The following is a 57228-nucleotide window of genomic DNA, read 5'->3' as shown; positions in this document are numbered from 1 at the left end:
ACGCTCGGTATCCGGCCGCAGGATCTCCGCCCGGTCGCCGAGGGCGGCATCCTGAGCGGGACGGTGAACCTCATCGAGCGGCTTGGCACGGAAACCGTAGTCGATGTCCGCCTCGCAGATGGCCACCGCGTGCTGGTGTCGCTGAACGAGGACCGGGTGTTTGAACCGGGCGAGAGCATCCAGCTCGCTTTCGACCCCGGCAAGGCACATCTCTTTGCGCCGGCGAGCGAACAGGACCTACAGGCAGTACAGAACGCAACATGACACAGAAACCCCTCCTGATTTTGGATCAGCACTTTCGCCAGCTGGAAGAGCTGTTCCGCCCCCAGACCTATGACGCGCTCAGCCGGATCTGCCGGATCGAGGGCGGCCAGAACTGGCCGATGGACCCTGCGAAAGTAGATGATCTGATCGGGGAAGCGGCCTTTTATGTCGCGGCCCTCCCGCAGCTGAGCGCCGATCAGGTCGGGCGCGCACAAAACCTGCGCGCGGTGATCGAGGTCGCGGGAGCGAATAACGAGGGCCTCGCCTATGAGGCCTGTTTCGATCGGGGCATCGAGGTGCTCTCCGCCTCGCCGGGATTCCGGCAGTCAGTGGCTGAGATGACCCTGGCGATGGCGTTGGCGGGCGGGCGCGGGCTTGTGCGGGAGCATGAGGCCTTTCGCAGGGGCGCGGAGCATTGGCTCGAAGACCGGCCAGAGACGGATTTCTCGCTTTTTGGCGCCACAGTCGGGTTTATCGGCTTCGGGCAGATCGCGCGCGAGACCGCCCGGTTGATGGCGCCGTTTGCGCCGGAGGTGCTGGCGTTTGATCCGTTCCTGACCGATGCCGGGCCGGATGTGGAGCTGTGCGATCTCGGCGCGTTGGTGGCGCGGTCGCGGATCGTCGTCTTGGCGGCGGTGCCGTCGGAAGAAACCCGTAACCTGCTGAGCGCGGATCTGATCGCGCGGCTGCAGACAGGGGCGCTGGTGATCGTGATCAGCCGTGCCTGGAGCGTCGATTTTCCTGCCTTGCTCCACGCTGCCGAAACCGGGCGGATCGTGATTGCAACCGATGTGTTCCCGACCGAGCCGCTGGGCCGGAACGACCCGCTGCGCCATGCCTCGAATGTCATCCTCTCACCTCATCGCGCGGCTGCGGTGATGGGCGGTCGGCACCTCATCGGCGATATGCTCCTGCAGGATGTGCAGGCGATATTGGACGGACGCACAGAGCGGCAATTGAAAGCCGCAGACCGAGCGCAGGTTGCGAGCCTGGTGGCAGCGCAAAGGGACCTTCAATCATGACGACGTTCCGATGGGGCATCCTGTCCACCGGCAATATCGCTAATGCGATGGCCTCTGCGCTGCAGCACCTGCCAGACGCCAAGCTGCTTGCGGTCGCTTCGCGGCAGCAGGAAACTGCTGCGGCGTTTGCGGCTCGCTGGGAGGTGCCGCGCGCTTATTCGTCGCATGCGGCGCTGCTTGCTGACCCTGATGTTGATATAGTGTACATCGGCACGCCGAACGCGGCCCATAAGCAGAATATCCTCGAGGCTCTGGCGGCGGGAAAACATGTGCTATGCGAAAAGCCGCTGACCACATCCGCCGCAGATACTGCGATTTGCATCAAAGCCGCTCGCGCCGCAGGGCTGTTCCTGATGGAGGCGATGTGGACCGCGTTTTTCCCAGCGCTGCAGAGGGCCCGCAGCCTGATCGCGGAAGGGGCCATCGGCACCCCGCGCCATCTGACCGCGCAATTTGTCAGCCAGCGCGACCCAGAGCGGTCCCCGAACCTTTTCGATCCCGCTCTCGGAGGCGGCGCGACGCTGGATCTCGGCATTTACCCGGTGACGGTGGCGCAGCTTCTCGCCGGACCTGTGGCGCATAGCAGTGCGGAAGTGGTGACAGGAAAAACAGGCGTGGACGAGATGGTTGTAGTGGCGATGCGGCATAACACCGATGTCGTCTCGCAACTGTCCTTCGGCTTTCACGCCGAGATGCCGGTATCCGTCCATGTCACGGGGGATTCGGGCAGCCTTACGATCCCGGAGGAATTCCACCACCCGAGCCGCCTGCTGCTGTTGCGATCCGGCGAGACGGAAGAGTTTCATTTGCCGTACATCGGCAACGGCTACGCACATGAGGCCAAACACTTGCAGGAATGTGTGGCTGCGGGCCTGACCGAAAGCGATGTTTACCCTCTGGCACTGAGCGCAACCTCGGCCGCGCTCTTGGAGAGGTGGGTCCGCGGCCAGTAAGGCAAAGGACCAAAAATACGGCCAGCGTTGCCTTGGTTGAGCATCGGTATTTTGGCCAGGTTTGTGCTTTATAAATTAACATAAACTTCATTATGCGTTTTTATACTTGGTGTTTCGATAGTATATTGTCGTATGTATCCTGCGCTCCTCCCACGGAGGTTTCGCAGCGGCCTTGTTGCGCAAAGGGATGAGGGTTTCACCTCGTGAATCCAGTGTAGTAGCCGGAAGGTATGAGCAGCCCTCCGAAGACGACCTGCAAGACCACCAACTGGCAAAGCTACAATGAGGCGCTGAGGCAGCGCGAATCACTGACCGTTTGCTTCGATCCCTCGATGCATTGGGAATGCCATTCCCTCGAGGCGTCGCGGCCGTCAGCAGGCCTATAGCGGCGCTCCGATCCAGGCCTGCCTCACCCTCAAGACATTCCTCGGGCTACCGCCCCGCCAAGCGACCGGTTTCGTGGCGAGCCTTCTCGAACTGTCCGGGCTCGGCTGGTCTGTGCCGGACTTTAGCACTCTGTCACGTCGTCAGAAGACCTTGAACGTGACGATCCCGTATCCGCGGCTCCAAGGGGCCGCTGCATCTGCTCGTGGACAGCACCGGCATCAAGGTGGAAGGCGAAGGCGAGTGGCACACGCGCAAGCATGGTGACGTGCTCCCCTGAAATGTCCGCGTTTTGAAGTTAGCCTGTTCTCCACATGAGGAGACAGACAATGCGGAAAAGCCGATTCAGCGAAGAGCAGATCATTGGCATCCTGAAAGAGCACCAAGCCGGGATCGGCGCCAAGGAGCTCTGCCGGAAGCATGGCATCAGTGATGGCACGTTTTACATCTATGGATGTCTCTCCCGTTGCAAGGTTTCCTCGGTCCTGGTCTGATGGCGTTTCCCTAGTTGCAAACATCTATCCGGCGTCGCCGGTTGGATGGCGCGCCCAAATGGGAATTCCGCGTGGTGAGCCTCAACAAATGGTCGGCCTCAGTGGGCCATTATAAAAGCCAGGTTCCTCACTCACCGGAGTTTGCCGGTCGGTTTATTTCCTTGGTCGTCTTGCAATCCTCTTCTTTGCTCAGGTGTGAGCGCGGAACTCTTCGTTTCTGCGCAGCATGGCCCAAATGATACGCGCATTCTTGTTGGCGACCGCGACAATGGCCCGGTTCATGCCTCGCCTTTCGCGGATCGAGTTGACCCATCTGCTGAAGGCGTCGGTTCGGCCTTGCGACACGCGGACAACAGAGCGGGCACCATGGATCAGTAACGTTCGGAGATGCTTGTCCCCGCGTTTGCTGATGCCCATCAATAGCCGTTTGTCGCCACTGGAATGCTGCCGGGGCACCAGACCCATCCAAGCCGCCATATTCCGCCCATTCTTAAACTCTTTGCCGTCACCGACTGCCGCTACGACGGCCGTGGCTGTTTTGGAACCAACCCCGCAAATCCGGGCGATCCGCTGGCACTCGGGGTTGGCCCGGAATACCTGATCAATGCGCTTATCGAAGGCTTTGATCCGCGCATCGAGTTGAAGCATGAACTCGAACAGATCGGCGATGATCTCGCGGGTCATTGCACTAAGTCCGTTTGATCGATCCTCCAGCTGCTCTGGGATGCGCTGCCGTGCGCGTCCCAAAGTCAGCGGGATTGTGACGCCCCTGTCGAGTAGGAGACCGCGCATCTGACAGACCAACGCAGTGCGGTGGTTCACCAGGCGCCGGCGTGCGCGGTGCAGAGCCTGAATGTCTTGTTGCTCTTCATTCTTGGACGGAACGAACTTCATGTTCGGTTGCATCAGTGCTGTGCAAATCGCCTCAGCATCGTTGCGGTCGTTCTTCTGGTGCTTGAGGAAAGGTTTGACATACTGCGGTGCGATCACTTTGACCGCGTGGCCTAGGGCCTCGAACTAGCGTTGCCACCAGAACGCGCCGGTGCAGGCTTCGATGCCGATCCAACAGGCGGGAACCGCTGCCAACTCTGCAAGGAGCCCTTCTCGCCGCACCCGTTTCTTGAGGACGGCATTGCCGCCCGCATCAACGCCGTGAAGCTGGAACACGTTCTTAGCCAAATCGATCCCCATAAATACTATCGTCATCTCTTCCTCCAGTTTGCTGCGATACCCTCACAGCATTACGGTTGGAGGGAGAGACATCCATCCCATTAAATGGCGTTCGAAGTATGGCGGCATGGAAGTGTCGGAGGCCAAGCGGCTGAAGGCTCTTGAGGCCGAGAATGCAAAGCTCAAGAAGATGCTTGCAGAGCAGATGCTCGATGTGGCCACGCTCAAGGAAATGCTGGGAAAAAACTTCTGAAGCCCGGTGCAAGGCGACGAGCCGTGGACTGGGCCATGACAGAGAAGAACTACAACCAGCGGCGGGCCTGTGCCCTGGCCGGGATCGACCCGCGTGTGTATCGACGTGGATCAACCAGACCTGCCGACGCCGAGCTGCGGGAGAGGCTGAAGGCGCTTTCCAGCGAACGGCGTCGCTTCGGCTATCGAAGGCTGCACCTGCTTCTTGGCTGCGAAGGCTGGAAGGTGAACTGGAAGAAGCTTTACCGGATCTACCGGGAAGAGGGCCTGACAGTGCGCAAGCGTGGCGGTCGCAAACGCGCGATCGGAACGAGGGCGCCGATGGCAATACCACAAGGGCCAAACCAGCGATGGTCGCTGGACTTCGTATCCGACAGCCTCTCAGACGGGCGCCGTTTCCGGGTTCTGTGCGTCATTGACGACTTCAGCCGGGAGTGCCTGGCCTGCGTGGTCGACACGTCCCTTTCCGGGCAACGCGTGGCGCGCGAACTGGACAACATCGCCCGGCTGCGCGGCTACCCCTGCATGGTGGTCAGCGACAACGGAACGGAACTGACGTCGAACGCCATCCTGAAATGGCAGGAGGAACGCAAGGTCGAGTGGCACTACATTGCGCCTGGAAAGCCGATGCAAAACGGCTTCGTGGAAAGCTTCAACGGCCGCCTACGGGATGAGTGTCTAAACGAGCACCTGTTCGCCAATTTGCGCCATGCCCGAGACCTGATCGCGGCTTGGCGCGAAGATTACAATCACCACCGCCCGCATTCGAGCCTCGACGGGCTCACCCCGCGGGAGTATCACCAACGGTCAGTAGAGGACCAAACCCTGAGCAGAGCGAACTAATATCCGCGGACTCTAAGGGGAGCAGGTCAATGGCGGCTCGAAACGAAGGGGGTGGCGCAAGCTCCACCTCGGGATCGATGAGGAACCGCTGGAGATTCGGGCGGTCGAGGTCACCTCCAGCACTGTCAGCGACGCGCCGATACTGCCGGACCTGTTTGCCCAGCTGCCCCCGGATCAGGAGATCGCCACCGTTACAGCAGAGGGTGCCTACGACACGCGCGCCTGCTACGACGCCATCGCTGACCGCGGTGCGGCAGCAAACATAACGCCCCGCTGCAACGCGAGACCCTGGAAGCCGGACACGGCAGCAGCCCGAGCCCGCGAGGAGATACTGCGGACGTCAAAGCATCTTGGCCGGGCGCTGTGAAGGAACTGGAGCGGCGACCACCGACGTAGCAGGGTGGAGCCAAAAATGAATTGCGTAAAGCTACTTGGACACAAGCTGACGTCCCGCGATTTCGACCGCTAGGTTGCCGAAATTCAACTCCGTGCGGCGGTGATGAACCGCTTCACTGCCCTCGGCATCCCGATCACCGTGGACCCGGGATAAGTGTGTCCGGGGAAAGGGAAACCGCAGTCATCATCTGACTCGTGCAACAGCGCCAACATTGGCGCAGACTATCGGCGAGGCGGGGCATGGCGTGCTCAGTCATATGTCAGACCTTCAAATCGGCTCTCCTGCATCGAGGCTCTCTGATTGAACTGCTCCAACCAAGCACGTAATCTCGTTGCCTTCGATGCATAGCGATCTAGTCCACGAAAGCTGAGCCAGTCCAGTGCACAGGCAAGCGCAATCGTTCCCACTGTCACGTCATTAAGCATTGGGATTTGGTCCTCCAGATATGCATAACTAGCGGACAATTTCTCAATCTGGCCATCTCTAAGACTAGGGAAGCGTAGATGTTCTGGCCGCCTTTCAGTTTCCCATCTGATCGCAATGCCAGCTTCACACATTCCACCAGCCAAAGCCTGCATTCTCAACACAGATATGCGCTCATCTAGTGAGAGGGGTAACAAAGGAGTCGGCCCTGCGACTTGGCAAAGAAAATCACAGATCACGTCAGAATCGTAGATGGCCTCGCCGTTGTCTGTAATCAGTACGGGCACCTTTCCGAGGGGATTTTGCTTTGCGACGGAACGGTTAGGATTCGTCGGACTAGTTTCATGGTGCTCGATCACGATATCGTCGCGTCCCAACTCATGGATGAGAACCACAACTTTACGGGCAAACGGTGAATGAGACTGCGAAAGAAGTCGCATAGATATTCCTTTGTCACTACCATCAAGATCACACTCGTCGATGCCGCCAAGCCCTCTTATGATCATCAGAATGCACCGTTGAAATTCGTCGGAGATGCTTTGACTAGGTGGAACCCAATAGTGGAAACGCCTTGGGGTGGTTCCCTAGCAACTTCAGATGATTACACCTGCAGCGTTGCGCATGACAACGCCGAGAAAGGAAGAGATCCACCCCCAATTTGTCTTTGCTTGTATTTGTTGAGAAACTTATCCAATCCAAAAAATCCAGATTTTACGACGTATACTCTACCAAACATCGTACGCTAGATCAAAGATCTTCGCTTTGGTCTCCCGCCGCGCAACGAAGCCCTCAACACAAACGAAAACTACTGGACCAAGAATTCCTCCAAAACATAACCATTTTCATAGGTTTTCGTATTGATCCGAGTTAGAGTGCTCGCCGGTGGGGTGCCGCCAAATAAACGTACTCCACATCCTAGAACGCAAGGCGCTCGTTTTAGAATGAGGCGGTCAATCAGTTTATGCTCAAGCATCCAACCTGCAAAGTCGCCACCGCCACACAGATAGACAGGCCCTGTAGCATCTCGAGTCAACTGCCGTATGACCTCAGGGCTTGGACGCTTTCGTACCTCTACTTCAGACCCTTGTGGCATTCGAAGGCTATCAGAGAAAATAATCGACTGCATGTGCGAGTACGGATTGCAACCGGGTTCAAGGCCGAACTCATATCCGAACTCATAGGTCTTCCGACCCATGAGAGCCATCCTGTAAGTGCCAAGCCTAGTAAAGTAGTCATCTACTACCGGTCCATCATTGGCAAATTTCGAGATATCACCAGACAAACCACAGATAAAGCCGTCCACGGAAACGGACACATCATAAATAATCGGATGCATATAGTGCTCCTGCAAAAAGATTTCCAAAGAAGCCAAATGGCTTCAACTTAGACAGGAAATCACTTGATCATCTGCAGGGCACTCCTCTACTCGGGCGATGGTTAGCAAAGGTACACTGATCGGTCAACATTAATTCGGATCACTCCCGATCTCTTTGATAGGGCCTGGCCCAATTTAAGCTACTCGTCGCACCGGCATTGCCAACCTATTTAAGCCTGGCTGAACGCGGCCTGATCCGCGCCCGTCAGGCGGTCATCTCGAGTGCGTAGCCTTTCCAAAGATCAAAGGCCTCGGATCGGGCGTGGCGAAAAGAAGATAGCGGCGGGGGGGAGTGGGCAAAAGCTGGGGGTGTTCGGTTAAGCTGCAGGAGTTTTCTTGATCACTGGAGGCTGACATGGACGTTCGGATTATCGTGGAGACCACTGCTAAAACGGGAGAGAAGCGGACGGAAGAGCTCGACCGTCTCAGTTTGACCGACCAGTTTCATAGCCAGTTGGGGCTTCAGCTCGAACAAGGGAAAGCTATTCTGGCGCAGCTCCAAGGGTCAGTTCTACAACACCAAATCGAAGAGATTTCCGCAGCAAGCCGGATTTGTCCTAGATGTGGTCGCAGCAGACCCGTTCACGATTACCGCCCCCGGGTTTTCGACACGCTCTTTGGACGGTTTCGGGGAAGGATTCTCCGGCGTCGCAAATGTTCTTGTCGGCTGGGAGAAGGCGACGCGCTTTCGCCATTTGCACAGGTTCTCCGTCATCGAGCGACGCCTGAGCTAAAGACACTTCAGGCAGAGCTGGGCGCCCGCCATTCGTTTCGGGAAGCTGCCCGGATCCTGGAGACCTTTTTGCCCTGCGCAAGGCAACACAATACTACCGTGCGCAACCGTCTCGGCAAAGTCGCGAAAGACATTGCCGACACAGAGCCGCCAGCGTGCGAAACCATCTCTTCAAATCCTCTGACCGTGTTCATCGACGGAGCTCACATCCGGTGCAGGCCGGAATACCAGAAGCGTCACCTTGATGTCGCGGTCGGCAAGATCGAAACACGCGACATGTGCCGCCGCTTTGGCCTTGCGCCACAAGCTGCGATCTCGCCTGCTGCGCAGCTTCGTCGCGATTTGGACGCCCTCGGGTGGGACGACCGGCGACCCGTTACCGTAATTTCAGACGGTGAGGCAGCGCTCCCAAACCTCATCCGCGGCGCAACCGATGGACAAGTAAAACACATCCTCGATCGGTGGCACATCTCGATGCGGGTTCAGCATGTGGAGAACGCAATCAGGGGCCTCGTTCAGAGGAAAGACTTCCCTGGAACAACGGCAATTCTCATGACCCCGGCCGAGACACTGAGATGGAACCTTTGGCACGGCAAAATTCAGGTAGCCGGCACACACCTTCAATGGATGATCGTTGATTGCGCAAGGCTTGCCAAATACGACCTCGCGGTTCGAGATCAAGCACAGAGAGCGCTGGCGCGATGCCATGATCTCCACAGCTATCTCACGAACAACATGGGGTCGTTGGTCAACTACGGTAAGCGATATCGCCGAGGTTTACCGATCTCGACCTCCCGCGCGGAAGGTTGCGTCGATGACATCGGAAACGCGCGCATGGGAAAACGCCGCCGCATGAGATGGTCACCGCGCGGAGCCCACAATGCGGCCGTCACCAGAGCCGCGGTTCTCGATGGCCGTCTGTCAGTCTCAAATCACCCAATTGCCGCATAAGACCCCCAGATTTTGCCCACTCCCTCCAGCATCAGTATCAAAACCTGCCGGGCAGGATATTGAAAGTTGGATGCGGCGTAGTTTCCACATATCTCCCTGAAAGCTGTCAAGAACTCCGGCGAGTACTGCGTTGCAAACCCTGGGTTAATGCGCTTTCTTACCGGCGTATTTGATTGCCTGCAGATATCAAGCAGCTTTGCCACCTTCTTCTTCTTAGGCTGCTTTTTCCCGAGATCGCATGAGGGAGTGAGACGTGAATAATTTGAAGCTGTCATACCGCACCTCAATAGGTCTCACCTTCTGATCTTACACGATGGCACTGGTTTATCAAAGCAACGTGATGGATTGATGGCGTAGTGCCGAACGACCGGTTCCGGGACGCCTCACCGCAGCGTTGGCCATACAGGCGAGTGGCAGCTTTGGGCTCAATTCCACATTTCGCTGCTCGCGGCACGAAGGTCGGCGAAGCGGACTTGCGTGCTCGCGGCTTTTGCAGACGCAGAAAGCCTTCGCCTATGCGACGTGGTCTTCGCTGCGAGCCGGCTCAAGTACCCGAAACGGTCGTTCAACAGGGTGACGGCCTCTTTCTCAAGCGTCAGCGCCGTATTTCCCCTCCTGCTTGTGCAACGGAAACAGCCTGCGCAATGCGGCATTGCGCAGCCACAAGCCCCCCCACATGAACAGTCCCAGATACAGGCTGAACAAGATGTGGCTAAAAAGCGGGTTTTCCGCCCTGATCTGCGTAGCCATTGCGCCACCAAGTAGAGCCATCATCAATATCGCCCCTAGAGTGCTGGTGCGCGGGACTAGGTACAGAATGAGACATGTCAGCTCTATCACACCGATCATCAGCGCATAGCCCTCCGGCCAGCCGAGATCGCGTAGGGAATTCGCAGCCACATCTGCACCGATCAATTTGGGCGATATCGATGCGACAAGCATGAAGAGTGTAAAGATGCCGGTAATAATACGGCCGGTCCATATCATGACAGTAGGACTCATTTCAAATTAACCTCCGCTCTTCTTGTCTTCGGCGAGTGTATGGGCAACCAAAGCATTGGCGTGACCGTGCCCCATGCCGTGCTCTGTTTTCAGCCAATCGACAAGCTCCATGTGTTTCCTGCCGGCACTGTCCCGGATGAGGGATTTCCACTCAGAGATTGGCCGACCGTATTTCTTTTCAATCGAAGGGAAATACGACGCCGGACCTTTGACCGGCTGCGGGGTGTCAGACGATGTCATGATGCGACCCTTTCAGTGTTTCGCGAGCGATTGCGCGTATTCTTCAAGCTGCGTGGCGACTGTCCCCCAACCATCGAAGAACCCCATATCCTCGTGGGTCTGTCGCGCCTCCGGTGAGCGGTGCCGAGCGGTCGCCGTGTAGATTGTGCCGCCGTTCTCATCGTCCTTGAACTCGACGATGGCAGTCATGAACGGGTCAGCAGCCGGCGCCCAGCCCTCGCTATAGGTATCGGTGAATACCAACCGTTCGCCGTCGACAACTTCAAGATAAACTCCCTTATTCTCTATCTGTTTGCCGTCGACATTCATTACCGTGTTGAATTTGCCGCCGACCCGCAGGTCAATCTCGCAGGAGTCGAGGCTGTGGGGGGTGGGCATGAAGAAGTTCTTGATATGCTTCGGCGTTGTCCAGCACTCCCAAAGCACTGAGCGCGGTGCATTGAGGGTGCGTGTAAAGCTGAGATCGGTTTTAGGATTAAGTTTCATTTGTGCGTTCTTTCATGAGGTTGGTGACGTAGTCATCAAGACGGTCAAGGCGCCCCTCCCAGATCGCGCTTTGCTCGCTCAACCAGTCTATGGCAGGTGTGAAAGCACCCGGGGTCAGTTTGCAAATGCGAGTTCTGCCCAACTTTCTCGACGTGACCAGTCCGGCATCTTCTAATTTCTTGAGGTGACCCATGAACGACGGAAGCGCCATATCGTGCGGCTCCGCCAATTCGCTCACGCTTGCCTCACCACGGGCAAGGCGCTGCAAGATCATTCGCCGCGTCGGGTCACCGAGTGCAGAGAAACAATGATCGAGGGTCGAATCAAACTTAGCCATACTCCTAAGTAATGGCCAGTCACTCGTGCTGTCAATAATACTTAGGACTATGCCTCACTGTCAGCAACTCCTGGGGTTGGTCACAGAGCAGGACGAAAGGACACTCCAATAGACATTCGAGCACTGATCCATGTTGCGATCTACATGAATGGCCGGTTTCTCTGCGACGCGGCGGCACTAAACTTCTCGCTCATGCCTCATTTTTCTCGCTGCGTGCGCTCGCAGCGAGAAAATCGAATTCACAGGTCGGGCTCACACCGGACTTGCGGCGATGCGGCGCCTAGATCTTGGCAAGCAGATCCTTGCATGAGCCACGGGATGACCCCAGTCAGCCCAATCACGACATTCATGCAGGGCGCGGCGATGTCTCTGCTGCAAGCGCGAAAGACTTCCCGGTAGCAGACCTTCAAGTTTGCTCAACTGGCCCTGGCGATGCCGCGCCTTGCTTGAAGGTCGGCGAAGCGCAGAAAGTGAGCTTTGCAAAGTCGGCGCGGCCAGCGAGGCCCAAGGGTTTGACGGCCCAAATCAAACATTTGGTACATCGACAGATCCCTCACTACACTTCACCGAAGCAGATTTTCGTCGCAACTCGCAGTATTGACTAGGGTCAGGATTCATAACCAATAAATGACGAGAGCCGCGAGCGCGATGGCAGAGAGAAACACCTTGGGGCAGCGGTCATAACGGGTCGCGACACGCCTCCAATCCTTAAGCCTACCGAACATGATTTCGATCCGGTTGCGACGCTTGTATCTGCGCTTGTCGTATTTGACCGGCGTTTTGCGTTTCTTCCGGCCTGGGATGCAGGCGCGTATCCCGTTGTCGTTCAATGCTTCACGGAACCAATCGGCGTCATAACCGCGATCCCCGAGCAGTCAATCGACTTTCGGCAGGCTGCTCACCAAAGCCCGTGCGCTGATGTAGTCGCTTCTGTGGTTGCCGCCCGTAGTGCAAGAAGCTTTTGACCATATTAGCGTGTGATCGAGTGCGAACTTCTGTGAGGCCTTCATGATACGGCGTTTCCAGAAGCCGCGGGCCGGGATGGTGATCAGCAGACTGGGTCCAAATCTGACTTTCGAGCTCAATGCTCGTAGCGACTAACTGGTTTTCCCAATCCAGATCTGTTCGATCATTTTGCCCATTCAGGTCGTCGTCTTCTCACACTCCCTCGGCACCGGCCCTAACGGTTCGACATGAGCATCATGCCACGACCGCCATCGCCGGATCTCTGTAATCTTCATTCTTTGTCAGCATCGCCCAGATCTGGCGGGCCATCTTGTTGGCGAGCGCGATCGCGACCAGCATCCTGGGTTTGCGCGCCAGCATGCGTAACAGCCAGCTGCCCTCCGTAATTGTGCGCTGTCCGAGCCAGTTCAGTCGCGACATTGCGCCGATGATCAACAGGCGTCGGATATCGGCTTGACCAGCCTTAGTCATGCGACCAAGGCGCTCCTTGCCTCCGGAGGAATGTTGCCGAGGAACAAGGCCCAACCAAGCCGCAAAGTTGCGCCCGGTTTTGAATTCCACCATGTCGGGACCGAACGCTTCGACTGCAACGGCTGTCAGCGGTCCAACACCCGGCATCGTCTGCAGTCGGCGTGCTCTGTTTGACTGGGTGGCCAGCGTCTTGAGCTTCTTGGTGCGCTCAATGATGCGCGCGGTTTTCTCTGCGATCTGCCCGAGCAGGTCCAGGCACTCTTCCCTGATCAGCGCGTGCAAGTCGACGGTCTCATCCTGCACAAGCGCCGTCATGCGATTGAGGTGGGACATGCCGACCGGAAACACATAGCCGTGCTCATACAGCAGAGCCCGTAAGGCGTTCACATCAGCGGTCCGCTGATGCACCAGGCGTTCCCGGCCGCGGAAGACCGCCGCGCAAGACTGCTGCTCGACTGTTTTGGGCTCCACGAAACGCATCTCAGGCTGGCGTGCCGCAATGACAAGCGCCTCAGCATCGGCCGCATCATTTTTCTGCCGCTTCACAAAAGGGCGCACATATTGCGGTGCGATCAGCTTTACCTCGTGCCCAAGAGCTTCCATCTCACGGGCCCAAAAATGTGCGCTGCCGCACGCCTCGAAAATCACCATGCTGGGCTCTTGCTGCGCCATGAACGCGGAGAATTGCTTCCGCGTCAGCTTCTTGCGGAACTGGACTTCCCCCGTTCGAAGGGCACCATGAACTTGAAAAACTGCCTTTGCCAGATCGACCCCAATCATCATATTCTTCATCTCGCCGTCCTCCTTCGCGCGTGGCGTTGAACACCACGACCTTGGCACATTGCGATGCCGTCTAGGGAGGGCGGCAACCACTCCATCTAACTTGACCTGCAGTCACGAACAGGTGCAGCGGACGGCCCTTGCTGTCACAGATAGCGTGCAGTTTGGTGTTCATGCCGCCCTTGGTTCGGCCGATCAGACGGCCACGTCCCCCTTTTTCACCGCAAGGCTGGAGGCCGTGCGATGGGCTTTGAGATATGTTGCTTCAATCATGACCGTCTTCTCCTCACCATGATTGGCAGCCAAACCAATCAACATCTCGGCGAAGATGCCCTTGTCGCTCCACCGCTTCCAGCGATTGTAGAGCGTCTTGTGCGGGCCGTATTCCTTGGGTGCATCGCGCCATCGTAACCCGTTGCGATTGATGAAAATAATCCCACTCAGAACCCGCTTGTCATCCACGCGGGGTTTGCCGTGCGACTTCGGGAAAAAGGGTTCCAGACGAGCCATCTGCTCGTTGCTTAGCCAGAAAAGGTCAGACATGTTCACCGCTCATTTTGGGGGCGATGAATCACGCCGCACGGCGGAAATCAATGGGTCCTGACCCTAGGGTACAGTGCCACGCGCGGCGGCTTGCGCTGTCGTGCGAGCCGTCTGCGACATGTGCGCAAATCTCTTCGATCATTGCCGACACGATGTAAGCCCTGCGTTCTCATGCGCGTTCTGGCTCGCGGCGTGTCCACATCTTGTGTCTGTTTGCGGGAGTCACCCGTACTAGTGGAGTTGTTTGGCCGGGGCGCGACTTCAATTTGAAAGTGCAGAGAAATAAGCTTGCTTGAGGTATCAAAGGTATGTAATCAATACGTGCAAAGGTATTTATCTCTGGGCGCCGAGGCGTCGCGGTGCAAAAATAGGAGAAAAGGCCGTGGCCGATAAGACGATCCAGGCGGGAAGTGAGATTGGCGTGCAGATCGATGCTACGCGCGATGGGGTTCTCCGTTATTTGCGCACCGGTGATGATCTGGCCATTGAGCTTAAGAATGGCGATCGGGTGTTGGTCGACGGGTTTTACACGCCAGCAGAGAACGGTTCTTTGCATAGTCTGGTCTTTTCTGATGGGACGGTTGCTGATCTCGAGCAGGAAGCAACCGGTGGCGCAGGTGTTGGTGGCGCGATGGGGGATGATGGAATCGCCGCGCTGGCCGGCCTCGGTCTTCTGGGCGCGGCTGCGCTGGCATCGGACAGTGACGATTCTGAGCCGGCTGTCAGTACCGATCCGACGGACAACACCGATAACACGGACAACACCGATAATACGGATAATACCGACACTACCGACACTACCGATAACACCGACAGCACTGACCCGACTGACAATACGGACATCACAGATAATACAGACGCCGCGCGGCAGGGAGTTCTCGATCCCGTGCTTGGCGACGAAGGGCTGTTGGGCGATTTGACCGGCAATGATGGTCTCCTTGGTGCGGTCACCGGATCCGAAGGGTTGTTGGGCGATCTTCTTGGTGCCGATGGTTTGCTTGGGGACCTTGGTGTGCCTTTGCTCGGGCAGCCGCTTCAGGGCGATGGCAGTGTTTCGAAGGATATCGGTTTGCTCGACCCGGTGACCGGCGACGATGGCCTTCTGGGCAGCGTGACTGGAAACGACGGGCTTCTCGGGGACATTACCGGGTCTGAGGGCGTGTTGGGGGATGTCGTTGGGAATGACGGTCTGTTGAGTGGTGTAACCGGTGCAGATGGTCTGGTTGGTCAGCTTACAGGTACAGGTCTTCTGGGTGAGGCTGATGGCGACAGTGGCGGTGATCTTCTTGGTGGCCTTCTGGGCGGCGAAGACAGCCCGCTTGGTGGTCTGACCGGTGGTCTCCTAGGTGGTGAAGATGGTCTGCTGTCGGGTGTCCTCGGCGACGAGGGCCTAGTTGGTGGTCTGTTGGGAGGTGACGGTGATCTCCTTGGCGGGTTGACGGGGGGGCTTCTTGCTGGCGGAGGCGATGACGACGCGATGATTTGATCCAAGGTGGCGGGCTGATCGGAGCTGCATGCTCTGAAGATTGCCGCGCCATCGTATGAAATCCGCCCCAACTCGGTGGCGGTTGCCAGAGCTGTCAACCCGACACCCCCCCAAGGTGCGGCAGTTCTGCAGAGGGGCGGGCAGAAATTCACTGCGGATCACACCGCTCTGCCCGCTCTTCTAATCTCAACATCCATAGAACGTGGAGGCAGGAGAATGAACTACCGCGTAACCTGTACGGATCCGATGATCCTTGAGGATGAGCGTGACTTTCAGGTCGAAGCTCTTGTTGCGGCATCAAAGGCGGCAAGCAGCGGTTTTGACGGGCTTGCCTCCGCGTTGGCTGCAATCGCCCACGATGACGGGGTGAATTCGAAGCCATTCTTGATTGGCCGAAAAATTTTCGCCAACCAGGATGCTCCGCCCAGGGTGCTCAGCGAGAACATCTTCTGCCTCGAGTGACGCAATCAGAAGTGCATACCGGCGCCGCGGAGGGCGATAGGAGTACATACTAAGGATTAGGTTGGATTTTCTTACATCCTTTAGTTTTGACCTCGTGCCCCGATTGTGTTAATCACCTGAAGTGACGCACTCCTGCCGCGGTGCGGCTCGAGTGGAGTTTGGGACGTTCGTGTCGTCATCGTCCGTAGATCTGGAGAGACAAAGTGGTTGCGAAAAAATCCAGTCGCGAAGATCAATATCGTTCGGAGGCGCTGGAAGTCGCGTCCGGGCTCAGCGCGTCTCTACGCGCGGACAAGGCAGCTTCTGGACCCTCGGCCGGAGGCGCCTCATCGACTGCGAGCGCAGTCGGGATTTCTCTCGCGATCCAGAGTGCTGCCGCGAATGGTGCTCTGGCGCCGCTCGTCGAAGCGCCGGTTGATAGCGATGCCCTCCTCAGTCAAGCCGCAGAACAGCAGCTGTCCTCCTCGGACCCATCTCTCTCACAGCCATCTGTGGTTTCCGCAGATGGCGATCCGGGTGCAGACAGCAATGTTGCCGTAGAAAGCGACACCACGCTGAGCGCCGGCGAGGCAAGTGACTTTGGCGTGGATGTTCAGACGAACGCCAGCGCTGATGCGTCGGACGGGTTCGGTGGTGAACCCGTGTCGGCAAGCGCTGATCTATCCGCAATCGATGGCGAAGCCAGTCCCGGCGCTGGCGCGAGCCAAGGGGCTGGCGAAGACAGTGTCCGTACCGCTGTCGTCCAGCCGTCTCCCTCTCCGAGCTGGACTGGCCCATCGAGCGACGGTTCAGAGCCGGAGGGTGTTCTGGATGCGGTGACGGGAGAGGATGGTCTTCTGGACGATGTCGTCGGCGATGGGGGATTGGTTGATGACCTGCTCGATAGCGTTGTGGGGGGGAGACGGTCTGGTCGATGGGCTCGTCGACGGCCTACTGGACGCGGTAACCGGCGAAGATGGTCTGCTGGGCGGTGTCGTTGGTGAGGACGGTCTGGTTGACGGATTGCTCGGCGACGATGGCGTTGTTGGCGGAGTTCTGGACGCGGTGACCGGCGACGATGGTCTGCTGGGCGGTGTCGTTGGTGAGGACGGTCTGGTTGACGGATTGCTCGGCGACGATGGCGTTGTTGGCGGAGTTCTGGATGCGGTAACCGGCGAAGATGGTCTGCTGGGTGGTGTCGTTGGTGAGGACGGTCTGGTTGACGGATTGCTCGGCGACGATGGCGTTGATGGCGGAGTTCTGGATGCGGTGACCGGCGATGATGGTCTGCTGGGCGGTGTCGTTGGTGAGGACGGTCTGGTTGACGGATTGCTCGGCGACGATGGCGTTGATGGCGGAGTTCTGGATGCGGTGACCGGCGACGATGGTCTGCTGGGTGGTGTCGTTGGTGAGGGCGGTCTGGTTGACGGGCTGCTCGGTGACGACGGCGTTGATGGCGGTTTGCTAGGGTCGCTTACAGGCGGTGTCGGCGGTCTGTTTGGCGGTCCCGAGTCGGATGATGGGGCCGATGACGTGGTTTCTGCCACCGAAGAGGAGGAAGGTGACTTCTTGGACACGCTTCTGGGAATCGCATCCACCGGAGAAGATGATATTCTGCAGGTTGTCTCTGGGTCTGGCAGTGATGAGGGCGAGGCGGAGGTCGATCTGTTTCAGGCGCTCCTGGGTGACGAGGACCTGTTGGGGCTTGATATCGCTGAGGGCGATAGCGAGGGTGATGTCGGCAATGATATCCTGACCGAGATTGGTGGTGTCGAGGGGTTGAGCGGTGCACTTGTCGACGGGGGCGTGCTGGAGGTGGATGGCTCCATTTCGGTTGCCGTCAACGACGATGTCGATCTTCTGCTGAATAGTATTCTGAGCAGTGGAACCGAGTCTATTCTTGGCGACGATACGGCTCTCACTTCGTTCCTCGATGTTGGCACTGATCTGAGTGAAGCGGAAGTTGCTGAAGACAACGGCGCCGAACTTGTTGGAGGGTTCAATGTTGAAAATGCTCTTGGGACTCTGCTCGGGGGCGATAGTCTCCTGGGTGGGTTGGATGATCAAAGCGCTTCAGAAGTTTGAAAGGTACCCTAGGGCACTGAATTCAGATTTTTTTGATAGTTTGTCACGCGGAGAGAAGGTTGCGAAGGTCTAAATTCGATCTTTTCTATCGTATCCCAATGCTCCAACATCCCCATAAATAGCGAGGCTTTTAGAGTTTAACTTGCTTTAATTGCTTGCCTTTCTCGCCGAAGCATTGCATCTTTAAGATGATTTTCAGTGATCAGTATCGCCACAACTTTGTTTGGATGTATGCAGGGACGGAGTGGTTTGATGGGAGCGGTGATTTCGTCCGGGTTCGAGGGCGTCGGATCAATTGAAGTTGAAGGCGGAGCTCGGAGCATTGCGTTGTCCGAGCCTATTCGCATTGCTTTGGGGCAGCGCGGTGCTGCAGTTTCAGAATTTTCAAAGAGTGGCGCAGATCTTGCTGTGCATTTTGCAGACGGGCCATCGGTTTTTGTTGAAGATTTTTTTGTCGTGGGGCCGGAAGGCACCTTCAGTACATTATTGGACCATGACGGAAGTGTTTTGGTGTCCGGTTTGCAGGTGCCAGAACCCGTACAAACGCAAGGTACTGGCGCGACCGAAGTTTTCCCCCAATTTTCGAAGGGTGATGTCGCTCCTTCTGATGCTCTCGGAGCGGATGGTGATGGACGTTTTTCCGTGTCCGAAGGCGGATCGGACTTCATGACATTGCTGACAGGTACGGGATTGGTCTCGGGGGCAGGGGTGCTGTCCGAGGGAGGTGGTCTTGCGGCTGGGGATGCGGCCACGAGCCAACCCTCGCGCATCGCAAATGCGCTTACGGAAGATGATATCTCCGCGGAACTTCTTCCTATTGACGGGGCTGACCTGGGGCTCCTGGTTGACCACGGCGAGGCAGATGCGCCGGAGGTATCTGCCGAGGGCGCTGTCGGTGTTCACGCCTCTACCGAGGCCGGTGACCTGCCCGGCGACGTCGAAGATGAAACGCTGGTGAACACTGACACAGCAGAAATCGTGGAAATTGCGGTTATGACTTCGTCGGGCGGTGACTTGCTGTGTGACCTGATGTTCGACCCAGTCATGGAGAATGCACTGTGAGTTTATCCTGGATGATTTTCTTGCGATTCTGCACCTCGCAAAATGTGCTTTTGAAATATGCCTTTTGTGCTGCTTTTGCGACGGCGGGCGCGGGCCTCGCTTCAGCGGCAGAGCTGTCGCTGAACCGTGCAGTCGTGATCGCTTCGGAGCGAGATGCTACGGTGACCTCCATGCGACAGCGGGTGGCCAGCCGTTCGATTGATGTCGAGGCGGCGCGAGATGCCTATTACCCGAGCTTCAGTCTGTCGGGGGAAAGCAGCTCGACTGCGTCCGATGGTCCGGCGATCACGCTTACCGTGTCGCAGATCCTGTTCGACTGGGGGCTGATCCGCAATGAGATCATGGCTGCAACCCAAGTGCGTACGCAGGCCGTAGCTGACCTGAAGATGGCGGTTGAAGACTTGACGCTTCAGGTTGCGTTCTACTTTCTGGATATTGAAACGATTGGTCTGAAGATCGCCCGTACCCGCAACTACCTGAGTTTTGCGGAACGCATCGCTGGACATGCACGCAATCGCGCGCAGGGTGGTCTTGGGGATCGGGCGGAGGTCGCGCGTGCGAACCTGGAAATCGCGCGCGCCCGGGACGAGCTGTCTCAGCTGACGGCCAACCGGGAGATGGCAATTGCGCAGTTGGCGTTTTTGATCGACCAGAATCCGGGTGTTCCCAAGGCGCCGCCCGAAATCGGGTTTGATCGGGTCTATAACAACGCCGCGCGGTTGCGTACGGCGGTTCGTATCGCACCGGAGTATATCGCGGCGCGTGCATTTATGGATGAAACCACTGCAGATATCGGCGTTGCCAAGGCGAAACGCTTTCCGACGATCAATCTGGAGGCTCAGGCGCGTGGAAGCCTCGATGGGGGGGATACACGCACCGCTGTGGGGATTTCAGCTGGTGTGGATCTGAGCTCGCGCGGTCTGGGAAAACGTCAAATGCAGGCGGCGATTCTCGAGAATGAGGCGGCAAAATCGTCGCTTCTCGCGGTTGAAAGAGACATGACCAATGCGGCGCAGAACGCGTTGTCCCAGTTGCGAACTTTGCGGGCCACCGAGGCTGCGCGCAAGGGGCAGCTGGTCGAGTCTCAGCGTGTGCTGGACACATATGAGGAGCAGTTCATCGGGGGGCAGCGTGAGCTGATCGACCTGCTGACGACTGGGCGTGACCTCTATGACGCGCGGATCGACGTAATCGACACATACGACGAGCGAAAACGAACTGAATATCAAAACGCTAGAGATCTTGGAGTGCTGGGCACGCTGATCCTATCTGTAAGCGGATAGGGCTCCGGTCATGATCACGCTTCCTTCGCCAATGCGAGACTTCGGGAGACTGAAATGAGAGATCTAGAACCAGCTGACCCGGTTGTTCCTGGCCTTCAGGAGTTATGTCGTGTGCACGGTGTGTCTACGTCGGCGGCGCAATTGACTGACGGGCTGCCGCGCGATGACGATGCGCTGCTGACCGAGGAGCTAATTGCTCTGGCGTTGCGGCGTGCCAACATGAGCTGCCGGATCAGCCGCGAGCCGCTCGCCAAGTTCCCGGCCAGCAGTCTCCCGGTGCTGCTGTTTCTCAAAGAAGGGCGGACGCTCGTCCTCGAGGAACTGACGGCAACCGAAGCGCGCGTTATCGATCCCGAGGCTGGCGGTGGCCGGTCAATGTGGAACCGTGCCGAGTTGGAAAAGCAGCACGACGGACGTTTGTTGGTCTCAAAGCCGATCGACCTGGTGTCCAACCGGCTGGACGGCGCGGAGCGCAAGAAGGGTCACTGGCTGTTCCGGCCAGTACTCGGCAATATCCGGATCTACCGCGATGTCCTGACTGCCTCCTTTGCCGCCAATCTGCTCGCAGTGGCGACGGCTCTTTTCTCGATGCAGGTTTATGACCGCGTGGTGCCCAACAAGGCCTTTGATACCCTCTGGATCCTGGCTAGCGGCGTGGGTATTGCCATTGTCCTGGAGTTCATGCTGCGGCTCATGCGGGCGTCTTTGGTCGATGTATCGGGCCGTGATCTGGATTTGACCTTGTCTGCGCGATTGTTTGAAAAAGTCGCGAACATGCGTCTGGCTCAGCAGCCGACATCGACTGGCGCCTTTGCGAGCCAGGTCAGGGATTTCGCCACTGTGCGAGAGTTCTTTACCTCGGGCACGGTGACGGCGCTGTGCGATCTGCCGTTTGTGCTCGTATTTGTGACGGTGATCTGGTTCATCGGCGGCGAGGTGGCGTATGTGGTGCTGGCAGGTGTTATCTTCAGTATTCTGCCTGGGATATTGATGCAGGGTCGTCTGGCGTCGGCTTCGCGAGAGAATACCCGCGAAGCAGCGGCACTGAACGGTCTGCTGCTCGAGACGATTTCGAGCTTGGAAACTGTCAAGGCAGCCCGCGCAGAAGGGCGTCTGCAGCGGGCTTATGCGCAGCTGACGGCCACGATGGCCAATACCGCTGTGCGCACGCGGCAATTGACGACCATCACCACGCAGCTTGTTTCCACCGTGCAGAAGCTGGCCTATGCAGGTGTCGTTATCGCGGGCGTCTATCTCATCAACCTCGGCGAATTGACGGTGGGTAGCCTGATTGCCTGCACGATTTTGTCCAGCCGCGCCATGTCTCCGATGGGGCAGGTGGCCGGGCTTCTGGCGCGTTGGCAGCACGTGCGGGCTGCGATGGAAGGGCTCGACGGGATCATGAACCTAAAGGTCGAGCGGCCTGATGATCGTCACTTCGTACGGGCGTCGTCGATGAAAGGCACATACAAGCTGGAAGACGTGGTGTATCGGCACGACCCTGACGCACCACCGGTTATCTCGCTGCCGACACTGGAGATCCCTGCAGGAGAGCGGCTGGCGTTGCTGGGGGGCAATGGCGCGGGCAAATCAACATTGCTGCGTATGCTCGCCGGGCTGACGGAACCGGAATCCGGCAGTATTCTCGTAGATGATCTTTCGCTGAGCCAGATCGATCCGATCGACCGGCGTCGTCAAATCGGCTATCTGCCGCAAAGCGTCGCCCTGTTTCAGGGAACGTTGCGGGACAACCTGCTGCTTGATCATGGTCTGCATTCTGACGACGAATTGCTGGAAGCCCTAGACGCGGTCGGGCTGGGCACTTTTGTGCGACGCCATGTGCGCGGTCTCGATCTGAGAATTCACAGCAATGCCAATGTGTCTGGCGGCCAGCGTCAGGCAATCGGTCTGGCGCGGGTGTTGTTGCAGGACCCCAAGGTCGTGCTTTTGGACGAGCCGACCGCCGCATTTGACCATCTGACTGAAATGCATGTGATCGGGTATCTCGGAAAATGGCTGGAAGGGCGGACGACCGTGATTTCCACGCACAAACGCGAGTTGCTCAGCCTGACCAAGCGTGCGGTTGTCCTGAAGGATGGTCGTGTGGCGCGGGATGGAGATCTGTTGCAAATCCTGAATTCTGCGCGCGCAAATACCGCCCAAGTCCAACCTGTAAAAGCGGTTAAGTGACGATGGGCATGGTGAGTTCACCCGGGAATATGGACGGCAGTTATCGCCGGGAAATCATCCGCAAATCGCGGACGCTCATCAACCTGATCGTGTTGTCGCTGGTGGCTGCGATCATCTGGGCCTCTATTGCTCAGATAAACGAGATCACCCGTGGCGATGGCCGCGTGGTACCGCTTCGCCGCATGCAGACCATTCAAAGTCTGGAGGGCGGTATCCTTGCCGAGCTTCTGGTCAGTGAAGGCGACATTGTTGATGAGGGCGAGGTCCTCGCGCGCCTGGATCCGACGCGATCCGAGGCCGCATTCCGCGCGGCGTCGGCAGAAATCACCGCGCTTACTGCGCAGGTTGCACGTCTTGAGGCCGAAGTTCTGGAGCGTCCGGCGCTTAATTTTGGTGAGGATGCAAACGAGTCCGAGCAAACTGAATTGCGACTGTTCAATGCACGACGGACCAAACTTGAGGCCTCACTCAAGGCGCTGGAAGCCGAGCGTCAGTCGATTCAGGAGCAGATCGACATCACCAGCCCACTTGCATTGAGTGGAGCCGTCAGCCGCATAGATGTGCTGCGCCTTGAGCAGCAACGGGCAGAACTTGAGGGCAAGATAAGTGACACGCGCAATGCCTACGTGCAGGACGCCTACAAGGATCTGGCACAGCGTCGCGCAAAACTGACGTCGCTGCGGCAAGATGTGGTCAGCAAGCAGGATGAGTTCATGAGAACCGAGATCCGATCGCCTGTGGCCGGCCGGGTGAACAACATCGACATCACCACACTCGGCGGCGTGATTCAGCCGGGTGAGCCGATCATGGAAGTCACCCCGACCGACGATCAGCTGTTGATCGAAACAAAGGTGCTACCAAGGGATGTCGCGTTTATCGCGCCGGGGATGGAGGCCAGTGTGAAAATCACGGCATATGATTTCTCGACTTACGGCGACCTGCGCGGCAGCGTGACCCAGATTTCTGAGGATACCGTCGAGGAAGATACCCCGCAGGGACCGCAGGATTTTTATCGGGTGATGGTCCGCACGGAGAGCAACCAGCTGGAGCGCCATGGTGAGAAGTTCTCAATTCGTCCCGGTATGCTGGCGCAGGTTGATATCGAGAGCGGCAAGCGATCCGTCCTCAGCTATCTGACTCGCCCTCTGCTCAAGGCCCGCCTCCGCTAGACTCCAGCCAGTTCACGACCCGATACGCGATAAAGAAAGACCAATTCCGTGATGCAATCGAACTTCAAGGGAACTGCAACGCTGCCCCGTTGCTTCAAGGCAATGATGTGTGCGGTGACCGGTCTGAGTCTTCTTGCCACGGCCAGTCCGATAGGCGCGACGGCTGCCTCCTCGGTTGAGGTGCGCGGCGCGCAATTTATTCCTGAGGATGACATTCAGCGCACTTGTGCCGTGGAGGTTGGTGTTTCCTACAGTACCGAGGAGCTGCGGGCGATCGAGGCATGCCTGATGTCGACCGCGGTGTTCGAAGCTGTTGCGCTTTACCGCGAAGATGATGTGCTGGTAATCGATGTCGTCGAACTGGATACCCGTCCCGGTCGTATCGCAGGTGGTTTGTTCTATGACTCGCAGGATGAGGTGACCGCGAGCCTGTTTTTCGAGCGTGAAAACTTGTTTCCGGGGACCTATGGCGCGTTGGAGTTCAGCTTCAACCCGGAAGTGAAGCGTCTGGATGGGCAGTTGATCTGGGATGACGCGCTGGGGAACGGTGTCAGCCTTGGGGTAAGGGGCTTTGGCGAGAAACTGGATCACGACGATCGCAGCTACGCGCAGGAGATCTATCGCATAGAACCCTATGTGGATTGGCGTCCGAACGAATTGACCCGGTTCGAGTTTGGGGTCGGTGCGCGCCGCTATAGCATGTCCGATGTGACGCCTGCAGCCAGTGGCTTGTTGGCGCAAGAAGCGGCGTCATTGGGAGACGTGACCGCCCCCTATGTTCGGTTCGGGATACAGGTGCACAGCCCTGACGCTGCTGAAGGAGATGAAACCTCCGGACGTGTCGATTACGAGGCCAATATCCATCAGGTGTTCTGGAACCTGGGAACCGATGACCCACTGTCCGAAACGCGGCTGAGCGGTACCGTTCTGGTGGCAGTCAAGGAACGCACGCGTTTGCTTGTCGGTTTGCGCGGCGGGGCTGTTTTGGGGCTGAAGGATAACTACACGCGCGTGATCGACCGCTTTTTTCCTGGGGCCGAAGCATTCCGCGGCTTTGCACCTCGCGGGATCGGGCCGCGGGATGGGCCTGATGCCCTGGGCGGGAATTACTATCTGGTCGGATCAGTCGAGCTACAGCGGCAGTTCAGCACTCGGAATGGGATGAATTTCGTTGGCAGCGCCTTCGCAGATGTAGGAGCAAGTTGGGGTTTGGATGATACTCTGGGCGGCGTCATTGACGACAGTTGGCACCGGCGCAGCAGCGTCGGGGTTTCGCTGACCTTCGATGTCGCAAGCGTTCCGGTGTCACTTTACGTGGCGCATCCGGTCGAGAGCGAGGCGGGCGATGATCTCCAGACGCTTGGGCTCAGTATTTCTGCGCGGTTCTAACGCAAGCTAGTCATGGTCGCGGGCGGCCTTATTTCGTATCGCCTTACGAAAGAGCTGCAAGTAGCGCGGCGCGACTGCGGCGTAGCTGTAGTGCTGGCGTGCCATAGCGCGAGCGGCAGCACCATAGCGGAATCGCCGCGCGGCATCCTCCTTTAGTGCTAGAATTTCTTCAATCCAGGCATCATCTTCATCGGGCAACAAGCGCCCATTGATCCCGTCAAGGATCAGTTCCGCAGTATATCCGCGGTCGGGGGCAATCACGCAGGCGCCACGACCCAGAATTTCCACCAATCCCCAATTCGCAACGCCGTATTTGAGTGGGTAAAGGAACAGGTCGATGTCCGAAATCCTCTGGACATACTCCTCGTAGGGCAGGCGTCCCACAAATTCGACAGCCTCAGCGGCCTGCGGGTAGACCCTCTTGAGGTGCTCGCAGAAGTTCGTGACTGCACCGCCATATTTCCGTTCCACCCATTGATCTTCATATCCGTATGTCGTGACGCCCGCTCCACCAAGCGCAACGAAGCGTGCATCGATCTTTTGTGCAACCAGGCGATCAACCAGTCTCATGTAGGTCTCGAAGCCTTTTGAGCTGGAGAGATCGCGCGCTGCAAAACCAATGGTAAACGGGGTGGGCGACGGCACGACCTCCGTTGGGGGGAGGCGCGCGTCGAAGTCGAAGCCTTCCAACTGTACTTCGATGTTGCTTTGCAGAACCTTGGGAAACATTTGCTTGGCGTGCTGACTGGGGCATATCACGAGATCGCTGCGCAGCGCCTGATGAAAATTCAGCATCTCCGTGTTCTTGTCGACCATTCGCTGGGCGCGATCCGGCGGATAGGCCGGATCCCAACCGTGGGCCCGATAGCTGGGAAACTCAATGTAGCTCACAATTGCTGCGTCGATTTCATCGTAGAGGAAATGCGGGGCGCCAAAGAGGGAGTGCGAAACGATCACGTCGATCTTCTTCTTGCTCTCGAAGTCACGCAGCGCATTCAGGACACCCCGACCAATGCGGGCTGATCGCTCGACTTTTGCCGAGTAATAGTAACTCTGGTCGCCGACAATCTTCCCATCCGGTTTGAACGCAAGGATATGTTGGCCTCTTTCCAGATTGCGGGACTGATGACCTGGCGTCGTCAGGAAGTAGGTCTCTGCCACCCCTGATTTACGCAGGTAATCACATAGCCCTCCAAATTGCCCTGGGTAGACTGATCCCACAAAGACGATGACTGGCTTCTTCACGATTCTCTCCACCGGAAACGTTCTTAAGTATGTATCTCCATCCTAACGGATGTGGCATATGAGGGTGAAGCGTATTCGATGCAAAGCACGTCTTGAGATGCCCTCAATGCAAGGGATATTCGCAGGTCAGGGCTATCGAGCGGGGGCTGGCAGGCAGCGCGTGCGAGGCAAGCCGCTAGACCGTGCAGGTGGATCGATCTCGTTCTGGCAGCGGGCTGCTGTGTCGGCAGCACTGCCAGAGATGAGCGGATAGGACGCTTTGAAACCGAACGCGTTTGTTCCGGTCTAGCGGGAGAAAGTCTTCAAAAAACTAACGCGTGGAGCGCCGTCGATGTTGTTTGCATTGAGGGCCTTGAGGATAGGCCGAATCAGTAGGATGGCGAAAACGGCGATCACGCCTCCACTGCTGTAGAGGGCCAGACAAGCCCAGAAGGAAGCTCCCACTGCCACACCGCCAAACGCAGCCAGTAGTCCAAGAAACATACCAAACGGGATCAGTCCCATAGTTGCACTCCCTGTGTTCTAAATCCGGGACCTCCCGGACGTTTCCCTTGGTCTCGATGCGGAATTTCAGGCCCACAATCCGTGGGTGGTTTCGGAGAGGCGGGAGATACGGTGTGGGCCGCGGTGGAATTCTGCCCGCCTCTCCGGAGAGCCGCCGCACTTTGGGGGTGAGGGCAGCTCTGGTTTCCGCCACCGGGCAGTGACGGATCTCGTGAAGTGTCGCGGCCAGGTGTGCCCCGGTCGCGCCATCTTAGATTACAACAACCCGCCGTCGTCGTCTCCGCCGCCGAGCAGTCCGCCGAGCAGATCCTCGCCGCTGCCGGTCAGGCCGCCCAGGAGGCCTTCGCCGCCGCCGAGGAGACCGCCGACCAGGCCATCTTCGCCGAGTGCACCGTCGACCAGGCCTCCGTCACCAAGGACGCTGGACAGCAGCCCGTCTTCAGAGTTGGCGATGTCACCGACCAGGCCACCTTCGCCAATGATGTCTCCGACGATGCTTTCGTTTCCGAGAACGCCGTCGACGAGACCCTCATCGCCAAGGATGCTGGACAGCAGCCCATCGTCGCTCCCGAGGATGTCTCCGACAAGCCCATCCTCACCGACAATATTGTCGACCGGACCGTCGTCGCCAAGAACCGTTGCAAGCAAGCCGTCGTCACCGCCGAGGAGACCACCGACAATGCCGTCTTCGCCGGTCACGCCGGAGAGGAGACCGTCTTCCCCACCGAGGAGACCGTCTGTGATGCCATCGAGCGGTCCGTTTTCACCGCCGAGGAGACCACCGACGAGGCCGTCTTCACCGAGAACGCCGCCAAGCAGGCCATCTTCACCGGTCACGGTGTCAAGGATGCCGCCGACAATGCCGTCTTCGCCGGTCACGCCGGAGAGGAGACCGTCTTCCCCACCGAGGAGACCGTCTGTGATGCCATCGAGCGGTCCGTTTTCGCCGCCGAGGAGACCACCGACGAGGCCGTCTTCACCGAGAACGCCGCCAAGCAGGCCATCCTCACCGGTCACGGTGTCAAGGATGCCGCCGACAATGCCGTCTTCGCCGGTCACGCCGGAGAGGAGACCGTCTTCCCCACCGAGGAGACCGTCTGTGATGCCATCGAGCGGTCCGTTTTCGCCGCCGAGGAGACCACCGACGAGGCCGTCTTCACCGCCTAGAAGTCCGCCGAGGAGGCCGCCACCGTCGGTGTCGCCATCGGTTTCGCCCAACAATCCGGTGCCGGTGAGCTGTCCGACGAGGCCATCTCCACCAGTCAAGCCGCCCAGGGCGCTGTCGTTGCCAACAATATCGCCTAATAGTCCCTCAGATCCGGTGATGTCGCCCAGCAATCCGTCATTGCCAGTCACGCTGCCAAGTAGCCCATTGTCGGCGACGACAGGGTCGAGCAAGCCGACGTCTTTGGAAACACTGCCATCGCCTTGAACTGGTTGTCCGAACAAAGGTGCGCCGATTTCGCCCAGGAGGCCGTCGTCCCCTAGCAGGTCGCCCAACAATCCTTCGGAGCCGGTAACATCCCCCAAGAGGCCGTCATTGCCAGTGAGGTCACCCAGCAATCCTTCGTCGCCGATAACTGGGTCGAGAACACCCTGTTGTGCATCCGTGCCGTCAGTACCATCCGTGCTATCGGTACCATCCGTGCTATCGGTTCCGTCCGTGCCGTCAGTACCATCCGTGCCGTCGGTTCCGTCCGTGCCGTCGGTACCATCCGTGCTATCGGTACCATCCGTGCCGTCGGTACCATCCGTGCTATCGGTACCATCCGTGCCGTCGGTTCCGTCCGTGCCGTCGGTACCATCCGTGCTATCGGTACCATCCGTGCCGTCGGTACCATCCGTGCTATCGGTACCATCCGTGCCGTCGGTACCATCCGTGCTATCGGTACCATCCGTGCCGTCGGTTCCGTCCGTGCCGTCGGTTCCGTCCGTGCCGTCGGTACCATCCGTGCTATCGGTACCATCCGTGCTATCGGTACCATCCGTGCTATCGGTGCCATCCGTGCTATCGGTACCATCCGTGCCGTCAGTTCCGTCCGTGACGTCGGTCGGGCTATCATCATCCCCACCCGATGCGAGGGCTGCTGCGCCAAGGAGGCCGAGCCCGGCCAGAGCAGCGATGCCGTCATCACCGATCGCGCCACCAATACCAGCCCCTCCGGCTGCGTCCTGCTCGAGTTCAGCCTCTGTGCCATCCGCGAAAACCAAGCTGTGCAGAGAGCCGTTTTCGGCTGGGGTGTAGAACTCGTCGACCAAAATGCGGTCACCCGTCTTCAACTCGATGACCAGATCATCGCCTGTACGCATGTAGCGGAGGACACCATCGCGCGTTGCATCAATCTGTACGCCAATTTCACTGCCGGCCTGGATCGTTCTGTCTGCCACGGTCTTTTCTCCTTGCACCCACCCGGCCAAGGCACGGGGGAATTTAGAATCCATTGTCTAACTAAAGTATGTATACCCATACTTTTGGAAGCTTGGTCAACAAAAAGCTGCAATCTAACATTAAAATACTAACTATTTAGGGGTTGATCTGCTGAAATTTATTCCCCAACGAGTCGCTGGCGCTCAAATGCAAGGGCTATTGTGGTCAATGTTCATGCTGGCCCGGCATTGGTTCCAAGTGCTATACTAAAGAATGTAATGCTTGGGTGTTTGATCCCACGGCTTGATGGTGTGATCCTTTCTCAGGAATGGAAGGAAGCATTGTGGGACAAATTCGCCTCGGGAGCGCTACGACAACGCACGCCGTCAGAGCTGCAATACAGTGATCGCAAGCTTCGCTCGCGCAGCTGAGCAAGGAGCTGGGCATCAATCCCAAGACCGTCGCGAAGTGGCGCAAGCGGGCGCCGGTGGAGGACCTAAAGACTGGGCCGAGGGAGCCGCGTTCGACCGTTCTCACCGAAGCGGAAGAGGCCATGATCGTCGCATTCCGGCGTCATACGTTACTGCCGTTGGATGATTGCCTCTATGCGCTTCAGCCGTCGCTTCCGCACCTGACGCGCTCGGCGCTACATCGATGCCTGCAACGGAATGGCATCTCACACCTGCCGGACGCGAGGGCAACAAGCCAAAGCGGCAGCAATTCAAGCGATACCCTATCGGCTTCTTTCACATCGACATCGCCGAGGTTCAGACGGCGGAGGGCAAGCTCTACCTCTTCGTGGGTATTGACCGGACCAGCAAATTCGCAGTCACTCAACTCGTGGACAAGGCAGCAGATCGTAAGACCGCATGGGAGTTCCCCGAACACCCGCTAAAGGCCGTCCCCTATCGCATCCACACGATCCTCACTGATCGAGCCAAAGGGCGCCATCGGTTCAAGCCCGATGGCGAGGGGCATCCAGTTCGCCGAGCAGCCCCGCAACCGGGACACAGCATATTCACGGCAGATGCGGTTCAACATGATCTGTGAGGCAAATGAGATCGAGCACCGACTGACCAAGCCAAACCATCCGTGGAGTTCCGAGGATCAGAAAACAGTCCGGGGGACTGTTTTCCCGAGGGACGGCCAGGTCGAACGAATGAACGGCACCATAAAGGACGCGACCGTCAAACGCTTCCACTTCGAAAACCACGATCAGTTGCGAACACACCTGGCCGACTTCATGGCAGCCTACAACTTCGCGCGACGCCTCAAGACCCTCAGCGGGCTTACGCCTTACGATTACATCTGCAAGATCTGGACATCAGAGCCAGATCGATTCATCCTAAATCCGATCCACCAAATGCCGGGACTGAACACCTAAGCTACTTGATCGCCCCCCCGGCATTCGGCACAACTGTCAGGTGGGTGGAGAGTGGGTATCCGTGCGCTGAGAGCGCCGAAAAGCCAGCACAACTGCAATCACGTCGAACACGCAGGTTGAGGGCAACAGGGCACGATGGGCACACATCACGAGTCACCGAGCGACGCGCCAGTCGCAAAACTATCACAGCCAGAGGCGGACGTGTCTTCTGTGCGGGCGCAATTGCAGACAATAGCACGCATCATTGCCACGGACCGGCGTCCGGTCGCTCTCGCGAGTGAAACCGGGGCAGTTCTGTTGGCCAATGCCGCGGCTCAGAGGATCGGTATTCATCGGGGCCTGACCGATCAGATCACGGCATGGCCAACGCATTGCCTGAATGCCAGGCGTGCCGGAACGCAGACGATCCAGCCAACTCTGGCCGGTGGGCCGGTTGATGGGGAACTGGTTCATCTGCCTCTCGGCGGCACAGAGGCATATGTTTTGCGCCTGTCTGAAACCGATCAGGAATCTGCTTCGCTGCGGAACCGCGCCCGAGCCGCGACTCTGCTGCGCGTGGCGCATGATCTGAAAACCCCAATTCAGTCCTTGTTGTCGACGTTTGAGGAATGGGCAGAGGGTGTCGGTGATACTGCGGAGCAACAGGCCGATACAGCGCGAACAGATCTGAGGCGGACGGCCCACCGGGCGTTGGACCAAATCGACTATGTCCTTGGAGTTATCCGCAGCGAGCAAAGTCCCGGCGCTGCGCAACCTGATGAGGCCTTCTGCATCACCGGCGAGCTGCAGGCGCTGATTGCAATGCTCCGTCCGATCGGGCGTGCGTCCGAGACGCGCATAGAGTACCAGCCACCTGCCAAAGATGTTTGGGTGACCGGGCCGGTCAGGTTTGTTCGGGCATTGTTTCAGAATATGCTGGATAATTCCGTCAAATATGGTGGTGCGCAGGTCGACGTCTCTCTGCGCTGTCTCGTTGCTTCTGGTGAAGTGAAGGATGCGATTGAAGATAGCCCTGAACTGCAGATTGAATTCGAAGTGCGGGATTGGGGAGGCGGCCTCCCCACCGCGCAGAAACACCGCCTGCTTGCGGCGCTTGGTTTGCCACATGAAGCTGAGGCCGCTTCTGCAGGGGCAAGTGCGCGGAGATCGTCCGGGCTGAATATCCTGTCGCATGCGATCCGTCAGCTGGGCGGAACGATGGAAGTCCTTGATCGCGGTGAAAACGGTGAGATTGCCGATGAGGTCGAAGCGACAGCTGTTGCGGGAACCATTTTGCGTGTCGTGTTCGCCCTGCCTCAGGCGCGGACACCGGACCCGGCTATCGACGGAGCCGTTACGCCAGTGTGCGGCAAGTTGGGGAGACAGTTGCAAGGACATGATATTATTGTCGTGGAGGACAGTCCGGCGAGCCGCGACTGGCTGGTGCAGGTGCTGCGTCGCGCTGGCGCATTGGTCAACGCTGCTGAAAATGGCCATGAAGCACTAGAGTTACTGATGGCCCGAGGCGCGTCAGCCTCTGGTCCGGAAGGAACGGAGAACGTCGCGCCCTCTATCTTGCTGACCGACATGACGCTGCCCTACATGAGTGGCATCGAAATGGTACATAAACTGCGAGCGGCACAGGACGCTGGGGACACGCAGTGGCGTGGTCAGATCATTGGGCTGACCGCGCATGTGGATGACCGTATTCGCAAGGCATGCCATGATGCCGGGTTCTTTCGCATATTGGACAAACCAATCCGCACCACTAGTCTGTTGCAGACCCTCGTTGAGGCGGGGCAGGTGGCGCAGGCTGCCAGCCCTGCACCGGGCTCGGTTGCGGCTTCAAGCCCGGCCGGATGCCTCCTGTCGGAGGAGATCGTTGCAGACCTCATAGAGCAGATCGGTCCCGAGGGGGCGCGGAATTTCATGCAACGTGCGCTGGCGGAAGCCCGCACCATTATCGAGAGCCTGCAGGTCGACGGTGCAGGTCCCGAAAGTCGCCGGTTGCTGCACGCTGCCACCGGTGCCTGTGGTCTAACCGGGCTCACATCTGCCGAGAAGCTCTTGCGCGCCATCGAGGTGCGGTTGGAGGATGGAAATGACGTGGACGAGGAGCAGCTGGGCACTGTTGCGGAAGTGCTGACGAGAACCGGTCAGCGTATCGAGCAGCTGTCATGACCTGTTCAGTTTGCGATGATCGTGGTTTATCTCCGGTGGCGCTGTCTGACTCGGCAATGGACATCCCGCTTGGCTCGCCATTAGACTGTAGCTCGTTGAAGCAATGGGGCATGAGAGTGCTTCGCAGAAAGAAACTAGATGACCACAGTTGAGCCGCAATCGCTGCGCATTCTTGTTGCTGATGACCATGTCATGGTCCTGGAGATGTTTGAGCAGTTCCTATCCAATCTGCCGAACGTCGAAGCGGTCACCGCTGCAGATCTTGATGGCGCTCTGGCGTTGATCAAGCAGGAGGGCGCATTTGACCTGGTGCTGCTGGATCTGAATATGCCGGGCATGAACGGCACACAGGGATTGTCGCAGACCATCGCTGAAAATGGCGGGAAACCTGTCGCGCTGCTCACCAGCAATCCTTCGGCCAAGGTGGTTGCGGAAGTTCTGGCGCTTGGCGGCGCGGGGTTGGTGCTGAAGACAACCTCGCTCAAGGCGTTGGGTAATGAGGTGCGCTTCATGGCGGCAGGCGGGCGTTATATTCCGGTCGAGTTGATCGAGACTCAGCGCGTCAAGACGCAGGAGGCGACAAACACCAAGCTCTCCGACCGAGAGATGACGGTGTTGAACTTGTTGGCCGAAGGTAAGCCGAACAAGGAAATCGGCGATAATTTGACGCTCGCTCAACCCACAGTAAAGATGCATGTCAAATCGATTTGCAAAAAACTGGGTGCGAGCAATCGCACGCAGGCTGTGATCGTCGCGCGTGACCTCAACCTGATCTAGTGGCGCTGTCCATAGTTTGTCCGCGGGTGAGGGCTGCGCGCAGAGGCGATCCCATGCGCAGCACTCGTTGTCGGATTTCAGAAGGAAATAAATGGAACCGGTACGCCGAAGGTTTCCGCCAGCAGTACGAAATTCAGACCTAGAACCACCACCGCGCCCACTACCGAATAGATGCGGATCAACGGTCCAGCGACAAAATCGCGCATGATGTCGCGACGGGAGGCGAAGATGATCAAGGCGATCATTGGAACTGGCAACGCGATGGACAGAACGACCTGTGACAGCACCAGCGCATCCGTTGCGTTGTAGCCCATCGCGACCACGGCAAACGCCGGAGCCATGGTGACCAGGCGGCGCAGCCAGATGGGTACGCGAATATGCAGAAAACCCTGCATGATCATCTGACCTGCCATAGTGGCTCTGTTGCGAACTTTTCGGCCGGCCGGAAACACCCTTCCGATAGATACAGTTATGCTGCGAGCTGCTGTTCGAGCCAGGCCATGGTCTCTAGGCTCAGGACTTCGGTAACGGGGTCGGTTCAGTCAACATGTTTCGGGCAAGCAGAATGATCCGCCAGAGCGGTGCTTTTGCTTCGTCGTGTCGGCACTGCTTTCTCTCGCGGCTTTCGGCAAAGGCCCCTCGGGTACATGCTTCGGTTCGTGGTCAGTGTGGTGGCTGCCAACATGATGCTGGTTCGATGTAATTCCGACGTGCCCATCTCATAGGCGTGCTTGACAGATGTCGGCGACAGTCCAGACCGCGGCATCGTCGGAACCACGTCCCTGCGGGACCTCGAAGGCCTGCGATTAAATAGGCAGCGGGTGGCGGAACAACCGATCAGGCCATTTGTGGCGCCACGTCCGGTTCGAAGACGGTGCCATCAACCCAAATCCGATGGAGGATGACAGCGGTAAGTGTGGCCACGCGCCCGGGATGCTGCAGGGCCACCATCTGCGAGATAAGCCCGCCCAGTGACATGCCCGCCAGATGCGCATGATCCAGGCCGTAGGCATCCATGATGGCGATCACGTCCGCGGCCATATCCTCCAGGGCATAATCGGCTTGTCCGGGCGCGAAGGTTGTGGATTGCCCGGTGTCCCGGTGGTCGAAGCGGATGACGAAGAACCCGCGCTGCGCCAGGTCGCCGCAGAACTCGTCTGGCCAACCCAGCATCGAGGCCGTGGCGCCCATGACCAGCAGGATAGCCGGGTCGCTCGCCCGGCCGAAGCTTTGCGTGGCAAGGGTGATGCCGGCGCTGTCGATCATCTTCACGGCAGTCTCGTGGCCGGGTTGCCCGTCGTGACGCCTTGCGTCGTTCCGTTCGGCCCGATTCATTCCTTTCTCCCTCCATTCCCGACGTGCTGCATGCCATAGGCGCACAGGAAGATCCTCACGCTTTCCTCCGCGTGCCGGTGCCGGGCCTCGCGTCCCGGCAGGGCGGCGTCGCCCAGCAGCATGGCGGCGCTGGTGGGCGCACCCATCAGAAGCCAGTTGAAATAGGTCGCCGCCTCGGTCGGATCGGTCAGCCGCAACTGGCCGTTCTCTCGGTAATGCGCAAAGGCGCGGGAAAGTCGCGCGATGGACTTTGCCGGGCCGTTCTCGAACAGGGCGCGGCCGAGATCGGGAAAGCGGTCCACCTCGCCGATCACCATGCGGCGCAGCTGCATCAGGCGCGGGGTCAGGACCACTGCAAGCTGGTCCAGGGCGGCGTCCATCAGGAACGCCGCAACGGGCCGGTCGTCCAGCGGCTCCTCGGCCTCCTCGCCCAGGGCTTCGGCCGCGCCTCCGGTCATCGCGACGACAACCGCGCGGAACAGCGCTTCCTTGGATCCAAAATGCGCATAGACAGTCTGCTTGGACATCCCGGCCTGCTCGGCCACCTCGTCCATGCTGGCGCTCAGGAAGCCGTGTTTCAGGAATACCCTTTCCGCCGCCGCCAGAATGGCCGCGCGGCTGCGCCGTCTGCGCGTTACGGCACCGTTGCTCATGGGCTCGCCCTCCGAAGTTTGCGGATCGAGCATAGCACCGATCCTTGACAAACTCAACTGGACGGTCCAGTCTAATTAGCGAAACCAAACGGGAGCTTCCGCAATGACGACCAGAACCGAACTGACCTGCCGCTGCAGACAGGCGGCCTTGAGGGTCGATGGACCGCCCATCCTGAGCAGCGAATGCCTCTGTGCCGACTGCCAGGCGGCGGGGGCGATCCTCGGGACATTGCCCGGCGCGGCGCCGGTGCTGGACGGCAACCGGGCGACGCGCTTCGTTCTCTTCCGCAAGGATCGGGTCCGCTGCCTGCGCGGCGCGGACCATCTGAGCGAACACCGGCTGGCACCGGACAGCAAGACCCGGCGCGTGATCGCCAGCTGCTGCAACACGCCGCTGTTCCTGGACTTCACCCAGGGCCACTGGCTGAGCGCCTACGGCCATCTTTGGTCCGCCGAAGACCTGCCGCCGCTGGAGCTGCGGACGATGGTGCGCGACGCGCCCGAGGGCGCCGCGCTGCCCCGGGACGTGCCGAATCTCGCGACACATGGCCTGCGGTTCTTCGCCCGGCTGATCGGAGCCTGGGCCGCGATGGGCTTCCGGACGCCCAGGGTCGACTACGTGCAGGGAAAGTTGCATGGCGCGTGACGATGACAAGATCGAGGTCGAGAACTTCATGTCGCCCGGCCGGGTGCATCGCGTCGACCGGGCCAAATACGAGGCGATGCGGGACGCGCTGCTGGCGGTTCTGCCAGACGCGCCACCGGGCCTAACCGTTGCCGAGGCCAAGCAAAAATTGCTGCCGCTGCTGCCCGAAGCACTGTTTCCCGGCGGGGCCAAGGCCGGCTGGTGGCTCAAGGCCGCGCAGCTCGACCTAGAGGCCAAGGGCGTGATCCGGCGCGAAGAGACCAAGCCGCTTCGATTACACCGGTGCTGACGAGGCGAGCCGTGTCCTGTGAGGGGTAAGACTCTGTGATAGCCGTTCCTAGAGGTCTTCCGAGTCCGTGTTGCCGCGCTCGGGCGGTGCGACGCGTGCGCTCGAACCAAGAATTTGCCACTTCCGCAATGGGCTCTGAAGCCGACTTGCGGCGCAGCGGCATCGGAAGCCAAATCACAGCGTGGTTACCGTCGCGACCGGCCCATTGCGGCCATTCACTTGCGGCTTGGCATGCTGCGGCGCGGCCCGTGAGGCCGGCCTTTCGCTGTAGCCGCAAAATATGATGCTTTGCGAAATCACAGTGTGCGGGACTCACTGACATCCGTAAAGACCGGAATAGTTCCTTCAAATCAAGGAAGGAGGTAGTAGAGTGATCGAAGGCTTGAGCCACATGACCTTCATCGTCAGGGACCTGGACAAGATGGAGAAGGTGCTGACGCAGGTTCTGGATGCGAAGAAGATCTACGATAGCGGCGATGAAACATTTTCCCTGTCCAAAGAGCGTTTCTTCGACGTCGGAGGACTATGGATCGCCACGATGGAAAGCGCCCCGCTCGGGTCGCGCACCTACAACCACGTCGCTTTCAAGATACCACCGGGCAAGTATGGTGATCGGTTGAATCGTATCCGAGCGCTTGGACAGGACGTCCGAGAAGGACGGTCACGGGTCGAAGGCGAGGGGCACTCGATATATTTCTATGACCACGACAACCATATGTTCGAATTGCACAGCGGTACGCTCGACGAGCGTTTGGAGCGCTACAGGTCGCCGCCAGCGAGCAGCAGCTCGTAATCCACCTGCTGCATATCCTGGCCGAACGCCATGGATCGGACCGTTCGCACAGCTTCAAATCCGGCGGACTCGTAGAGCCCACACGCTTCGGGATGTCGATCAAAGGTCGAGACACGAACTGACTTGAACTCTTTCTCCCTCGCTGCGGTCACGACGGCGCTCAAGAGACGCTTCCCGGTGCCTCGGCCACGATATGCCTCATCAAGATAAAACAATCGTATCCGAGATACGGTCGATGTTTCAGCGCTGAGAAATATGCAGCCAACAGGTTGACCACCGCATTCGGCGATCAGGTAAAATTTGCGCACCTTTGACATCTGACCTTCCACCAGATCCAATGCCGCGCTGACGGCATAAACGAAGGTGGAATCGAAGTTGTGAAAGGTGCGATAGAACCGCATGTTGGCATCTGCGACCCAAGTGCGGTCCTTTCTTTGATATGATCGAAATGCAATCGAGCTTTTTGGGTTTTCTTGCGGGAAGGCCATGATCGCTGACCTTTGCCGCGATGTGCAAAAAGGTCAACAAGGGCTCCCTTCTGACCTTCGTCGCGACAGCACACAAGAGCAGCAACTTTGTCGAAGGCCGAAGTCGGCTGAGCGGACAAACCAGAGTTATGCAGATGCCGCTATTGCTGACGCAGCATAGGTTTGCCATTGCGGCACATATTTTGCCGCGTGACAGCCCGCGCCACCAGACCGTTCATTTGCACGGGGCGACTTCCATGAAACCACGGCTGCCAAATCGCAGCGGCTAGCCAGAGTATCGCCACGGCGGACTTAGCCGACCCTGGAACCTTCCTCTTCGCCACAGCGATCGCAGGTGATTTGGCCGCAAGACATAATCTCTGGCGCTGAGTTACTGCGCTCTATAAGTAAATGGCCAAACCACGGCGCTTGCAATCGTACAGAGAGCGCAAAGCAAGAAATAGATCGTCCCAAATCCGAAGCCCATATCAAGCAGCACCCCTGCCCCGCCAGGGCCGACAGCGGCAGCGAAAATCACAATCATGGTGACAACGGAGCGAATGGCGCCAAGATGGTCTGTTCCAAAGGCCTCGGCCCAAACCGCGCCATAAAGGTTGAGCGAGAAGCCATTTGATATGCCGACGAGCGCCATGAAAGGCACCATGATCCATGGTGCAGTGCTGACTGCGAGAAGCAGACACGCCACCAACAGCGGGATCAGATAGTACGGCAACAGCGCCACGGCAGAGAACCGATCAACCAGCCATCCAGCACCAAATCCCGCAAGAATCGTGGATACGGCCATGACGGAATATGATGCCGTGAAAGCATCCAACCCCCACCCGCGGGTCTCTGTCAGATGGACCTGATGAAAGAAAATCGTATTGACTACCAAAGCCATTGGCAGAATGGCAAAAACATATGCGTGGAACTCAGGTCTTCTGAGGACCTCGGCACGCGTCAGACTACGAACGCTTTGGTCAGGTTCACCGGCATGCGCAGTGTCGGCTACCGCTTCGGCGGTCCTTTCTGATGATGCAAGTCGCATCAAAAAGGGTGTGAGCAACAGCAACATGACCGCAATCAAGATCCAGCTTGTCCGCCAGCCGATCAGTGCAGAAAGCGCAACAAAGGACACAGGCAACAGCATCTGGCCGATGTTTTGTCCGATCGATGTGACAGCAATGGCCATTCCCCGCCGCGCATTGAACCAGCGCCCAACCACGACAAAGGCGATATGAGTCAGGAAACCCTGGGCAAAAATGCGCAGGATCAGCAAACCCAGCAGAATGATCTGCAACGACACCAGCGACTGAAACAATACGGCACCTACCGCCAGAACAGGCAACAGGATCGCAATAAGTTTGCGTGGTGAAAGCTGATCGCTCCATTTTCCGGTGGCAAAAACCGCCACTCCGCTGAGAAGCGTCAGCACCATGTTCAACAGGCCTATGTCGCCATGTGACAGGTCGAATTCCTGACGGATGTCGCCAATGCTCAGGCCAATAAAATAGGTTTGTCCCAGCGATGACAGGAAGAACAGGACAAAGCCCACACCCAGCCAACGCAGGTTTCCGGCAATGAACCCATGGGTGGACAGAAGGGACGCTCGGGCCAGTGCAATCATGTTATCAGTATCCCGAGTAACCGGTGTCGGAGAGGTTGTGCACTTCCGACCCGATGAGCGGCGGATTAAAGACGCTGAGCAGCACAAGATCGGTGTCGCCGGTATTGCGCAGTGTATGCGCGTCGTTCTTTTCCAGCCCATAGAGCACATCGGGACGCAGCGCGTGGGTTTTCCCGGTCGAGGTCACGACCTCGCCGGTTCCGGCGATGCAGTAGCAGGCTTCCAGATGGCGTTTGTATTCCATCCGGGCCTCGGTGCCCGGGTAGACCACGGTGCGGCACACCGTAAAGCCCATCTTGTCCTGATCGGTCAGGTAGCGATGGCTGGTTCCGCCGCCCCATTCCACACACAGCCCGGCTTGGGCAACGTCGTTGATATCACGCACAATCATGTTGATTACTCCCGGTCGCAGTGATGGTTGTTTTTGCGGCGTCAAAACAGATTTGACCGTAGTCCTGCAGCGAGATGCCATAGCGCACGTCGGAATGGGCGGACATGACCTGCAGATCGCACCAATATCCTTGTGCGGGCGCATCCTCGGACAGCACGGCCATGCCGCAGGTGTCCTGTAACCGTTTCGCAGCTGTGCCACACAGCCGAACAAGCGTGGCGGCCTTGGCACGGCAAATCTTGACCTCTTCCGCAGAAATGCTGCGCGCCTGTGATCCCTTGTCATGAAGCCAGTCCAGCAAATCCCGATAAAGGAGTTGCGCCGTGGTCAGCTCCATCGCGCTCTCACCAAGAGCCGTCAACTCCGGTGCGCTGTTCAGGCCAACGTCCCTTGTGCGACGCACGATCAGACGTTCATGTTCGCGAAAGAGCGCCTCAGCGCAGCCCAGGATCGGTGCAATCAACGAGGTCCCGAGATAGGCGATCATGGGCATCGACCTAAGATAGTTACCATCCACCTCATCGGAGGGGCGATTCCCCTTCAGGCACGGTTCCCAGTCGGCAACCTCAGTTTTGGGAACCGAAAGTTCGACGGAAAAGCTGTGGGTGCCGCTGGCCATCAGCCCAGAAGTTTTCCACGTCCGTTCAATCGAAATGCGACTGGTTTCGCAGGGCACGTATCGCGGTTGTCCATTCGGTCCGGCGGGCAGTTTCAACAGGACCCAGTCCGCATGATCGATGCCGGAACTGTTCACGAACCGGCCCGAGATCGTGAGGCCGCCATCATCGTGGTTAATGATGTTCGTGTCGCGTGCGGCCATGGCCGTGGCAATAACCGGTGCGGGATTATCCGAAAAAACCCGCTTGGCAAGCGCATCTGGAAACCGATCAGCGATAAGCGCGTGTCCGATACAATTGACGAGGACCCACCCCGTTGAGGGGCAGGCTTGCGCAGCCAGGCGCGAGATTTCGCAAATTGTTGTCCAATTGACTTCGGGCGCCTGCCACACACCCATAAAATCAAAATGCTTCAGCTCCGCTACAGTCTGCTCAGGCAAAGCATCGTGACCGCGTCGAGAGCGAGCGCGGTCACGCCAGGACCGGGCGGCATCATGGACTTTGGTGCATATCGCCGGATCAGCCATTGGATGAAGTGCCGGCGAAATCAAAACGCGTCCGCCTGATCAAAGACGAAATCGCTTTCGATAGCCATGGGCCCGAGCCGACCGCAGAAGGTCTCCAGCGCCACGAGATCGTTGGAGGCGGCAACCTCGTAGAAATTGGTGCTGTGCCAAATCACCCTTGTATGGGCAAAATGGTTCTGCGCTGCCGTTGCGAACTGCTGCAAAGTGACCTGACCGCGCACCATGTCATGCAGGAAATTACGGGTTTTCCATTCGATTTCCTCGATCGAAAAATACCGTGTTTTGAAATTCATGTCTTTGGCGGTCTCCCGGCGCTGGTACTCCATTGGGTCGTCGTGGTTCATCTTTTCCAGGAAGATCGCGACACCGTCGGAGGCAAGGTGGGACGCCACATGCGCCAATTGCCGTGTCCGTTCCGGTCCATAGAACTGCAACGCGGCGGTTTCATAGATCAGGTCAAACCCATCCTCGAACCCCGCGGCCGGAGCGAGCACGTCAAATAGGCTGCACTGTGCATATTGGCTGATCTCGGGTTGAGCGAGACGTTTGAAATACTCCTCGTTTGCCGGATTCGGGGAACAGGTCAGCGTGCGGATTGCGGCCCCCGCCAAATTGGCTAAGGTTCTGGCTTGGGTTCCGTCGAACGCGTCCATCTCAAAAAACTGCAGAGGTCTGCCAGTTTCAGCCTGCCGTTCCAGAGCCCATTCCGCCGTGGCACATCCGATGCGCGCCATCTCTTCCTGAATGCAGGGGATGCTTGCCATGAAGTGCATGAACAGGGGGCCTGCACCGTTGCTGAGTTCTGTCTGGTAGGCGGCGCGATCTGCGCCGACGTCGGATTCTCCGAAGACGGACGTGACCGGCGCCTTGGGGCGCTGGATGGCACCTGTCGCCAGCTTGTCAAATCGGGTCCCGAGTTTTTGCATGGACGACCCGCAATAGCGGCCTCCCTCGGGCTGCACGGTATCTGATATGATGGTCATGAAGTGGGCTCGTTGTGCTGCGTGTTTTGAAATTGGGTGAGCACTGTCTTGCGGCAGAGCTTGCCGGAACCTTCGCGGGGAAGGGTCTCCAGCAGCAGATAGCGGTCCGGCTGCATATGCGCTTCGAGCCGCTGATGGCAGGCTTTTCTGAGGGCCGCCTCGACAGCGTCTCGCTCATCCGGGTTGAAGTGACCTGCCACGGCCAGGCCGGGCAAATGCCCATCTACGGGGTGGGGGATAGCAACGACCAAAGCGTCGCGAATTCCGGGAACTGACAAGGCGGCGCGTTCGATTTCGCGCGGGTCGACCTGAAAGCCGCGCCGAGTGAACATTTCATCACGTCTTCCGACGAACCAGTAGCATCCAGCAGCATCCCGGCGGAACATATCACCGGTGCGGAACACCTTGGTTTCCCCGAAGACGTCATAGAGCATGGTTTTTTTGGTTGCGCCTGCGTCGTTCCAATAGCCTTCCATCAGCTGCGGACCGGCGAGTGCGAGCTCGCCGATCCGATCCGTACCGCGGACGATTTCATCGTTTGCATCTAGAAGGTAGGCGCGCAGCCCAGGCAGAGGGCGGCCGATTGATCCGGCGGCACCATCAAGCGCGCTATCGGGAAGGTAGGCAATGCGTTTGCATTCGGTCATGCCGTAACTCGACAGGATTTCGGCATTGGGGAAAATTCGGCGCAATGCAGGCAAAAGCGCGATTGGAAATGCTTGTCCGGTGGAACAGATGTAACGCAGGCCGGGGTATCGCGTTTGCGGGCCTGCTCCCGCGACAATGTCGTGCAGCACGTTCGGAAATACGTGCAAGCCCGTCACGCCATGTCGTGTCATCCGGTCGAATATGGAGCCGCTGGCATCGGGCGATTTGCGCTCCATCACCACGGTGGCTCCGGCGTTCAACGGGATGAAACAATTGTAAAAGCCGAAATCGGATCCAAGCGTCGCAAAGGACATGACGACATCGGTCCCGTCGATACCGATGTAACGGGTTACAGCCGATTGCGCGGCAAGCATGGCCTGTGTGCGCATGGCGACCCCCTTTGGATGGCCTGAAGAGCCAGAGGTGTAGAAAATCGCGCCCAGGTCCGGACTTGTCGAAGCAAGGTCATCCCGTCGCGCCAGAATGTGCATGTCGTGTTCCGTGAATGCAGGCGACAGGCCATGATCGGCAGTGTTGACTCGATCCATCCGGTCGGTGACCAGAAAGGACGCACCGCAATTCGCGAGTTTTTGCGCCAAACGCCTGGTGCTGAAGCTGTGGTGCATCGAGGTGAACGTCGCGTTGGAGAGAAGCGCACCAATCGCTACTGTAACCGCTTCTGTGCTGTTTTCGGTGTAAAACGAAACGCGTTTTCCGGGCTTCAATCCGCGCTTGCGAAATGCACGGGCAACACTTTTGGCCCGGGCCAGCGTTTCCGAAAAGCCCGCCACCTGATCATCGACGATGATCGCAGGACGTTCGGGTGAGCGTTGGGTGTTGGTCAGAAACCCATCAAGAAAAGCGCTGGACAACATCGGTTATGCTTGGTCCCGGATCAGAACTGGGCCCACGGCTGCACCCTGGGCTGCGTTTATGATCGGCACCGCTCCCTCTGCGGATTTCGCCCGCAAAAGCGTCGAGGCATGGCTCCCGCCAACGAAGCTGGGACCGAAACACAGGTGGCGCGTATGGTTGCCGGTGTCATCGACCCATCTGCAGGCATTTGGAACGATGTCCTGAGCAATATAACTTCTGGAAGCTGCTGCAACCACGCGGTGATCAAAGGTGATGCCGAAGCCGCCGTAATCATTAACAGGCTTGTAAATGACCGGACCATTTTTCGGGTTGTGATGAGTTGCCATGGCGGTCTTGGCGACGTGTTCCCGCACATATGTGAGACGGTTGGGATCAAAACACGCATCAGCGATCGGCTCGTGCAGCAAGGCGAGATTGGCCTTGTTATCAAACAGCAGGTGGGCCGGGCCGCCAATGAAATCCAGTTCGGCAGCACGGTCCAGTGCGATGAGGTCGAGCAGGAGTGAGTGCGGGACGTCATTGCGCTGGATCTCGGCGAACGTGCACATGCAATAAATGGCATCGATCCTGCGCCCCCCGAGAGACGCGGTCTTGCCGTCCGCGCAGATGTCCGAGAGCCGTGCGAGAGACACATCGAAGCCAAGATCGGAAAGGCCGTCGCAGAAGTCGACAATGTGCCCCTTGGGCTCTTCTGCTTCCTCTTTCGTGGCGACGGCAACAAGCAGATGGCGATGTGACGTATCTGTTGCGCAGCGCCGCAGGACACGCCCGAGCGCATCTGCCAGCGTCTTCATGGAAGCCGGGGGCCGCAGGACAATCCCCTGTTGGGTCAGCGCGTTACCCTGATCGGTTTCCGCGAAACGTGATTGAACGGTGTCAGCCAACGCAAGGCTGCCGTTCGAAGGGCCAAAGTTCACCTCAAGAACAAGAGGGCCGTCAGGACCAACGATCAGGTCAGGTCGGCAGAAGAAACGCCCTAAAAGCAATCCGCGGTCGTCGCTGTCGAACGAAACCAAGCTGCGCATTTCGGTCGGAATACCCTGCCATTCCATCATGGCCTCCACCGACCCGGCAAAGACAGCATCGAGAATGTCGGCGACCAAGTTCGACACTTCGAGGCCAACAGAAACGATGTCATCTGCGAATGCCGCATCGAATACCGGCAGCGGCGCGATGACGTCTATGTAGTTGTCCGGGTCAGGCTTATACGTACTCGCGTCAAGAAAAGAAGTGTCTTCGGGGTCACGACCTTTATCGTAGCGCAATGCCGCTCGAACGACCTCTGATCCAGAATCAAACATCAATAAACTCTCTTTAGGGTAGCGCTAACAATTTGGTAAAGTGTTACCGTCGTACGGCCAGCTTTGCAACCTATGGTTTTAGGCGCTGCGCGAGTTCCCGCCAAACGCGCCATCGTTTCACACCTAGAATGACCGGATTTCCCGCCGCAAGGCGGCACGAGTCCTTTCGCACCTGCTGAAATGCTTGTGCTGCGAGCGCGCGCAGCGAAGAATCACAAGGACCGCGTCGGGCTCAAAGCCGCCTTGCGGCGGCGCAGCGGGCTGGTCACGCGCCTGGACGGCTGAAGGTGCTTCCGTTGGTGGCCGCAGGCAGCCCAAACACGAAATTCATACAGGGTGCAATGAAGGCGCTGCTGCGAGCGCGAGAGCTTTCCCGAAAGCCGCCGTTCAGCAGACGGTGGCGGCCCTTGCTGATGCTGCGGTCAGCTCCAAGGGCAGCGAGGCGCAGATAGTGACCTTTGCAAAGTCGCAGCGGCCAGCCAGGCCCGAAGACGTGACCGGCCCTTTGCTGCCGGTCGACAGCATCAGTTGCTGCATTGCCGCTTTCCCCGAAGCCGTCACTCGACCGGCTGCGCAGCAAGAACCCCGCCACCGCGTGAGGGCTCGGGACCTGCCGGACGTCCAAGTACGCTCAATGTCCCGCTGCCCATCCAAGAAGTATGTCGAAGTTTCTGACGCAATCCGACATGAGGGTCTGTTGCATTAACGCTGTAAGCGCGGCGTGATAGCTGCAGCCACTCCCGTTATGCGGCTTCGGGGAAAAGTTTGGCCACGAAGTCGATCTCGTTAGCAACCCCTCTCTCGCAGTTTTCGAACTGGCCCTTTCGGATCGTTCGGTAGGTTTCGATCCCGGCGAGAGCCGCCTTGGCTCCGGCCATGGTCCGGAATCCGCGCATCGGACGTAGTCGCTGCGTCAATGCGGCATGATCGCTCTCGATCCGATTGTTCAGGTATTTCCGATCGACGTGCCGGATCACATCCTCCGGCGCGAGGCGGGCATTGATCTGGCCAATTACCTTCGCATAGCTGTGCGCCTTGTCAGTGACGATGGTCAGCGGATGGTATAGGCGTACGGCTTCCTGGGCCTGTCGCATAAAGGCCCTTGCCGCCTTGGCATTTCGCTTTGCCGTCAGCCGAAAATCGATCAACTGGCCAAACTGATCCACCGCTCTCCAAAGGTAGCACCAGCGCCCGCCGACCCGGATATAGGTTTCGTCCACATGCCACTGCAGCCCACGCCAGGACCGATGGGCGCCATAGGCACGCTTGCGGATCTCGGGGCCGAACTTGAGAACCCAACGGTGGATGGTTGAGGCATCGACCTTCACGCCCCGCTCAGCTAGCATGTCACGGACGTCGCGGCACGACAGTGGGTAGCGACAGTACCAGCGCACCGCAAGCAAGATGACCTCACGCGGAAACCTATGCCGCTTGAACGGGTTCTTGCGTTGCGCCATCGGCTCCTCCATTGTCAACTGTGAGTGAAATCTGCGTGATCCGAGAAGTTAATGCAACGGACCCGTGCGGTGTGTGTGCAGGAGGTCAGCCGATCAGTTCGAACTTGTTCACATCGACCATGCCCCTGTCAGTGATCTTAAGGTTAGGGATCACAGGCAGCGCCACGAAGGCCAGTTGCAGGAAGGGTTCCTCCAGATCGGTGCCCAGTTCGGCGGCGGCCTTGCGCAGCGCGCGCAGCCGGTCGCGCACCTCGGCGAAGGGTTCAAGGCTCATCAGCCCCGCCACCGGCAGCGCCAGTTCCGCCATCACCGCGCCGTCGCAGGTCACCACCACGCCGCCCTGCAACTCCCGAAGGCGGTTGGCGGCCAGCGCCATATCTTCGTAATCGGCGCCGACCGCGACGATATTGTGGTGGTCGTGACAGACGGTGGAGGCGATGGCCCCCCGATTCAGCCCGAAGCCGCGCACGAAGCCATTGCCGATATTGCCGTTGACCCCGTGCCGCTCGATCACCGAGATCCGCAGCAGGTCGCGGTCGGTATCGGGCCGTTTGTCGCCATCCTCGACCGGTACCACCTCGTGCAGGTGGTCGGTTAGGATCTGGCCCACGCGGATGCCGATCACATCGCTGTGCGGCGCATTGGCGGCGAGGCGGAAATCGGTGGCGGAGATCTCTGCCGCTTTGACCGAAGTCAGCCCCACCGGGGCGATCTTGGCGACGGGGGCGCTGAAGACCTCCGACAGCAGCCGCCCGCCGCAGATCACCTCCTGCGCATCGGCCTGTTCCAGGCTCTTGACCATCACGATATCGGCGCGTTTGCCCGGCGCGATCAGGCCGCGATCCTTCAGCCCGAAGGCCTCCGCCGCTGAAAGCGTCGCCGCGCGATAGGCCGCCAGCGGTGAGACGCCAAGCTGGATCAGCCGCCGGATCATGTAGTCCAGGTGCCCCTGTTCGGCGATGTCGAGCGGATTGCGGTCGTCGGTGCACAGACACATATAGGGCGCGGTAAGGTCGTTGAGCAGAGGCCGCAGCGCCTCCAGATCCTTGGAGACCGACCCTTCACGGATCAGCACTCGCAGGCCCTTGCGCAGCTTTTCCAGCGCTTCGGGCAGATTGGTGGCCTCGTGTTCGGTGCGGATGCCGGGGGCGATATAGCCGTTCAGGTCGTTGCCGGACAACAAGGGCGCATGGCCGTCGATATGGCGGCCCCGGAACAGTTCCAGTTTCTCCATCACCTCGGGCGCCTCATGCAGGACGCCGGGGTAGTTCATCATCTCGGCGAGACCGATGGCGGAGGGATGGTGCATCACCTCCGCCAGATCGGCGGCGGAGAGGGTGGCGGCGGTGGTTTCCAGCGGCGAGGAGGGCACGCAGGAGGAAATCTGGACCCGCAGGTCGATCGCCGTCAGCTCGCTGGCGCGCTGGAAGTAGCGGATGCCCTCCAGCCCCAGCACATTGGCGATCTCATGCGGATCGCAGATGGCGGTGGTGACCCCGAGTGGGGCCACGCAGCGTTCGAACTCGAAGGGGGTGACCATCGAGCTTTCGATATGCAGGTGGGTATCGATGAAGCCGGGCACCAGGATCAGGCCGGTGGCATCGATGACCCGCTTGCCGCTGTAGCTGCCGAGGGTGCCGACGATGCGGTCGCCGCAAATGGCGACATCGCCTTCAAGGAGCGCGCCGGTGATCAGGTCGAAGATCTGGCCGCCGCGGATCACCAGATCCGCCTCCTCAAGGCCACGGGCACTGCGGATCAGCCGCGACAGCGACGGAGTGGCGGATTGGGTCATCTTTGCGGGGCCTCGCTCTGGTTCGGGTCGGGCAGGATCAGTATGTCCTGCGCAGGCGCGCCCATGTCCTGAAAACAGACCGGACGCAGCCAGCGGTGGATCGACAATTCTCCGACTGAGGTCGCGCCGAAATTGGTCGAGGCCGGGTAGGGGCCACCGTGCACCATCGCGGCGGAAACGTCGACCCCGGTGGGGAAGCCGTTGAACAGCACCCGCCCCGCCTTGCGCGCCAGCAGCGGCAGCAGCGCCTCGGCGGCGGCGTGGTCGGCGGGATCGCGATGCAGGGTCGCGGTCAACTGGCCGGGCAGGGCGGCGGCGATTCGAGCAAAGGCATCGGTGCCGCTGGCGCGCACGATCAGCCCGGCGGCGCCGAAGACTTCCTCGGCCAGGGCCGGGGTGTCGATCAGCTCGGCGTCGCTGCACTGGAACAGCGCCATGTCGGCGCTGCGACCGGTGCCGTCGGTGTTGCCGTAGACCTGTTCGGCCAGCCGCGCCAGATGGGCGACGCCGGTGTGATAGGCGCTGGCGATGCGCTCGGTCAGCATGGTCTGGGGGGCGGTGTCCTTGGCCGCCGCGATGGCGGCCTGGGTGAAGGTCGCGACCACATCGTCCCGATCGGGCAGCACGATAATGCCGGGATTGGTGCAGAACTGCCCCGCGCCGAGGCCCAGTGAGGCGACCCAGCCGCTGGCGATCCCGGCGGCGCGGGCGCTGGCGGCGGCCTCGAAGACATAGACCGGGTTCACCGAGCCCAGCTCGCCGAAGAAGGGGATCGGCATCGGGCGGCGGTGGCAGAGGTCGAACAGCGCGCGCCCGCCGCCAAGCGATCCGGTGAAGCCGACGGCATTGATCAGCGGATGTTGCACCAGTGCCGTGGCGATCTCGCGGCTGCCCGCCTGCAACAGCGAGAACACGCCGCCGGGCAGCCCCTCGGCGACAATCGCGGCCTGGATGGCCTGAGCCGCCACTTCTGAGGTGCCGGGATGGGCGGAATGGGCACGGAAGACCACCGGACATCCCGCCGCCAGCGCCGAGGCGGTGTCGCCCCCCGCTACCGAGAAGGCCAGCGGGAAATTCGAGGCGGCGAAAACCGCCACTGGGCCGATGGGGCGGTGCAGCAGCTGCTGATCGGGCCGGGGGGGCGTGCGGCTGGCATCGGCGGGCACATGGCGCGGCATCAGGTCGTCGCCGCGCGCCACCAGATCGGCGAACATGCGCAACTGGCCGACGGTGCGCCCGCGCTCGCCCTCAAGCCGGGCGGCGGGTAGACCGGTCTCGCGGGTGCCAATCTCGGTCAGAGCCGCGCCGCGGGCCTCTAGTTCGGTGGCGATACGGCGCAGGAAACGGGCGCGGGCGCTGCCCGGCAGGCGCCCATAGGTGGCAAAGGCCGCCTCGGCCGCCACGACCGCTTGGTCCAGGTCCGCCGCGCCGGGGGCATGGAACGTATCGGGGGCGCCGTCCACCGGCGCGTTGGTGAAGCGGGGACCGGTGCTGTGCCAGGTTCCGTCGATCAGGCTTCCGCCATGCAACATTGTCATCTTCCTTCAAAATCCTTCAGAGTAGGTTGCGGGTCGCCAGAGAGGCGATCAGGGCGCGGGTGCCAAACGTCCAGGGCGGGCAGGCATCGGTGGCGGCCACCGTGTTGCGCAGGGTGCCGAGGCCGGGGCAGGAAATTTCCACCACGTCGCCCATGTGATGGGTGAAACCCTGTCCCGGCGCGTCGCGGTCCTGGGTGGGGGCGAAGAGGGTGCCGAGAAACAACATCAGCCCATCCGGGTATTGATGGTGGTGGCCAAGGGTCTGGGCCACCAGATCGGCGGGGTCGCGGCTGATCCGGCGCATGTCGGACTGACCTTCCAGCACAAAGCCGTCCGGCCCTTCCACCCGCAAGGAAATCACCGCGCTGCGCACGTCGTCGAGGCTGAAACCGTCGTCGAACAGCCGGATCATCGGGCCGATGGCGCAAGCGGCGTTATTGTCCTTGGCCTTGCCCAGCAGCAGGGCGGAGCGGCCTTCCACATCGCGTAGGTTCACATCGTTGCCGAGGGTGGCGCCGAGGATCTCGCCGCGGGAGTTCACCGCCAGCACCACCTCCGGCTCCGGGTTGTTCCAGGCCGAGCCGGGGTGCACGCCGATCAGCGCCCCGGTGCCGACGGCGGAGAGCACCTGCGCCTTGGTGAAGACTTCAGCGTCAGGGCCGATGCCGACCTCCAGATACTGGCTCCAGAGGCCAGCGGCTTTAAGTTGGCGGGCCAGTTTCATCGCGGCTTCGGAGCCGGGGACGAGCCCTTCGATGGTGGTGCCGATTTCCTCCTCAATCTGCAGGCGGATGCTCTGGGCCAGAGTGGCATCGCCTGCTGCGCGTTCCTCGACCACTCGTTCGATCAGCGATTCGGCGAAGGTCACGCCGCAGGCCTTCACCGCCTGAAGGTCGCAAGGCGCAAGCCAGGCCCCGGCGCGGGTGATCTCCGCCACCGGGCCGAGATCGCGGCCCGTCGCCTGCTGCACATATTCGGCGGGGCGTTCCATCTCGAAGATATCTCTGACCAGCGCGGCGCCTTTGGTGGTGATGTCGATCACCCGCCCGTCGCGCTCTGTCACCACGCAGGGGCCGGCCTCGGTCTGCACCCTGCCTATCATCAGGGGCGTGTTCGCATCGCTCATTTTTTTCCTCCGGTTGTTGCCGCCCTTTGTGCTGCCCCGCGCCCCCGGTCGGGGCCCCACGGCAGTTCGGACTTGCAATGTTGATTGTCTTATCGTATTACAATCTGACGAAAATACAATAAGCCTCTGACCAGAGGATGTCGGCTCTGGCAGAATTAACGGGGAGAGAAGGATGCCCGTCACCAGTGAAATCGAGCAAGCCGTGGCCGAGCTGGAGCAGCGCTATAGCGAGGCCAATCCCGAAAGCCTTGCGCTGCACCGGCGGGCGCAGGCGGCGATGCCCGGAGGCAATACCCGGACCGCGCTGCATTTCGATCCTTTCCCGCTCTATGTGGTGCGCAGCACCGGATCGCGGGTCACGGATGTGGACGGGCACAGCTATATCGATGCGCTGGGAGAATTTTCCGCGGGGCTGTACGGCCACAAGGAACCGGCAATCCTGGCCGCCGCGCAGCGTGCGCTGGAGCTGGGGGCGTCGAATGGCGCGCCGGGGGCCTCCGAGATCGACCTTGCCGAGGTGGTTTGCGCCCGTTTCCCAGCCATCGAGCAGGTGCGGTTCTGCAATTCGGGCACCGAGGCCAATCTCTATGCGCTGCAACTGGCGCGCCATGCGACCGGGCGCAACAAGCTGATGGCCTTCCATGGCGCCTATCATGGCGGCGTCTTTGTGTTCTCCGATGTCGACAATGCGATGAATGCCCCATTCGACTGGGTGTTCGGCCGCTATAACGACATCGAGGGATCGGTGGCGATGATCCGCGAGCAGGCGCAGGATCTGGCCGCCGTCATTGTCGAACCGATGATGAGCAACGCCGGGTCGCTGCCCGCCAGCCGCGACTTCCTGCGCGGCCTGCGCGCGGCCTGCGACGAATGCGGGGTGCTGCTGATCTTCGACGAAGTGGTGACCTCGCGGATCGGGGCGGGCGGGATGCAGGCGCTCTATGATGTGATGCCGGATCTGACGACGCTAGGCAAATATCTGGGCGCGGGGTTCTCCTTCGGCGCCTTTGGCGGGCGGGTGGCGCTGATGGCGCATATGGATCCGTCGCGTCCGGGGGCGCTGCCCCATGCCGGGACCTTCAACAACAATCTCTTCACCATGCTGGCCGGTCACGCTGGTCTGACGCAGGTCTTCACGCCCGCGCGCGCGGTGCAGCTGACCGAGGCGGGCGATGCCCTGCGCGCCCGGCTGAACGCGGTGGTGCGCGAGAGTAATGCGGCGGCGCAGTTCACCGGTCTGGGATCGATCATGAACCTGCATTTCACCGGGGGCGAGATCCACGGGCCGGAGGACCTGCGGGAAGTGCCGCGCCTCACGTATAAGCTGTTCCAGCTCGAAATGATCCTGTCCGGCGTCTATCTGGCGCGGCGCAGTCAGATCAATATGAGTCTGGCCATTTCCCCTGAGGATGCAGACCATATCGTCGAGTCCGTGCGCGCGTTTTTCAAACGCTGGGCTCATCTGATCTGATTTCCAAAGGACGCAAACGACATGACCCTCAAACCCGCGATCACCCATATCAGTGTCACCGATCAGGTGGCGGATTTCATCGTGATGGAAGTGGCCTCCGGCAATCTGAAACCCGGCGAGAAGGTTGCGGAGCGGGAGATCTGCGAAAGCCTTCAGGTCAGCAGGGTGCCGGTGCGCGAGGCTATGCGGCTGTTGCAGGCGCAGGGGCTGTTGCATGCCAAGCCGAACCGGGGCGTCTTTGTCAACGCGCCGAGCATGTCGGAGACGATGGAGATGCTGGAGGTGCGCGAGACCGTCGAGGGTATCGCGATCCGCCGCGTTCTGAGCGACCCCGACCGCAGCGCCCAGACCCGGGCCGCGCTGGACCGCTGCGTACGAGAGCTGGAGAAATGCGCGCTACTGGACGATCTGCCCGCCTATTGCCGGGCCGACCTTTCGTTTCACCGGACCCTTATCGAGCTGAGCGGCAGTTCGGTGCTGATGTCGCTTTGGCAGTCGATTTCGCGCAACGTCTTCGTCTTCCTGCTGCATGAGCGCAGCGACGTCTTCGACTTTGAGGAGTCGATTGAGGATCACCGCCGACTGGTGCAGGCGATCTTCGAGGATCCGACTGGGCTTGCCGCCGAGCTGAAGCACCATTTGATCGGCCCCATCTTGAAAAACCACCCGGAGATCAAGAGCGATGAACACACGTGAACTTGGACAGACTGGCGCGCATCCCTCCTGCGTAGGCATGGGCGGGGTCACACTGGGCGAGATCTACGCGCCGGTGCCGGATCATGTAGCGCGCGCCACGCTGGAGGCTGCTTGGGACAGTGGAATCCGCTATTTCGACACCTCGCCTTGGTACGGCCACGGGCTGAGCGAGTTGAGGTTCGGCGAGATGCTGCGCAGCAAGCCGCGTCAGGACTTCGTGCTGTCGACCAAGATCGGCCGCACTTTCTTTCGCCCGCAGGAGCCGGAGACCTATCGTCCGACATTCTGGAAAGGCGGCCTACCGTTCGATTACCGGTTCGACTACACCTATGACGGCATCATGCGTTCTTACGAGCAGAGCATGATGCGGCTGGGCATCAACAGCATCGACCTACTGCTGATCCACGATCTGGACGTGGCCGAGATCGGCTCTCAGGATCTGGTCGATGCTCATTTCCGCGATCTGGAGAAATCCGGCTGGCGGGCGCTGGAGATGCTGCGCACCTATGGCGAGATCAAGGGCATCGGCGCAGGGGTCAATATCCTCGGCACCATCCCGGAGATGCTGCGCCGGTTCGACCTCGATTTCTTTCTGGTGGCGATGCCCTATACGCTGCTGGATCAGGAGGTGCTGGAGGCGGAATTCCCCGCCTGCGCCGCGCGCGACGTGGGTATCGTGATCGGTTCTCCCTTCGCCTCGGGCATCCTGGCCACCGGCACAACGGTAGAGACACCCTTTTATAACTACGTGCCTGCAGAGCCGGAGATGGTCGCCAAGGTGCGCGCTATCGAGGGGGTCTGCCACGAATTCGACGTGCCGCTGAAGGCGGCGGCGTTCCAGTTTCCGCTGCTCAACCCGATTGTCGCCACCGTGGTGTCCGGCGCGGGCAGCCCGGAGCAGGCGCGCGAGAATGCGGCGCTGCTGGATGTGGCGATTCCGCGGGGGTTCTGGACCCGGCTGCGCGATCTGTCGCTGATCCACCCGGACAGCTTGCCGGAGGTAATGCGGTGAGCCGGATCGCGATCCTCGGCCTCGGGTATATGGGCGTGCCGATTGCCAACCGGCTGGCGTCTGCCAGCCATGAGGTCTGCGGCCTGACCCGCGACGGGAACCGCCGTCCGGGGCTGGACGGAGCCGTCGCGGTGCGCCCGATGGAGACGCCCTGGGGTCGAGCAGCGGAGGGCGGGACAGAGGTGTTAATTCTCTGCCTGCCCGACGCCGCCGCAATCCGGGCTGCGCTGGCGCAGACGAAGGTGCTGGACAGTCTCGCATCGGGGGGGCTGGTGATCGACATGGGTACCACCGGGCTGGAGGGCACTCGCTGGCTGGCTGGGGAATGCGCAGCGCGCGGCATCGACCTGGTGGACGCGCCAGTCTCCGGAGGCGTGGTGGGGGCCGAAGCGGGACGCCTGACCTTGTTCCTGGGTGGTGACGCGGGGGCGGTGGCCCGCGCCGCCGACATTCTGCGCGCCTGCGGCACACCGCATCACCTGGGCGAGACCGGGGCGGGTCAAGCGGCCAAACTGGCCAATCAAATCATCGTGGCCGACACCATCGCGGCGGTGGCCGAGGGGCTGGAATTCGCCAGAACCCTCGGCGTCGATCGCGCCAGTCTGTTGACTGCGCTGGCGGGGGGCTTTGCCGACAGCCGGGTATTGCAGGTGCACGGGCCGAAGATCGTGGCGGAGGAATACGGCAGCGCCGGGCCTATCCGCCTGCATCTGAAGGACCTGGGGCTGGCGCAGGCGGCGGATCCCGCCGCTTTCGCGCGGCTGGAGGTGGCGAATGCGGTGGCGCGCACCTTTGCCGATCTGGCCGGGAACGGCCATGCGGAGACCGACCACAGCGGCTATGCCCTGCGGTTCCGGCAGGAGGAGGCGGAGTGATGGCCGGGTTGAGCGCAGCGGCGGATGCGATCCTGATGCGCCATCTGGGGCGTGGTATCGACGATCTCGTGTCAGAGGGCGGGGCAAAGGTGATTGCCCGCGATCTGGCCTGGTCGGAGGGGCCCTGCTGGTGTCCCGGCGCGGGGCAGTGGATCTTTTCCGACATCCCCAACAACCGGGTCCTGTCCTATAGTGCGGCGTATGGCCTCGGCCTGTTTCGCGCCCCGGCGCAGAACGCCAACGGCCATTTCGCCACTGCGGGCGGCACGATCCTGTGTTGCGAGCATCTGAGCCGCAGCGTGACCCGCCAGACCCCGGACGGTCAGTGGCAGACCCTCTGTGACAGCTACGGCGGCGGGCGGCTCAATTCGCCCAACGATGTGATCGAGGCCTGGGACGGGGCGGTGTGGTTTACCGATCCCACCTACGGCATCCTGACCGATTACGAGGGCGCCCGGGCCGAGGCCGAACAGGCGCAGAACCGGGTCTACCGGATCGCCCCCGATGGCACGGTCAGCGCCGAAATCGCCGATCTGAAGATGCCCAACGGCCTCAGCATCTCCGCCGAGAGGCGCTGGATCTATGTGGCCGACAGCGGTGCCGACATGGGACCGGAGGTCGCATTCGATGCCGAGGGACCGCGCGATGTCTTCCGCTATGCGCTTAGCGCCGAAGGCCGGGTCGCGGGTCGGGGGCAGCCGTTTTGCAGGGTGCTGAAGGGCGTGCCTGACGGCATCCGCACCGCGCCCGAAGGCGGGCTCTGGGTGGCCAGCGGCGCGGGGCTGGAACGGTTCGACGCAACCGGCGCCCGGCTCGGCTGTCTCGCCTTCGACAAGCCCGTCGCGAATTTCGCCTCCGGGGGGGAGGGCGATGACGAAATTCTGATCACCGCGTCCGACGCGGTGATCCGGATAACAAAAGCGGAATAAAACCCGCGCCACAGATAACCAACAGGAGACTGTAACATGACCAACCTGAGCAAAGCTCCCCTCCGGGTCGCCGCAGCCTTGGCGCTGGCGCTATCGGGGTTGACCGCCTCCGCCGCAATGGCCGAGGACATCGCCCCGGCGCTGCTCTACGATCTAGGCGGCAAATTCGACCGGTCCTTCAACGAGAACGCCTATTACGGCGCGGTGGAATTCCAGGAGGAAACCGGCATCGCCTTCCGCGACTTCGAACCCACCAACGAAGCGCAGCGCGAACAGGCGCTGCGGCGGTTTGCCAGCAGCGGCGGCGATCCCATCGTCACCATCGGCTTTAGCTGGGCGGCGGTGATGGAGAAGGTGGCGCCGGATTTCCCGGATACAAAATTCGTCGTGGTGGATACATTCGTCGACCTGCCCAACGTGCAGTCGGTGGAGTTCCGTTATAACGAGGGCGCCTATCTGGTCGGCGCGCTAGCCGGGCTGACCACTGAAACCGGTACCGTCGGCTTTGTCGGTGGCATGGATATCCCGATCATACGCGACTTTTCCTGCGCCTATCGCCACGGGGCGGAATCGGTGAATGCCGAGGTCGCGGTGCTGGAAAACATGACCGGCACCACGCCGTCGGCCTGGGCCGATCCGGCGCGCGGGCGAGAACTGGCACTGGGGCAATACGACCGGGGCGCGGATATCGTTTTCGCGGCGGCGGGCGGCACCACGATGGGCATCCTTCAGGCGTCTGCCGATGCGGACAAGCTGTCGATCGGAGTCGGCGTCAACCAGAACGGCATTCAGCCCGGCCATGTGCTGACCTCGGCTACCTCGGAAGTTGGCCGGGCGGTCTATCTCGCCTTCAAGGCCGCTGCAGACGGTACTTGGGAACCGGGTCTGAACTCACTGGGTTTGGCTGAAGAGGCCGTCGGCTGGGTGATCGATGACAACAACCGCGCCCTGGTGTCGGCCGAGACCGAAGCCAAGGTGAACGGAATCCGTGACGCCATTGTAGCGGGCGACATCAAGGTGCCCAGCTATTTCGAAACCGATAGCTGCCCGAAGTAACGGCACGCGGAAACTTGGGCGAGATCATGCAAGTCACAGGTTACATTCCCGATTGGAGCGTCAAGGCCGGCGCCCCTTTCACGGTGCATGCGGCCTCTGTCTCAGGTCTCGTCTATCTGCATCTGAGACAACATCTAGGGCCGGTGTCGACACCCTGTGACTGGCCTCAGACCAGCAAGGCGGTGACGGATGTGCAGGCACTCCGTTGCGACCAGACGGAGCTTTCGGTGCCGTCGGGGTCGTGGTTCGAGGTCAGGATCGGTTCTGCACTGGAGGCCGGGTTCGAACTCGGCTTCGATCTCCGGCTGCCCGCCTCGGGCGCGGCTTGCGGTGGGATAGCGGCTCTGATCGGTGGCAGTGCGGGTTTGAGGATGTCGATTACCGACCGTTTTACCCCGGTACTGGAATGGATCGAGGATGAACGTGTGGTGGCTGCGCAGGAGGTCGATCTGCGACTGGACCCGATGCGGTGGAATCGCTGCACCCTAGGT

General features: G+C 59.8%; 49 protein-coding genes and 8 pseudogenes (2 of these 57 cut by a window edge). 29 read left to right on the top strand and 28 right to left on the bottom strand.

Translation table 11 applies throughout. From position 1 onward, the window contains the following. From MHM97_RS17345 to MHM97_RS17325, 5 genes and pseudogenes are all read left to right on the top strand, one after another. Positions 1-264, top strand: the end of a protein-coding gene (locus MHM97_RS17345) for an ABC transporter ATP-binding protein (RefSeq protein ID WP_239323756.1). 837 nt of this gene lie to the left of the window's left edge; only the last 264 of its 1101 coding nucleotides appear in the window; its start codon lies off the left edge, out of view; it ends in the stop codon at positions 262-264. Beyond that, positions 261-1286, top strand: coding sequence for an NAD(P)-dependent oxidoreductase (locus MHM97_RS17340; RefSeq protein ID WP_239323755.1), 1026 nt, complete (start codon positions 261-263; stop codon positions 1284-1286). Before MHM97_RS17345 ends, MHM97_RS17340 begins: the two co-directional genes overlap by 4 nt. Further along, positions 1283-2239, top strand: a complete 957-nt coding sequence (locus MHM97_RS17335) for a Gfo/Idh/MocA family protein (RefSeq protein ID WP_255729894.1) — start codon at positions 1283-1285, stop codon at positions 2237-2239. Before MHM97_RS17340 ends, MHM97_RS17335 begins: the two co-directional genes overlap by 4 nt. Before the next feature lie 230 nt (positions 2240-2469). Continuing rightward, a pseudogene (locus MHM97_RS17330) lies at positions 2470-2888 on the top strand (IS5 family transposase); the annotation flags it as partial. 64 nt (positions 2889-2952) lie between these two features. Then, positions 2953-3069, top strand: a pseudogene (locus MHM97_RS17325) (transposase); the annotation flags it as partial. A 237-nt stretch (positions 3070-3306) separates the two neighbouring features. On the opposite strand, the pseudogene MHM97_RS17320 reads toward MHM97_RS17325, so the two are convergent. Further along, positions 3307-4323: pseudogene (locus MHM97_RS17320) on the bottom strand (IS110 family transposase). 67 nt (positions 4324-4390) lie between these two features. Between MHM97_RS17320 and MHM97_RS17315 the strand changes: the two are divergent. Further along, positions 4391-5382, top strand: a pseudogene (locus tag MHM97_RS17315) (IS3 family transposase); the annotation flags it as partial. Positions 5383-5410: 28 nt separating this feature from the next. Then, positions 5411-5932, top strand: a pseudogene (locus tag MHM97_RS17310) (IS5 family transposase); the annotation flags it as partial. A 95-nt stretch (positions 5933-6027) separates the two neighbouring features. Here MHM97_RS17310 and MHM97_RS17305 read toward each other — a convergent pair. Beyond that, entirely contained in the window at positions 6028-6642 is a 615-nt protein-coding gene (locus tag MHM97_RS17305) for a glutathione S-transferase family protein (protein WP_239323751.1), read from the bottom strand. 365 nt (positions 6643-7007) lie between these two features. After that, complete coding sequence (locus MHM97_RS17300; RefSeq protein ID WP_239323746.1) at positions 7008-7538, bottom strand: dihydrofolate reductase family protein; 531 nt, start codon at positions 7536-7538, stop codon at positions 7008-7010. A gap of 394 nt (positions 7539-7932) precedes the next feature. Between MHM97_RS17300 and MHM97_RS17295 the strand changes: the two genes are divergently transcribed. Beyond that, positions 7933-9261 carry an ISKra4 family transposase gene (locus tag MHM97_RS17295; RefSeq protein ID WP_239323744.1) on the top strand — a complete coding sequence of 443 codons (1329 nt, stop codon included), beginning with the start codon at positions 7933-7935 and terminating at the stop codon, positions 9259-9261. Positions 9262-9849: 588 nt separating this feature from the next. Here the strand turns inward: MHM97_RS17295 and MHM97_RS17290 are convergent. The 7 genes and pseudogenes from MHM97_RS17290 to MHM97_RS17260 form a co-directional block, all read right to left on the bottom strand. Next, the gene (locus tag MHM97_RS17290; protein ID WP_239323742.1) at positions 9850-10248 is read right to left on the bottom strand and encodes a DoxX family protein; all 399 of its coding nucleotides are present in this window, start codon (positions 10246-10248) and stop codon (positions 9850-9852) included. Between the two features lie 21 nt (positions 10249-10269). Then, complete coding sequence (locus MHM97_RS17285) at positions 10270-10503, bottom strand: DUF4287 domain-containing protein (protein WP_239323740.1); 234 nt, start codon at positions 10501-10503, stop codon at positions 10270-10272. Positions 10504-10515: 12 nt separating this feature from the next. Then, positions 10516-10989 (bottom strand): SRPBCC family protein, encoded by a 474-nt coding sequence (locus tag MHM97_RS17280; RefSeq protein ID WP_239323739.1) that lies wholly within the window; start codon positions 10987-10989, stop codon positions 10516-10518. After that, positions 10979-11326, bottom strand: a complete 348-nt coding sequence (locus MHM97_RS17275) for an ArsR/SmtB family transcription factor (protein ID WP_239323738.1) — start codon at positions 11324-11326, stop codon at positions 10979-10981. Before MHM97_RS17275 ends, MHM97_RS17280 begins: the two co-directional genes overlap by 11 nt. 614 nt (positions 11327-11940) lie before the next feature. Continuing rightward, positions 11941-12255 (bottom strand): annotated as a pseudogene (locus tag MHM97_RS17270) (transposase); the annotation flags it as partial. A 271-nt stretch (positions 12256-12526) separates the two neighbouring features. Further along, positions 12527-13555, bottom strand: a complete 1029-nt coding sequence (locus MHM97_RS17265) for an IS110 family transposase (RefSeq protein WP_239323737.1) — start codon at positions 13553-13555, stop codon at positions 12527-12529. An 88-nt stretch (positions 13556-13643) separates the two neighbouring features. Continuing rightward, a pseudogene (locus MHM97_RS17260) lies at positions 13644-14086 on the bottom strand (IS5 family transposase); the annotation flags it as partial. A gap of 382 nt (positions 14087-14468) precedes the next feature. Here MHM97_RS17260 and MHM97_RS17255 point away from each other — a divergent pair. From MHM97_RS17255 to MHM97_RS17220, 8 genes are all read left to right on the top strand, one after another. Next, on the top strand, positions 14469-15572 hold the full coding sequence (locus MHM97_RS17255; RefSeq protein WP_239323736.1) for a BapA/Bap/LapF family prefix-like domain-containing protein: 1104 nt from the start codon (positions 14469-14471) through the stop codon (positions 15570-15572). Positions 15573-15788: 216 nt separating this feature from the next. Next, a complete protein-coding gene (locus MHM97_RS17250; protein WP_239323735.1) occupies positions 15789-16034 on the top strand; it encodes a hypothetical protein in 246 nt (81 codons plus the stop codon). A gap of 870 nt (positions 16035-16904) precedes the next feature. Continuing rightward, positions 16905-18098, top strand: coding sequence for a hypothetical protein (locus MHM97_RS17245; RefSeq protein WP_239323734.1), 1194 nt, complete (start codon positions 16905-16907; stop codon positions 18096-18098). 198 nt (positions 18099-18296) lie between these two features. Beyond that, a complete protein-coding gene (locus tag MHM97_RS17240; RefSeq protein ID WP_239323733.1) occupies positions 18297-19160 on the top strand; it encodes a hypothetical protein in 864 nt (287 codons plus the stop codon). Continuing rightward, entirely contained in the window at positions 19157-20443 is a 1287-nt protein-coding gene (locus tag MHM97_RS17235) for a TolC family protein (protein WP_239323730.1), read from the top strand. The genes MHM97_RS17240 and MHM97_RS17235 overlap by 4 nt, the downstream gene beginning before the upstream one ends. A gap of 54 nt (positions 20444-20497) precedes the next feature. Then, positions 20498-22633 (top strand): type I secretion system permease/ATPase, encoded by a 2136-nt coding sequence (locus MHM97_RS17230; RefSeq protein WP_239323728.1) that lies wholly within the window; start codon positions 20498-20500, stop codon positions 22631-22633. 2 nt (positions 22634-22635) lie between these two features. Beyond that, positions 22636-23802: an HlyD family efflux transporter periplasmic adaptor subunit gene (locus tag MHM97_RS17225; RefSeq protein WP_239323862.1), complete on the top strand. Its 1167-nt coding sequence runs from the start codon at positions 22636-22638 to the stop codon at positions 23800-23802. Positions 23803-23853: 51 nt separating this feature from the next. Then, on the top strand, positions 23854-25191 hold the full coding sequence (locus MHM97_RS17220; protein WP_239323726.1) for a BamA/TamA family outer membrane protein: 1338 nt from the start codon (positions 23854-23856) through the stop codon (positions 25189-25191). A gap of 6 nt (positions 25192-25197) precedes the next feature. Here the strand turns inward: MHM97_RS17220 and MHM97_RS17215 are convergent, their stop codons facing one another. From MHM97_RS17215 to MHM97_RS17205, 3 genes are all read right to left on the bottom strand, one after another. Continuing rightward, positions 25198-26436 (bottom strand): glycosyltransferase, encoded by a 1239-nt coding sequence (locus tag MHM97_RS17215; RefSeq protein ID WP_239323724.1) that lies wholly within the window; start codon positions 26434-26436, stop codon positions 25198-25200. A gap of 285 nt (positions 26437-26721) precedes the next feature. Then, positions 26722-26940 carry a hypothetical protein gene (locus MHM97_RS17210; RefSeq protein ID WP_239323722.1) on the bottom strand — a complete coding sequence of 73 codons (219 nt, stop codon included), beginning with the start codon at positions 26938-26940 and terminating at the stop codon, positions 26722-26724. 255 nt (positions 26941-27195) lie between these two features. Further along, positions 27196-29328, bottom strand: coding sequence for a BapA/Bap/LapF family prefix-like domain-containing protein (locus tag MHM97_RS17205; RefSeq protein ID WP_239323720.1), 2133 nt, complete (start codon positions 29326-29328; stop codon positions 27196-27198). Positions 29329-29651: 323 nt separating this feature from the next. Between MHM97_RS17205 and MHM97_RS17200 the strand changes: the two are divergent. The 3 genes and pseudogenes from MHM97_RS17200 to MHM97_RS17190 all read left to right on the top strand — a co-directional run bounded on the left by MHM97_RS17200 (position 29652) and on the right by MHM97_RS17190 (position 33629). Next, positions 29652-30692 (top strand): annotated as a pseudogene (locus MHM97_RS17200) (integrase core domain-containing protein). A gap of 297 nt (positions 30693-30989) precedes the next feature. Beyond that, positions 30990-32852 carry a hybrid sensor histidine kinase/response regulator gene (locus tag MHM97_RS17195; RefSeq protein ID WP_239323718.1) on the top strand — a complete coding sequence of 621 codons (1863 nt, stop codon included), beginning with the start codon at positions 30990-30992 and terminating at the stop codon, positions 32850-32852. 138 nt (positions 32853-32990) lie between these two features. Beyond that, complete coding sequence (locus tag MHM97_RS17190) at positions 32991-33629, top strand: response regulator transcription factor (protein ID WP_239323716.1); 639 nt, start codon at positions 32991-32993, stop codon at positions 33627-33629. A gap of 77 nt (positions 33630-33706) precedes the next feature. On the opposite strand, the gene MHM97_RS17185 is transcribed toward MHM97_RS17190, so the two are convergent. From MHM97_RS17185 to MHM97_RS17175, 3 genes are all read right to left on the bottom strand, one after another. Further along, entirely contained in the window at positions 33707-34042 is a 336-nt protein-coding gene (locus MHM97_RS17185; RefSeq protein WP_239323708.1) for a divalent metal cation transporter, read from the bottom strand. Between the two features lie 424 nt (positions 34043-34466). Then, positions 34467-34964: an alpha/beta fold hydrolase gene (locus MHM97_RS17180; RefSeq protein WP_239323705.1), complete on the bottom strand. Its 498-nt coding sequence runs from the start codon at positions 34962-34964 to the stop codon at positions 34467-34469. Then, complete coding sequence (locus MHM97_RS17175) at positions 34961-35650, bottom strand: TetR/AcrR family transcriptional regulator (protein WP_239323703.1); 690 nt, start codon at positions 35648-35650, stop codon at positions 34961-34963. Before MHM97_RS17175 ends, MHM97_RS17180 begins: the two co-directional genes overlap by 4 nt. A 70-nt stretch (positions 35651-35720) precedes the next feature. Between MHM97_RS17175 and MHM97_RS17170 the strand changes: the two genes are divergently transcribed. From MHM97_RS17170 to fosX, 3 genes are all read left to right on the top strand, one after another. Beyond that, positions 35721-36263, top strand: a complete 543-nt coding sequence (locus MHM97_RS17170) for a GFA family protein (protein ID WP_239323701.1) — start codon at positions 35721-35723, stop codon at positions 36261-36263. Continuing rightward, positions 36253-36552 (top strand): DUF6958 family protein, encoded by a 300-nt coding sequence (locus MHM97_RS17165; RefSeq protein ID WP_239323699.1) that lies wholly within the window; start codon positions 36253-36255, stop codon positions 36550-36552. The genes MHM97_RS17170 and MHM97_RS17165 overlap by 11 nt, the downstream gene beginning before the upstream one ends. A gap of 370 nt (positions 36553-36922) precedes the next feature. Further along, positions 36923-37345: a FosX/FosE/FosI family fosfomycin resistance hydrolase gene (gene fosX / locus MHM97_RS17160; RefSeq protein WP_239323697.1), complete on the top strand. Its 423-nt coding sequence runs from the start codon at positions 36923-36925 to the stop codon at positions 37343-37345. Here the strand turns inward: fosX and MHM97_RS17155 are convergent. The 12 genes from MHM97_RS17155 to MHM97_RS17100 all read right to left on the bottom strand — a co-directional run bounded on the left by MHM97_RS17155 (position 37312) and on the right by MHM97_RS17100 (position 50698). Next, positions 37312-37833, bottom strand: coding sequence for a GNAT family N-acetyltransferase (locus tag MHM97_RS17155; protein WP_239323694.1), 522 nt, complete (start codon positions 37831-37833; stop codon positions 37312-37314). The two genes, fosX and MHM97_RS17155, sit on opposite strands and share 34 nt — an antisense overlap. A gap of 370 nt (positions 37834-38203) precedes the next feature. Beyond that, positions 38204-39439 (bottom strand): MFS transporter, encoded by a 1236-nt coding sequence (locus tag MHM97_RS17150; protein ID WP_239323692.1) that lies wholly within the window; start codon positions 39437-39439, stop codon positions 38204-38206. A gap of 4 nt (positions 39440-39443) precedes the next feature. Then, positions 39444-39830 (bottom strand): ectoine synthase, encoded by a 387-nt coding sequence (locus tag MHM97_RS17145; RefSeq protein WP_239323690.1) that lies wholly within the window; start codon positions 39828-39830, stop codon positions 39444-39446. Continuing rightward, positions 39817-40974, bottom strand: coding sequence for a hypothetical protein (locus MHM97_RS17140; RefSeq protein ID WP_239323688.1), 1158 nt, complete (start codon positions 40972-40974; stop codon positions 39817-39819). The genes MHM97_RS17145 and MHM97_RS17140 overlap by 14 nt, the downstream gene beginning before the upstream one ends. 20 nt (positions 40975-40994) lie before the next feature. Then, positions 40995-41957: a hypothetical protein gene (locus tag MHM97_RS17135; protein WP_239323686.1), complete on the bottom strand. Its 963-nt coding sequence runs from the start codon at positions 41955-41957 to the stop codon at positions 40995-40997. Continuing rightward, the gene (locus MHM97_RS17130) at positions 41954-43480 is read right to left on the bottom strand and encodes a class I adenylate-forming enzyme family protein (RefSeq protein ID WP_239323684.1); all 1527 of its coding nucleotides are present in this window, start codon (positions 43478-43480) and stop codon (positions 41954-41956) included. The genes MHM97_RS17135 and MHM97_RS17130 overlap by 4 nt, the downstream gene beginning before the upstream one ends. A 3-nt stretch (positions 43481-43483) precedes the next feature. After that, positions 43484-44782 (bottom strand): hypothetical protein, encoded by a 1299-nt coding sequence (locus tag MHM97_RS17125; protein ID WP_239323681.1) that lies wholly within the window; start codon positions 44780-44782, stop codon positions 43484-43486. 387 nt (positions 44783-45169) lie between these two features. After that, positions 45170-45319 carry a hypothetical protein gene (locus MHM97_RS17120; RefSeq protein ID WP_239323679.1) on the bottom strand — a complete coding sequence of 50 codons (150 nt, stop codon included), beginning with the start codon at positions 45317-45319 and terminating at the stop codon, positions 45170-45172. 206 nt (positions 45320-45525) lie between these two features. Further along, entirely contained in the window at positions 45526-46239 is a 714-nt protein-coding gene (locus MHM97_RS17115) for an IS6 family transposase (RefSeq protein ID WP_239323678.1), read from the bottom strand. Between the two features lie 85 nt (positions 46240-46324). Further along, positions 46325-48034 (bottom strand): adenine deaminase, encoded by a 1710-nt coding sequence (ade, locus tag MHM97_RS17110; protein WP_239323677.1) that lies wholly within the window; start codon positions 48032-48034, stop codon positions 46325-46327. Further along, entirely contained in the window at positions 48031-49566 is a 1536-nt protein-coding gene (locus MHM97_RS17105) for an aldehyde dehydrogenase (NADP(+)) (protein ID WP_370645751.1), read from the bottom strand. Before MHM97_RS17105 ends, ade begins: the two co-directional genes overlap by 4 nt. A 22-nt stretch (positions 49567-49588) precedes the next feature. Further along, the gene (locus MHM97_RS17100; protein ID WP_239323675.1) at positions 49589-50698 is read right to left on the bottom strand and encodes a fumarylacetoacetate hydrolase family protein; all 1110 of its coding nucleotides are present in this window, start codon (positions 50696-50698) and stop codon (positions 49589-49591) included. A gap of 172 nt (positions 50699-50870) precedes the next feature. Between MHM97_RS17100 and MHM97_RS17095 the strand changes: the two genes are divergently transcribed. The 7 genes in view from MHM97_RS17095 to MHM97_RS17065 are tightly spaced (at most 36 nt apart) and all read left to right on the top strand, a layout consistent with a single transcriptional unit that may run on beyond the window. After that, entirely contained in the window at positions 50871-52169 is a 1299-nt protein-coding gene (locus MHM97_RS17095) for an aspartate aminotransferase family protein (RefSeq protein WP_239323674.1), read from the top strand. A 21-nt stretch (positions 52170-52190) separates the two neighbouring features. Continuing rightward, positions 52191-52865: a GntR family transcriptional regulator gene (locus MHM97_RS17090; protein WP_239323672.1), complete on the top strand. Its 675-nt coding sequence runs from the start codon at positions 52191-52193 to the stop codon at positions 52863-52865. Next, on the top strand, positions 52852-53877 hold the full coding sequence (locus MHM97_RS17085) for an aldo/keto reductase (RefSeq protein ID WP_239323670.1): 1026 nt from the start codon (positions 52852-52854) through the stop codon (positions 53875-53877). Before MHM97_RS17090 ends, MHM97_RS17085 begins: the two co-directional genes overlap by 14 nt. After that, the gene (locus MHM97_RS17080) at positions 53874-54752 is read left to right on the top strand and encodes an NAD(P)-dependent oxidoreductase (RefSeq protein WP_239323667.1); all 879 of its coding nucleotides are present in this window, start codon (positions 53874-53876) and stop codon (positions 54750-54752) included. Before MHM97_RS17085 ends, MHM97_RS17080 begins: the two co-directional genes overlap by 4 nt. Beyond that, the gene (locus tag MHM97_RS17075) at positions 54752-55681 is read left to right on the top strand and encodes an SMP-30/gluconolactonase/LRE family protein (protein WP_239323664.1); all 930 of its coding nucleotides are present in this window, start codon (positions 54752-54754) and stop codon (positions 55679-55681) included. Before MHM97_RS17080 ends, MHM97_RS17075 begins: the two co-directional genes overlap by 1 nt. 36 nt (positions 55682-55717) lie before the next feature. Further along, the gene (locus MHM97_RS17070) at positions 55718-56737 is read left to right on the top strand and encodes a BMP family lipoprotein (protein ID WP_239323662.1); all 1020 of its coding nucleotides are present in this window, start codon (positions 55718-55720) and stop codon (positions 56735-56737) included. Positions 56738-56763: 26 nt separating this feature from the next. Then, positions 56764-57228 carry the start of a N,N-dimethylformamidase beta subunit family domain-containing protein gene (locus MHM97_RS17065; protein WP_239323660.1) on the top strand. 1728 nt of this gene lie beyond the right edge of the window, so the window shows 465 of its 2193 coding nt (coding positions 1-465); it begins with the start codon at positions 56764-56766; its stop codon lies off the right edge, out of view.

The organism is Epibacterium sp. Ofav1-8 (genome assembly GCF_022348185.1).
Taxonomy (GTDB): domain Bacteria; phylum Pseudomonadota; class Alphaproteobacteria; order Rhodobacterales; family Rhodobacteraceae; genus Epibacterium.
Note: the sequence above shows the minus strand (reverse complement) of the source record. Positions and strands in the feature narration are given on the sequence as shown.

What these genes read in the sequence shown, in the direction of transcription:
- MHM97_RS17075 (WP_239323664.1), top strand. Translation starts at nt 54,752, where the DNA reads ATGGCCGGGTTGAGCGCAGCGGCGGATGCGATCCTGATGCGCCATCTG.
- MHM97_RS17130 (WP_239323684.1), bottom strand. Translation starts at nt 43,480, where the DNA reads ATGTTGTCCAGCGCTTTTCTTGATGGGTTTCTGACCAACACCCAACGC.
- MHM97_RS17290 (WP_239323742.1), bottom strand. Translation starts at nt 10,248, where the DNA reads ATGATATGGACCGGCCGTATTATTACCGGCATCTTTACACTCTTCATG.
- MHM97_RS17280 (WP_239323739.1), bottom strand. Translation starts at nt 10,989, where the DNA reads ATGAAACTTAATCCTAAAACCGATCTCAGCTTTACACGCACCCTCAAT.
- MHM97_RS17245 (WP_239323734.1), top strand. Translation starts at nt 16,905, where the DNA reads ATGACCTGCTCGATAGCGTTGTGGGGGGGAGACGGTCTGGTCGATGGG.
- MHM97_RS17180 (WP_239323705.1), bottom strand. Translation starts at nt 34,964, where the DNA reads ATGAATCGGGCCGAACGGAACGACGCAAGGCGTCACGACGGGCAACCC.
- MHM97_RS17090 (WP_239323672.1), top strand. Translation starts at nt 52,191, where the DNA reads ATGACCCTCAAACCCGCGATCACCCATATCAGTGTCACCGATCAGGTG.
- MHM97_RS17150 (WP_239323692.1), bottom strand. Translation starts at nt 39,439, where the DNA reads ATGATTGCACTGGCCCGAGCGTCCCTTCTGTCCACCCATGGGTTCATT.
- MHM97_RS17230 (WP_239323728.1), top strand. Translation starts at nt 20,498, where the DNA reads ATGAGAGATCTAGAACCAGCTGACCCGGTTGTTCCTGGCCTTCAGGAG.
- MHM97_RS17175 (WP_239323703.1), bottom strand. Translation starts at nt 35,650, where the DNA reads ATGCTCGATCCGCAAACTTCGGAGGGCGAGCCCATGAGCAACGGTGCC.
- MHM97_RS17285 (WP_239323740.1), bottom strand. Translation starts at nt 10,503, where the DNA reads ATGACATCGTCTGACACCCCGCAGCCGGTCAAAGGTCCGGCGTCGTAT.
- MHM97_RS17185 (WP_239323708.1), bottom strand. Translation starts at nt 34,042, where the DNA reads ATGGCAGGTCAGATGATCATGCAGGGTTTTCTGCATATTCGCGTACCC.
- MHM97_RS17120 (WP_239323679.1), bottom strand. Translation starts at nt 45,319, where the DNA reads ATGCAGCAACTGATGCTGTCGACCGGCAGCAAAGGGCCGGTCACGTCT.
- MHM97_RS17140 (WP_239323688.1), bottom strand. Translation starts at nt 40,974, where the DNA reads ATGGCTGATCCGGCGATATGCACCAAAGTCCATGATGCCGCCCGGTCC.
- MHM97_RS17265 (WP_239323737.1), bottom strand. Translation starts at nt 13,555, where the DNA reads ATGAAGAATATGATGATTGGGGTCGATCTGGCAAAGGCAGTTTTTCAA.
- MHM97_RS17135 (WP_239323686.1), bottom strand. Translation starts at nt 41,957, where the DNA reads ATGACCATCATATCAGATACCGTGCAGCCCGAGGGAGGCCGCTATTGC.
- MHM97_RS17335 (WP_255729894.1), top strand. Translation starts at nt 1,283, where the DNA reads ATGACGACGTTCCGATGGGGCATCCTGTCCACCGGCAATATCGCTAAT.
- MHM97_RS17115 (WP_239323678.1), bottom strand. Translation starts at nt 46,239, where the DNA reads ATGGCGCAACGCAAGAACCCGTTCAAGCGGCATAGGTTTCCGCGTGAG.
- MHM97_RS17210 (WP_239323722.1), bottom strand. Translation starts at nt 26,940, where the DNA reads ATGGGACTGATCCCGTTTGGTATGTTTCTTGGACTACTGGCTGCGTTT.
- MHM97_RS17100 (WP_239323675.1), bottom strand. Translation starts at nt 50,698, where the DNA reads ATGAGCGATGCGAACACGCCCCTGATGATAGGCAGGGTGCAGACCGAG.
- MHM97_RS17340 (WP_239323755.1), top strand. Translation starts at nt 261, where the DNA reads ATGACACAGAAACCCCTCCTGATTTTGGATCAGCACTTTCGCCAGCTG.
- MHM97_RS17070 (WP_239323662.1), top strand. Translation starts at nt 55,718, where the DNA reads ATGACCAACCTGAGCAAAGCTCCCCTCCGGGTCGCCGCAGCCTTGGCG.
- MHM97_RS17155 (WP_239323694.1), bottom strand. Translation starts at nt 37,833, where the DNA reads ATGGCCTTCCCGCAAGAAAACCCAAAAAGCTCGATTGCATTTCGATCA.
- MHM97_RS17295 (WP_239323744.1), top strand. Translation starts at nt 7,933, where the DNA reads ATGGACGTTCGGATTATCGTGGAGACCACTGCTAAAACGGGAGAGAAG.
- MHM97_RS17170 (WP_239323701.1), top strand. Translation starts at nt 35,721, where the DNA reads ATGACGACCAGAACCGAACTGACCTGCCGCTGCAGACAGGCGGCCTTG.
- MHM97_RS17225 (WP_239323862.1), top strand. Translation starts at nt 22,636, where the DNA reads ATGGGCATGGTGAGTTCACCCGGGAATATGGACGGCAGTTATCGCCGG.
- MHM97_RS17275 (WP_239323738.1), bottom strand. Translation starts at nt 11,326, where the DNA reads ATGGCTAAGTTTGATTCGACCCTCGATCATTGTTTCTCTGCACTCGGT.
- MHM97_RS17220 (WP_239323726.1), top strand. Translation starts at nt 23,854, where the DNA reads ATGCAATCGAACTTCAAGGGAACTGCAACGCTGCCCCGTTGCTTCAAG.
- MHM97_RS17105 (WP_370645751.1), bottom strand. Translation starts at nt 49,566, where the DNA reads ATGTTGCATGGCGGAAGCCTGATCGACGGAACCTGGCACAGCACCGGT.
- MHM97_RS17190 (WP_239323716.1), top strand. Translation starts at nt 32,991, where the DNA reads ATGACCACAGTTGAGCCGCAATCGCTGCGCATTCTTGTTGCTGATGAC.
- MHM97_RS17085 (WP_239323670.1), top strand. Translation starts at nt 52,852, where the DNA reads ATGAACACACGTGAACTTGGACAGACTGGCGCGCATCCCTCCTGCGTA.
- ade (WP_239323677.1), bottom strand. Translation starts at nt 48,034, where the DNA reads ATGACCCAATCCGCCACTCCGTCGCTGTCGCGGCTGATCCGCAGTGCC.
- MHM97_RS17165 (WP_239323699.1), top strand. Translation starts at nt 36,253, where the DNA reads ATGGCGCGTGACGATGACAAGATCGAGGTCGAGAACTTCATGTCGCCC.
- MHM97_RS17250 (WP_239323735.1), top strand. Translation starts at nt 15,789, where the DNA reads ATGAACTACCGCGTAACCTGTACGGATCCGATGATCCTTGAGGATGAG.
- MHM97_RS17145 (WP_239323690.1), bottom strand. Translation starts at nt 39,830, where the DNA reads ATGATTGTGCGTGATATCAACGACGTTGCCCAAGCCGGGCTGTGTGTG.
- MHM97_RS17300 (WP_239323746.1), bottom strand. Translation starts at nt 7,538, where the DNA reads ATGCATCCGATTATTTATGATGTGTCCGTTTCCGTGGACGGCTTTATC.
- MHM97_RS17125 (WP_239323681.1), bottom strand. Translation starts at nt 44,782, where the DNA reads ATGTTTGATTCTGGATCAGAGGTCGTTCGAGCGGCATTGCGCTACGAT.
- MHM97_RS17095 (WP_239323674.1), top strand. Translation starts at nt 50,871, where the DNA reads ATGCCCGTCACCAGTGAAATCGAGCAAGCCGTGGCCGAGCTGGAGCAG.
- MHM97_RS17305 (WP_239323751.1), bottom strand. Translation starts at nt 6,642, where the DNA reads ATGCGACTTCTTTCGCAGTCTCATTCACCGTTTGCCCGTAAAGTTGTG.